Annotated in this window: 49 protein-coding genes and 1 pseudogene (2 of these 50 running past the window's edge); 24 read left to right on the top strand and 26 right to left on the bottom strand. The window is 61.8% G+C overall.

Features of this window, described 5'->3' with window-relative positions; translation table 11 throughout:
- On the top strand, positions 1-892 hold the 3' portion of the coding sequence (locus tag QMO82_RS22745) for a flagellin (protein ID WP_183608438.1). Its footprint begins 44 nt before the window's first position; the window shows 892 of its 936 coding nt (coding positions 45-936); its start codon lies off the left edge, out of view; the stop codon is at positions 890-892.
- 177 nt (positions 893-1,069) lie between these two features.
- On the opposite strand, the gene QMO82_RS22740 is transcribed toward QMO82_RS22745, so the two are convergent.
- Entirely contained in the window at positions 1,070-1,774 is a 705-nt protein-coding gene (locus QMO82_RS22740) for a DUF1013 domain-containing protein (RefSeq protein ID WP_183608439.1), read from the bottom strand.
- Between the two features lie 229 nt (positions 1,775-2,003).
- Here QMO82_RS22740 and acs point away from each other — a divergent pair, with 229 nt between their 5' ends.
- Positions 2,004-3,959 carry an acetate--CoA ligase gene (acs, locus tag QMO82_RS22735; RefSeq protein WP_183608440.1) on the top strand — a complete coding sequence of 652 codons (1,956 nt, stop codon included), beginning with the start codon at positions 2,004-2,006 and terminating at the stop codon, positions 3,957-3,959.
- A gap of 108 nt (positions 3,960-4,067) precedes the next feature.
- Here acs and QMO82_RS22730 read toward each other — a convergent pair whose 3' ends face one another.
- Complete coding sequence (locus QMO82_RS22730) at positions 4,068-4,292, bottom strand: DUF1674 domain-containing protein (protein ID WP_183608441.1); 225 nt, start codon at positions 4,290-4,292, stop codon at positions 4,068-4,070.
- A gap of 110 nt (positions 4,293-4,402) precedes the next feature.
- On the opposite strand from QMO82_RS22730, the gene htpX reads away from it, so the two are divergent.
- The 4 genes from htpX to purH all read left to right on the top strand — a co-directional run bounded on the left by htpX (position 4,403) and on the right by purH (position 10,359).
- Positions 4,403-5,365, top strand: a complete 963-nt coding sequence (gene htpX / locus QMO82_RS22725; protein WP_183608442.1) for a zinc metalloprotease HtpX — start codon at positions 4,403-4,405, stop codon at positions 5,363-5,365.
- Entirely contained in the window at positions 5,356-6,744 is a 1,389-nt protein-coding gene (locus QMO82_RS22720) for an RsmB/NOP family class I SAM-dependent RNA methyltransferase (RefSeq protein WP_183608443.1), read from the top strand. Before htpX ends, QMO82_RS22720 begins: the two co-directional genes overlap by 10 nt.
- 217 nt (positions 6,745-6,961) lie before the next feature.
- Positions 6,962-8,635 (top strand): heparinase II/III family protein, encoded by a 1,674-nt coding sequence (locus QMO82_RS22715; RefSeq protein ID WP_183608444.1) that lies wholly within the window; start codon positions 6,962-6,964, stop codon positions 8,633-8,635.
- Between the two features lie 107 nt (positions 8,636-8,742).
- Positions 8,743-10,359 (top strand): bifunctional phosphoribosylaminoimidazolecarboxamide formyltransferase/IMP cyclohydrolase, encoded by a 1,617-nt coding sequence (gene purH / locus QMO82_RS22710; RefSeq protein ID WP_183608445.1) that lies wholly within the window; start codon positions 8,743-8,745, stop codon positions 10,357-10,359.
- Positions 10,360-10,392: 33 nt separating this feature from the next.
- Here purH and QMO82_RS22705 read toward each other — a convergent pair whose 3' ends face one another.
- Both QMO82_RS22705 and QMO82_RS22700 read right to left on the bottom strand, forming a co-directional pair.
- Positions 10,393-11,781: an MFS transporter gene (locus QMO82_RS22705; RefSeq protein ID WP_183608446.1), complete on the bottom strand. Its 1,389-nt coding sequence runs from the start codon at positions 11,779-11,781 to the stop codon at positions 10,393-10,395.
- Positions 11,782-11,804: 23 nt separating this feature from the next.
- Positions 11,805-16,580 (bottom strand): NAD-glutamate dehydrogenase, encoded by a 4,776-nt coding sequence (locus QMO82_RS22700; protein WP_183608447.1) that lies wholly within the window; start codon positions 16,578-16,580, stop codon positions 11,805-11,807.
- Between the two features lie 276 nt (positions 16,581-16,856).
- On the opposite strand from QMO82_RS22700, the gene pdxY reads away from it, so the two are divergent.
- From pdxY to QMO82_RS22685, 3 genes are all read left to right on the top strand, one after another.
- Complete coding sequence (pdxY, locus tag QMO82_RS22695; RefSeq protein WP_183608448.1) at positions 16,857-17,732, top strand: pyridoxal kinase PdxY; 876 nt, start codon at positions 16,857-16,859, stop codon at positions 17,730-17,732.
- 72 nt (positions 17,733-17,804) lie between these two features.
- Positions 17,805-18,446, top strand: a complete 642-nt coding sequence (locus QMO82_RS22690; RefSeq protein ID WP_097618088.1) for a carbonic anhydrase — start codon at positions 17,805-17,807, stop codon at positions 18,444-18,446.
- A 95-nt stretch (positions 18,447-18,541) separates the two neighbouring features.
- On the top strand, positions 18,542-20,155 hold the full coding sequence (locus QMO82_RS22685) for a GGDEF domain-containing protein (protein WP_183608449.1): 1,614 nt from the start codon (positions 18,542-18,544) through the stop codon (positions 20,153-20,155).
- Between the two features lie 118 nt (positions 20,156-20,273).
- Here the strand turns inward: QMO82_RS22685 and QMO82_RS22680 are convergent, their stop codons facing one another.
- The 3 genes and pseudogenes from QMO82_RS22680 to QMO82_RS33845 form a co-directional block, all read right to left on the bottom strand.
- Complete coding sequence (locus QMO82_RS22680; protein ID WP_183608450.1) at positions 20,274-21,098, bottom strand: lytic transglycosylase domain-containing protein; 825 nt, start codon at positions 21,096-21,098, stop codon at positions 20,274-20,276.
- Between the two features lie 274 nt (positions 21,099-21,372).
- Positions 21,373-22,407 (bottom strand): aspartate-semialdehyde dehydrogenase, encoded by a 1,035-nt coding sequence (locus QMO82_RS22675; RefSeq protein WP_183608451.1) that lies wholly within the window; start codon positions 22,405-22,407, stop codon positions 21,373-21,375.
- Between the two features lie 110 nt (positions 22,408-22,517).
- Positions 22,518-22,721: pseudogene (locus tag QMO82_RS33845) on the bottom strand (hypothetical protein); the annotation flags it as partial.
- Between the two features lie 96 nt (positions 22,722-22,817).
- Between QMO82_RS33845 and QMO82_RS22670 the strand changes: the two are divergent.
- From QMO82_RS22670 to QMO82_RS22650, 5 genes are all read left to right on the top strand, one after another.
- Positions 22,818-24,572: an alkaline phosphatase gene (locus QMO82_RS22670; RefSeq protein WP_183608452.1), complete on the top strand. Its 1,755-nt coding sequence runs from the start codon at positions 22,818-22,820 to the stop codon at positions 24,570-24,572.
- Positions 24,573-24,783: 211 nt separating this feature from the next.
- On the top strand, positions 24,784-25,245 hold the full coding sequence (locus tag QMO82_RS22665; RefSeq protein WP_183608453.1) for a hypothetical protein: 462 nt from the start codon (positions 24,784-24,786) through the stop codon (positions 25,243-25,245).
- A 6-nt stretch (positions 25,246-25,251) separates the two neighbouring features.
- Entirely contained in the window at positions 25,252-25,944 is a 693-nt protein-coding gene (locus QMO82_RS22660) for an ABC transporter ATP-binding protein (protein ID WP_183608454.1), read from the top strand.
- A complete protein-coding gene (locus tag QMO82_RS22655; protein ID WP_183608455.1) occupies positions 25,941-27,245 on the top strand; it encodes an ABC transporter permease in 1,305 nt (434 codons plus the stop codon). Before QMO82_RS22660 ends, QMO82_RS22655 begins: the two co-directional genes overlap by 4 nt.
- 240 nt (positions 27,246-27,485) lie before the next feature.
- Positions 27,486-29,372: an MFS transporter gene (locus tag QMO82_RS22650; protein WP_183608456.1), complete on the top strand. Its 1,887-nt coding sequence runs from the start codon at positions 27,486-27,488 to the stop codon at positions 29,370-29,372.
- Between the two features lie 37 nt (positions 29,373-29,409).
- On the opposite strand, the gene lpxE is transcribed toward QMO82_RS22650, so the two are convergent.
- Positions 29,410-30,162, bottom strand: a complete 753-nt coding sequence (gene lpxE, locus QMO82_RS22645) for a lipid A 1-phosphatase LpxE (RefSeq protein WP_183608457.1) — start codon at positions 30,160-30,162, stop codon at positions 29,410-29,412.
- 174 nt (positions 30,163-30,336) lie between these two features.
- Complete coding sequence (leuB, locus tag QMO82_RS22640) at positions 30,337-31,449, bottom strand: 3-isopropylmalate dehydrogenase (RefSeq protein WP_183608458.1); 1,113 nt, start codon at positions 31,447-31,449, stop codon at positions 30,337-30,339.
- A gap of 170 nt (positions 31,450-31,619) precedes the next feature.
- Between leuB and QMO82_RS22635 the strand changes: the two genes are divergently transcribed.
- Positions 31,620-32,552, top strand: coding sequence for a pyridoxal-phosphate dependent enzyme (locus tag QMO82_RS22635; protein ID WP_183608459.1), 933 nt, complete (start codon positions 31,620-31,622; stop codon positions 32,550-32,552).
- Between the two features lie 113 nt (positions 32,553-32,665).
- Here the strand turns inward: QMO82_RS22635 and leuD are convergent, their stop codons facing one another.
- From leuD to QMO82_RS22620, 3 genes are all read right to left on the bottom strand, one after another.
- Entirely contained in the window at positions 32,666-33,274 is a 609-nt protein-coding gene (leuD, locus tag QMO82_RS22630) for a 3-isopropylmalate dehydratase small subunit (protein ID WP_126907201.1), read from the bottom strand.
- Between the two features lie 133 nt (positions 33,275-33,407).
- Positions 33,408-33,830, bottom strand: coding sequence for a glyoxalase/bleomycin resistance/extradiol dioxygenase family protein (locus QMO82_RS22625; RefSeq protein ID WP_183608460.1), 423 nt, complete (start codon positions 33,828-33,830; stop codon positions 33,408-33,410).
- 126 nt (positions 33,831-33,956) lie between these two features.
- Positions 33,957-34,190 (bottom strand): hypothetical protein, encoded by a 234-nt coding sequence (locus QMO82_RS22620; RefSeq protein WP_018244124.1) that lies wholly within the window; start codon positions 34,188-34,190, stop codon positions 33,957-33,959.
- Positions 34,191-34,329: 139 nt separating this feature from the next.
- Here QMO82_RS22620 and QMO82_RS22615 point away from each other — a divergent pair, with 139 nt between their 5' ends.
- Together QMO82_RS22615 and QMO82_RS22610 are read left to right on the top strand one after the other, a co-directional pair.
- Positions 34,330-35,229 carry a CoA ester lyase gene (locus QMO82_RS22615; RefSeq protein ID WP_183608461.1) on the top strand — a complete coding sequence of 300 codons (900 nt, stop codon included), beginning with the start codon at positions 34,330-34,332 and terminating at the stop codon, positions 35,227-35,229.
- The gene (locus QMO82_RS22610; RefSeq protein WP_183608462.1) at positions 35,229-35,435 is read left to right on the top strand and encodes a DUF1737 domain-containing protein; all 207 of its coding nucleotides are present in this window, start codon (positions 35,229-35,231) and stop codon (positions 35,433-35,435) included. Before QMO82_RS22615 ends, QMO82_RS22610 begins: the two co-directional genes overlap by 1 nt.
- Positions 35,436-35,560: 125 nt before the next feature.
- Here the strand turns inward: QMO82_RS22610 and QMO82_RS22605 are convergent, their stop codons facing one another.
- Positions 35,561-35,998, bottom strand: coding sequence for a metallopeptidase family protein (locus QMO82_RS22605; protein WP_003589582.1), 438 nt, complete (start codon positions 35,996-35,998; stop codon positions 35,561-35,563).
- A gap of 161 nt (positions 35,999-36,159) precedes the next feature.
- Between QMO82_RS22605 and QMO82_RS22600 the strand changes: the two genes are divergently transcribed.
- From QMO82_RS22600 to bfr, 5 genes are all read left to right on the top strand, one after another.
- Positions 36,160-37,104 carry an ImuA family protein gene (locus QMO82_RS22600; protein ID WP_246718331.1) on the top strand — a complete coding sequence of 315 codons (945 nt, stop codon included), beginning with the start codon at positions 36,160-36,162 and terminating at the stop codon, positions 37,102-37,104.
- Entirely contained in the window at positions 37,016-38,560 is a 1,545-nt protein-coding gene (locus tag QMO82_RS22595) for a DNA polymerase Y family protein (RefSeq protein ID WP_346780493.1), read from the top strand. The genes QMO82_RS22600 and QMO82_RS22595 overlap by 89 nt, the downstream gene beginning before the upstream one ends.
- Positions 38,557-42,021, top strand: a complete 3,465-nt coding sequence (locus tag QMO82_RS22590; protein WP_183608464.1) for an error-prone DNA polymerase — start codon at positions 38,557-38,559, stop codon at positions 42,019-42,021. Before QMO82_RS22595 ends, QMO82_RS22590 begins: the two co-directional genes overlap by 4 nt.
- A gap of 121 nt (positions 42,022-42,142) precedes the next feature.
- Complete coding sequence (locus QMO82_RS22585; protein WP_097610568.1) at positions 42,143-42,541, top strand: (2Fe-2S)-binding protein; 399 nt, start codon at positions 42,143-42,145, stop codon at positions 42,539-42,541.
- On the top strand, positions 42,507-42,992 hold the full coding sequence (bfr, locus tag QMO82_RS22580) for a bacterioferritin (protein ID WP_143540700.1): 486 nt from the start codon (positions 42,507-42,509) through the stop codon (positions 42,990-42,992). The genes QMO82_RS22585 and bfr overlap by 35 nt, the downstream gene beginning before the upstream one ends.
- 89 nt (positions 42,993-43,081) lie before the next feature.
- Here bfr and QMO82_RS22575 read toward each other — a convergent pair whose 3' ends face one another.
- The 6 genes from QMO82_RS22575 to rsfS all read right to left on the bottom strand — a co-directional run bounded on the left by QMO82_RS22575 (position 43,082) and on the right by rsfS (position 48,832).
- Positions 43,082-43,615, bottom strand: a complete 534-nt coding sequence (locus QMO82_RS22575; protein ID WP_183608466.1) for an RNA pyrophosphohydrolase — start codon at positions 43,613-43,615, stop codon at positions 43,082-43,084.
- Between the two features lie 37 nt (positions 43,616-43,652).
- Positions 43,653-44,849: a divergent polysaccharide deacetylase family protein gene (locus QMO82_RS22570; RefSeq protein ID WP_183608467.1), complete on the bottom strand. Its 1,197-nt coding sequence runs from the start codon at positions 44,847-44,849 to the stop codon at positions 43,653-43,655.
- A 77-nt stretch (positions 44,850-44,926) separates the two neighbouring features.
- Positions 44,927-46,249, bottom strand: coding sequence for a S41 family peptidase (locus QMO82_RS22565; protein ID WP_017995549.1), 1,323 nt, complete (start codon positions 46,247-46,249; stop codon positions 44,927-44,929).
- Positions 46,239-47,639 carry a murein hydrolase activator EnvC gene (locus QMO82_RS22560; protein WP_183608735.1) on the bottom strand — a complete coding sequence of 467 codons (1,401 nt, stop codon included), beginning with the start codon at positions 47,637-47,639 and terminating at the stop codon, positions 46,239-46,241. The genes QMO82_RS22565 and QMO82_RS22560 overlap by 11 nt, the downstream gene beginning before the upstream one ends.
- 149 nt (positions 47,640-47,788) lie before the next feature.
- Positions 47,789-48,271, bottom strand: coding sequence for a 23S rRNA (pseudouridine(1915)-N(3))-methyltransferase RlmH (rlmH, locus tag QMO82_RS22555; protein ID WP_183608468.1), 483 nt, complete (start codon positions 48,269-48,271; stop codon positions 47,789-47,791).
- 117 nt (positions 48,272-48,388) lie between these two features.
- Positions 48,389-48,832, bottom strand: coding sequence for a ribosome silencing factor (rsfS, locus tag QMO82_RS22550; protein WP_010069136.1), 444 nt, complete (start codon positions 48,830-48,832; stop codon positions 48,389-48,391).
- Positions 48,833-49,042: 210 nt separating this feature from the next.
- Here rsfS and QMO82_RS22545 point away from each other — a divergent pair, with 210 nt between their 5' ends.
- Positions 49,043-49,420, top strand: coding sequence for a winged helix-turn-helix domain-containing protein (locus tag QMO82_RS22545; protein WP_183608736.1), 378 nt, complete (start codon positions 49,043-49,045; stop codon positions 49,418-49,420).
- Here the strand turns inward: QMO82_RS22545 and modC are convergent, their stop codons facing one another.
- The 7 genes from modC to obgE all read right to left on the bottom strand — a co-directional run bounded on the left by modC (position 49,421) and on the right by obgE (position 57,017).
- Complete coding sequence (gene modC / locus QMO82_RS22540; RefSeq protein ID WP_183608469.1) at positions 49,421-50,488, bottom strand: molybdenum ABC transporter ATP-binding protein; 1,068 nt, start codon at positions 50,486-50,488, stop codon at positions 49,421-49,423.
- Positions 50,485-51,186 (bottom strand): molybdate ABC transporter permease subunit, encoded by a 702-nt coding sequence (modB, locus tag QMO82_RS22535; RefSeq protein ID WP_183608470.1) that lies wholly within the window; start codon positions 51,184-51,186, stop codon positions 50,485-50,487. The genes modC and modB overlap by 4 nt, the downstream gene beginning before the upstream one ends.
- A gap of 373 nt (positions 51,187-51,559) precedes the next feature.
- Positions 51,560-52,351 (bottom strand): molybdate ABC transporter substrate-binding protein, encoded by a 792-nt coding sequence (gene modA, locus QMO82_RS22530; protein WP_183608471.1) that lies wholly within the window; start codon positions 52,349-52,351, stop codon positions 51,560-51,562.
- Positions 52,352-52,847: 496 nt separating this feature from the next.
- Positions 52,848-53,447 carry a nicotinate-nucleotide adenylyltransferase gene (locus QMO82_RS22525; protein WP_210305817.1) on the bottom strand — a complete coding sequence of 200 codons (600 nt, stop codon included), beginning with the start codon at positions 53,445-53,447 and terminating at the stop codon, positions 52,848-52,850.
- 55 nt (positions 53,448-53,502) lie between these two features.
- Positions 53,503-54,786, bottom strand: a complete 1,284-nt coding sequence (locus tag QMO82_RS22520) for a glutamate-5-semialdehyde dehydrogenase (protein WP_183608473.1) — start codon at positions 54,784-54,786, stop codon at positions 53,503-53,505.
- Positions 54,779-55,948, bottom strand: coding sequence for a glutamate 5-kinase (gene proB, locus QMO82_RS22515; RefSeq protein WP_183608474.1), 1,170 nt, complete (start codon positions 55,946-55,948; stop codon positions 54,779-54,781). The genes QMO82_RS22520 and proB overlap by 8 nt, the downstream gene beginning before the upstream one ends.
- Positions 55,935-57,017: a GTPase ObgE gene (gene obgE / locus QMO82_RS22510; RefSeq protein WP_183608475.1), complete on the bottom strand. Its 1,083-nt coding sequence runs from the start codon at positions 57,015-57,017 to the stop codon at positions 55,935-55,937. The genes proB and obgE overlap by 14 nt, the downstream gene beginning before the upstream one ends.
- 84 nt (positions 57,018-57,101) lie before the next feature.
- Here obgE and QMO82_RS22505 point away from each other — a divergent pair, with 84 nt between their 5' ends.
- Positions 57,102-57,157, top strand: the 5' portion of a protein-coding gene (locus tag QMO82_RS22505; RefSeq protein WP_283196550.1) for an endonuclease/exonuclease/phosphatase family protein. Its footprint extends 811 nt past the window's final position; 56 of the gene's 867 nt are visible here — the first part of the coding sequence; its start codon is at positions 57,102-57,104; the stop codon falls past the right edge of the window.

Here is a 57,157-nt window from a genome sequence, read left to right as displayed (position 1 = left end):
GACTTTGGGCGGCGTAAATGATAGCCTCAAGGACACTCAGGGTCGCGTTTCCTCGGGCTATCGGGTGGAAAAGGCGTCCGACAACGCCGCCTACTGGTCGATCGCCACCACCATGCGTTCGGACAACAAGGCTCTTTCGGCCGTTTCCGACGCGCTCGGGCTTGGCGCGGCCAAGGTCGATACTGCCTATTCGGCCATGTCAAGCGCGCTCGATATCGTCAGCGACATCAAGGCCAAGATCGTCGCCGCCACCGAAAAAGGCGTCGACAAGACGAAGATCCAGCAGGAGCTCGACCAGCTGCAGGAGCAGCTGCTCAGCATCGCCCAGTCGGCGTCTTTCTCCGGTGAAAACTGGGTCGCCGGCGCTTCCGGTACGAAGAGCGTCGTTTCCTCCTTCGCCCGCGATGGCAGCAATGCCGTCTCGGTCAAGATGACGGACTACGTGCTCGATGCAGGAACGCTTGGAAACGTGCTCTTCGGCATGACGAGTACCGGTGCGATCGAGACGTCAAGCGGCATCATCGGCACGGCCTTCAACGGAACCTATGGCGGCACCGTGATCGTCATGGCGTCGATCTATGATCTTGACATTACCGGTTTCACCCAGGGCCAGCTCGATGGAGCCTTGACGGGTGTCGAACTGGTTCTCGGCGCCATGACCGCCGCCGGCTCGGCCCTCGGCTCGATCTCGACCCGCATCCAGCTGCAGGAAAATTTCGTCAGCGGTCTTCGCGATTCGATCGACTCCGGCGTCGGCCGCCTGATCGACGCCGATATGGAAGAGGAATCAAGCAAGCTCTCGGCGTTGCAGACGCAGCAGCAGCTTGCCGTCCAGTCGCTCTCGATCGCCAATAGTTCGGCGCAGAACATCCTGACCCTGTTCCGCAGCTAAAGCGCGTCGCGATCTTTCAGATTCGCTCCCCGCGCTTGAAGTCTTGGTTTGACGCATGTCGTTATCGCAAAACCGCTGCACACTTTTGCGCGACATGCTCTGAAACAGCCAATCCGCAACAAAAAACCCCGCCGGTCAGCTCATACCGGCGGGGTTTTTCGTGAGATACTCAATATCTCAGTACTGATCGTCGTCCTCGTCCTTCGGCGCGGAGCGCAGCGAGCTCAGCTTGCGGAAGACGGCGTCGGCGTCGATTTCCTTTTCCTTTTCCTCCTCGCGCTCGTAGCTCGGGGTCAGGCGCTCGGTTTCCTGAGCCGATTGCAGCGTCGCGCCAAGCTCGGCGGCGGTCGGCAGCGGACGGCCCTTGGCAGCCTTTTCCACTTCCATGTCGAGATCGATCTGGCTGCAAAGGCCAAGCGTTACCGGATCCATCGGCGCCAGGTTGGCGGAGTTCCAGTGGGTGCGCTCGCGGATCTGCTCGATGGTCGATTTCGTGGTGCCGACGAGGCGGGAAATCTGCGCGTCCTTCAGCTCAGGGTGGTTGCGGACGAGCCAGAGAATGGCGTTCGGGCGGTCCTGACGCTTGGAAACCGGCGTATAACGCGGGCCGCGGCGCTTGGATTCCGGTACGCGCACCTTCGGTTCGGAAAGCTTCAGCTTGTGGTTCGGATTGGCTTCGGCGCGGGCAATCTCGTCGCGGGAAAGCTGGCCTGTCGAGATCGGGTCGAGGCCCTTGATGCCCTGCGCCGCTTCGCCGTCGGCGATCGCCTTGACTTCGAGCGGATGCAGTTTGCAGAACTGCGCGATCTGATCGAAAGACAGTGCCGTGTTGTCGACGAGCCAGATGGCTGTCGCCTTCGGCATGAGCAGTGTTTGAGCCATGGATATAGTCCTTCTATCGTCCGCGCCGGTCGCGGTCCGTGGATTGTCACCACAATGTCCGGGAAATATGCCGCTATATAACCGCACTGTCGCAGAATTGCAATTCTTCCGAAATGAAATGACCTTCGTCTAATTGCCGTGGCGATGCGAACTGCTATGAATTGCCGTGATTTCAAGTCCGGGCCCGTTTTGCCGGTGGCCCGTCGCATGTCCCATGAGGAGGAGTTGCATGTCGGAGAAGATCTATCCGGTCACGAAACCGGTGAAGGCGCGCGCCCTGATCGATAAGGATAAGTACCTGAAATGGTACGAGGAAAGCGTCGAGAACCCGGACAAGTTCTGGGGTAAACACGGTAAGCGGATCGACTGGTTCAAGCCCTATACCAAGGTCAAGAACACCTCCTTTACCGGCAAGGTCTCGATCAAATGGTTCGAGGACGGTCAGACCAACGTCTCTTACAATTGCATCGACCGTCATCTGAAAACCAACGGCGACCAGGTGGCGATCATCTGGGAAGGCGACAATCCCTATATCGACAAGAAGATCACCTATAATGAGCTCTACGAGCACGTCTGCCGGATGGCGAATGTGTTGAAGAAACACGGCGTCAAGAAGGGCGATCGTGTTACCATCTACATGCCGATGATCCCGGAAGCGGCCTATGCGATGCTTGCCTGCGCCCGCATCGGCGCGGTGCATTCGATCGTCTTCGGTGGCTTCTCGCCGGAGGCCCTGGCGGGGCGCATCGTCGACTGTGAATCCACCTTCGTCATCACCTGTGACGAAGGCGTGCGCGGCGGCAAGCCGGTGCCGCTGAAGGACAACACCGATACCGCGATCCACATCGCGGCACGCCAGCACGTGATCGTGGAGAAGGTTTTGGTCGTTCGCCGCACCGGTGGCAAGACCGGCTGGGCGCCCGGCCGCGATCTCTGGCATCACCAGGAAATCGCCACCGTGAAGGCGGAATGCCCGCCGGTGAAGATGAAGGCGGAAGATCCGCTCTTCATTCTTTATACGTCGGGCTCGACCGGCAAGCCGAAGGGCGTGCTGCACACGACGGGCGGTTATCTCGTCTATGCGGCGATGACGCATGAATATGTGTTCGACTATCATGACGGCGATATCTATTGGTGCACGGCCGATGTCGGCTGGGTCACCGGCCACTCCTATATCGTCTATGGGCCGCTGGCGAACTGCGCGACGACGCTGATGTTCGAGGGCGTGCCGAATTTCCCCGACCAGGGCCGTTTCTGGGAAGTCATCGACAAACACAAGGTCAACATCTTTTATACGGCGCCGACGGCGATCCGCTCGCTGATGGGTGCCGGCGACGACTTCGTCACCCGCTCCTCGCGCTCCTCGCTGCGCCTGCTCGGCACCGTCGGCGAGCCGATCAACCCGGAAGCCTGGGAATGGTATTACAATGTCGTCGGCGACAAGCGCTGCCCCGTCATCGATACCTGGTGGCAGACGGAAACCGGCGGCCACATGATCACGCCGCTGCCGGGCGCCACCGATCTGAAACCCGGCTCGGCGACGGTGCCGTTCTTCGGCGTCAAACCGCAACTGGTCGACAATGAGGGCAAGGTGCTGGAAGGCCCTGCCGACGGCAATCTCTGCATTGCCGACAGCTGGCCGGGCCAGATGCGCACGGTCTACGGCGATCACGAGCGCTTCATCCAGACCTATTTCTCCACCTACAAGGGCAAGTATTTCACCGGCGACGGCTGCCGGCGCGATGCGGACGGCTATTACTGGATCACCGGCCGTGTCGACGACGTGCTCAACGTTTCCGGCCACCGGCTCGGTACGGCGGAGGTGGAATCGGCGCTGGTCTCGCACAATTTGGTTTCGGAAGCCGCGGTTGTCGGTTATCCGCATGCGATCAAGGGCCAGGGCATCTATTGCTACGTGACGCTGATGGCCGGTCATGACGGATCGGACACGCTTCGCCAGGAACTGGTGAAACATGTGCGTGCCGAAATCGGCCCGATCGCCGCCCCCGACAAGATCCAGTTTGCACCCGGCCTGCCGAAGACCCGATCCGGCAAGATCATGCGCCGCATCCTGCGCAAGATCGCCGAGGACGATTTCGGCGCGCTCGGCGACACCTCGACGCTTGCCGATCCGGCGGTGGTCGACGATCTGATCGCCAATCGGCAGAACAAGACGACGGCCTGATACAGAAGCCGCTCCGTTTTGTTCCCGGAGCGGCTCACTTTCACACATTGTATATGGCTGGCGGTCTTGTCATACCCGGACGAAGCCGGAGGCCTGTTTTCGATCCACTTAGAAATCGATTGCCCGGCCATTGATCTCGTAATCGCCGAAGCGCGCGGGCTCGGCTCCACCGCGGCCGCCGGTCTCCGGCGGCAGCTCCAGCGGCTTCTGGTTCTTGCGCCGCTCCTCGGCTTCGGCAAGGGCGCGCTGCGCAGCCGGAGACAGTCCCTTGCGCAGCGGCTCCGATCCCTCGGCCGTCGGGGTTTCGCTATTGTCGTTATCGGCTTCCTGCATGGGCTTCTCCTGCCGGAAATATTGAAAATGGCTGGTGAATAACCAAATCATAATGCGCCGATGCCGCGATTGAAAGCTTGTGACGGCGAAATTGGAGATGGAGATTCACAATGAACCTCGTTCGCACTGCCATGTTGCTTGCCTTCATGACGGCGCTTTTCATGTTTGTCGGCTTTCTGATCGGCGGTCGGGCCGGCATGATGATCGCCTTCGTCATTGCCGCCGGGATGAATTTCTTCTCCTACTGGAATTCCGACCGCATGGTGCTTTCGGCCTATCGCGCCCAGGAGGTCGATGAGCGTAACGCGCCGGAATTCTTTGCGATCGTCCGCGATCTCGCCCGCAACGCCGGCCTGCCGATGCCGAAGGTCTATCTCTACGACAGCCCGCAGCCGAATGCCTTTGCCACTGGCCGCAATCCCGACAATGCTGCCGTCGCCGCCTCGACCGGCCTGCTCAGTGCCCTGTCTCCCGAGGAAGTCGCAGGCGTGATGGCGCATGAGCTCGCCCACATCCAGAACCGCGACACGCTGACGATGACGATCACGGCAACCCTTGCCGGCGCGATCTCGATGCTCGGCAACTTCGCTTTCTTCTTCGGCGGCAACCGTGAAAACAATAACAACCCGCTCGGCTTCGTCGGAGTCCTCGTCGCGATGATCGTGGCGCCGCTGGCCGCCATGCTGGTGCAGATGGCGATCAGCCGGACGCGCGAATATTCGGCCGACCGCCGTGGCGCCGAAATCTGCGGCAATCCGCTGTGGCTCGCTTCGGCACTCGGCAAGATCGCCCGCGGTGCCGCCCACGTGCCGAACGAGGATGCCGAGCGCAACCCGGCGACGGCGCATATGTTCATCATCAACCCGCTCTCCGGCGAGCGCATGGACAATCTGTTTTCCACCCATCCGGACACGGAAAACCGCATCGCGGCGCTGCAGGACATGGCGCAGGGCGGCATGAACGTCTCGACGCCGCCGGTTCGGGCTGCTAATCCGTCGCGCAAATCGCGCTCTGTTCCGGATACGGGCCTTGGTCGCGGTGGTTCACAACCGCCAAAAGGTCCATGGTCTTGAATTCAGACGGCACGAAGAAACCATTCCGCAAACACAAGCCCTCGACCGAGCGATCCGCGCCGGCAAAACCCGGCATGCAGGCGCGCGCCGCGGCGGCAAAAATTCTTGCTGCCGTCGTCGATCGCAAACTGCCGCTCGATGGCGCTCTCGACCATGAACACGGCAACCCCGCCTACCGAGCGCTCGGCGAAAGCGACCGGGCGCTGGTCCGCGCGATCCTGAACACGACGCTGCGCCATCTGCCGCGTATCGATGCCGCGATTACAGCGCTGCTGGAATCGCCGCTGCCGGAAGGGGCACGGGCGCTGCACCATGTGCTCGCAATCGGTGCGGCGCAGATCCTCTATCTCGACGTGCCCGATCATTCGGCCGTCGATCTTGCCGTCGAGCAGGCCAATCAGGATCCGCGCAATCGGCGTTTCGCCAAGCTGGTCAATGCCATTCTTCGCCGGCTCGGCCGCGAGAAGCAGCAGGTGCTCGACGAGATCGGCAAGGTCGCGCCGATGCCGGCCTGGTTCATCGCCAGGCTGGAAAAGGCCTATGGCCGGGACGCGGCGCTGGCGATTTCCGAATCCCAGCTTGAGCCGGCGGCGATCGATCTTACCGTCAAGTCCGACCCCGAAGGCTGGGCGAAGCGGCTGAACGGCGTTGCCCTGCCGACGGGCGGCGTTCGGCTTGCTGCCTTCGACGGCGGCATCCCTTCGCTCGAAGGCTTCGACGAGGGCGCATGGTGGGTGCAGGATGCGGCAGCCAGCATCCCGGCGAAGCTTTTCGGCGACCTCTCGGGCAAACGCACCGCCGATCTGTGCGCCGCCCCCGGCGGCAAGACGGCGCAGCTCATCCTTGCCGGCGGTGTAGTCACCGCGCTCGACCAGTCGGAAAGCCGGCTAAGACGGCTGCGTTCCAATCTCGATCGGCTCGGCCTGAAAGCCGAGACAATTGCAGCAGATCTGACGACATTCGCGCCGGCAGAGCGTTTCGATGCGATCCTGCTCGATGCCCCCTGCTCTTCCACCGGCACGACACGCCGGCATCCCGACGTGCTGTGGACCAAGGGCGCTGAGGATATCGCCCGGCTGGCGGCACTGCAGGAACGGTTGCTGCGCCATGCGCTGACATTGCTGAAGCCTGATGGAACGCTGGTTTTTTCGAATTGCTCGCTCGATCCCGCCGAAGGCGAAGAGGTGGTCGCCCGTGTCCTCGCCGATACTCATACCGTCGAGCGCGTTCCGATCGGCGCCGGCGACTGGCCCGGCCTCGAAGTGGCGATCACGCCGCTCGGCGAATTCCGCACGCTTCCCACCATGTTGAAGACGGCCGATGGCATTGCCTCCGGCCTCGACGGCTTCTATGCCGCCGTGCTGCGGCGCGTGGCCTGACTGCAGACTTCAGCACTCGCGGCGAATCTGTGAGCCCACGAGGCGCTTCACAGGCCTCGTGTCATGCATGTTGTTCTTCTAAAATCGCGGCGTGATCTCCGGGGAAGCGCATTAATTTGCGTATATTCGAACCTTGTCACGAATTAATTCATTGCGGGCGATGAAATCGGCCACTTTTCACCTATTCTTAACCACGAGGGTCAATAGACAATAGAATATGCAGTCCGGTCGGCGTTTTGCGAGCATGTATGTTCGGGAGGCTTGGCGGCGCGCCTTGCGCCGCGTCGCGTTGCTGCGCCTGAAGCTCTCTCGCCATTCGATTAAGGTCCCCGAGCGTCTGATCGTCGCGCCGACCGATCTGCGCAGCATCGATACGCATGTGGCCGACGAAATTCTCAACGGGCGGTTTCTGTTGGCCGGACGCATGCTGGAAACGGGTGGAAAGTCGCCCTTCACCTTCACCCTGCCTTCGCGCCCCTTCGCCACCCGCCTTCACAGCTTCGGCTGGCTGCGGCACATGCGGGCGAACAAGACGGAGCGCAGTTCGGCCGCCGCCCGTGCGATCGTCGACAGCTGGCTTTCCATGCATGCCGGCCGCATGGAGGGGATTGCCTGGGAGATCGACGTCACCGCCCAGCGTGTCATTGCCTGGTTGTCGCATTCGCCCGTCGTCCTGCAGAATGCCGACCGCAGCTTCTATCGCCGCTTCATGAAGTCGCTGGCGTTCCAGGTGAGGTTCCTGCACCGCATGGCGCCCTATACCCTTGGCGGCCTGGAGCTGTTTCGGCTGCGCATCGCGCTCGCCATGGCCTCGGTCGCCATGCCGACGCGCGCCTCCACCCTCAGACGGGCTGCGCAGGCGCTCGACCGCGAATTCGATAGCCAGATTCTGCCGGATGGCGGCCACATCTCGCGCAATCCGCGAGTCGGCCTGGAATTGCTGCTCGATCTGCTGCCGCTCAGGCAAACCTATGTCAATCTCGGCCATGACCTGCCGCAGAAACTGATCTCCGGCATCGACCGCATATATCCGGCATTGCGATTCTTTCGCCACCAGGACGGGGATCTGGCGCTGTTCAACGGGGCGACCTCGACGCTGGCAAACGAGCTGATCTCCGTGCTGCGTTATGACGAAACCGCCGGTCAGCCGTTCAAGGCTTTGCCGCATTCGCGCTATCAGCGGCTTTCCGGTGGAAAAACGGTGATCATTGCCGATGCCGGCACGCCGCCTTCGGGCGGCGCACTGCGGACCGTGCATGCCGGCAGCCTCTCCTTCGAGATGTCGTCCGGCCGCCACCGCTTCATCGTCAATTCCGGCTCGCCGAAATTTGCCGGGAACCGTTATGTCCAGATGGCGCGCACGACGGCGGCGCATTCGACCGTCATCCTCAACGACACCTCGTCCAGCCGTTTTTCGCCTTCGCCGTTCCTCAATCACGCGATCACCGAACCGGTCAAGACAGTCACCGTCGAACGGGCCGAAACGGAGGATGGGCGCGACGGCATCAAGCTCAGTCATGACGGTTATATCAGGGCGTTCGGGGTGCTGCACGAGCGTGAACTGACACTCAATGCCGCAGGCTCGATCGTGACAGGCCGCGACCGGCTCGTCGTCCGGGAAGGCTATGAGCATGATGAACCTCTGAAGGCTGTCGCCCGCTTTCATATCCATCCCGCGATCGTCCTGCATCAGAGCGACAGTGAATCCGTGCTGCTGACGGCGCCGGATGGCGAAAGCTGGCTGTTCTCGGCACCCGGTAATGAAGTGCTGATCGCCGAGGATATCTTCTTTGCCGACAGCTCCGGCATTTGCGGCTCGGATCAGATCGAGATCGACTTCGATCTTGCCGAGAAGACGGAAATCCGCTGGTTCCTATCCCGCAAAGGTTAGATCCTTTGCTGACGCCTGTTTGCGCGGCGGCAAAGCTGTGCTAACGCGACGCCAGCATGCGAACGTCCCTCGCGGATGTCTCCCGAAGCCCGAACGGAGAAGGTTTCATGGCCGTCATTTCCAAGAAGATCCCCGCCCCCGACAAGGTCGAAATCAAGACCGCGCTCCTCTCCGTCTTCGACAAGACCGGGATCGTTGAGCTCGCCCAGGCTTTGTCGGCCAGAGGTGTGCGGCTGCTGTCGACCGGCGGCACCTACAAGGCGATTGCCGCGGCCGGCCTTGCCGTCACCGATGTCTCCGAAATCACCGGCTTTCCCGAGATCATGGACGGGCGCGTCAAGACGTTGCACCCAATGGTGCATGGCGGCCTGCTGGCGATCCGTGACGACGACGAACACCAGGATGCGATGAAAACACACGGCATCGAGGGCATCGACCTCGCTGTCATCAATCTTTACCCCTTCGAAGAAGTGCGCGCCGCCGGCGGCGATTATCCCACTACCGTCGAAAATATCGACATCGGCGGTCCGGCGATGATCCGCGCATCGGCCAAGAACCATGCCTATGTGACGACCCTGACCGATCCGGCCGATTATGCCGAGCTGCTGGAGCAGCTTTCCGCAGATGGCGGCAAGACTGCCTATGCCTTCCGTCAGCGTATGGCCGCCAAGGCCTATGCTCGCACCGCCGCCTATGATGCAATGATCTCCAACTGGTTCGCCGAGGCGCTGTCGATCGACACGCCGCGCCACCGAGTCATCGGCGGCGCGCTGAAGGAAGAGATGCGTTACGGCGAAAACCCGCATCAGAAGGCCGCCTTCTACGTGACCGGCGAGAAGCGTCCGGGTGTTTCGACAGCCGCTCTTCTCCAGGGCAAGCAGCTCTCCTACAACAACATCAACGACACGGACGCCGCCTACGAACTCGTCGCCGAGTTCCTGCCTGAGAAGGCGCCGGCCTGCGCGATCATCAAGCATGCCAACCCCTGCGGCGTCGCCACCGGAGCGAGCCTGGTCGAGGCCTATCGCCGCGCGCTCGCCTGCGATTCCGTTTCCGCCTTTGGCGGCATCATCGCGCTCAACCGGACGCTCGATGCCGAAACGGCCGAGGAAATCGTCAAGCTTTTCACCGAAGTGATCATCGCGCCCGATGTGACCGACGAAGCGAAGGCGATCGTCGCCCGCAAGCCGAACCTGCGGCTGCTGTCAGCCGGCGGCCTGCCCGATCCGCGTGTTGCAGGTTTGACAGCGAAAACCGTTTCCGGCGGCCTGCTGGTCCAGAGCCGCGACAATGGGATGGTCGAGGATCTGGAACTGAAGGTCGTCACCAAGCGCGCGCCGACGGCGCAGGAGCTTGATGATATGAAGTTCGCCTTCAAGGTCGGCAAACATGTGAAATCGAATGCCGTGGTCTATGCCAAGGACGGCCAGACGGCCGGTATCGGCGCCGGCCAGATGAGCCGGGTCGATTCCGCCCGCATCGCCGCGCTGAAGGCTGAAGAGGCGGCCAAGGCGCTCGGCCTTGCCGTGCCGATGACGCATGGCTCGGCAGTCGCCTCCGAAGCCTTCCTGCCTTTTGCCGACGGTCTTCTGTCGATGATCGCGGCAGGGGCGACGGCGGTCATCCAGCCGGGCGGCTCGATGCGCGACCAGGAAGTCATCGATGCCGCCAACGAACACGGCATCGCGATGGTGTTCACCGGCATGCGTCATTTCCGCCACTGAGGGTATGGCCGACCGGCCTCGAGGGGCCGGTTGTTATGCCCGATTGGCCGGATAGGGCGTGCGGATCAACAGCACCAGCCCGCCGGCAAGGAACAGGATCAGCGTCGCCATTCCGAGCCGCGGCGATCCGCTGATATAGGTCATCAGCGAGAAGAGCAGCGTCGCCATGAAACTCGTGGCGCGCCCCGAAAGCGCATAGATGCCGAAATAGCGGCCGGCTTCCTCCGGGCTGACGCTGCGGGCGAGATAGGAGCGCGACGAGGCCTGCACCGGCCCGAAAGCGAACCCGATCAGCAGACCATAGAGAATATAGGCCTTCTCCGCTGCGGTGCCGAAGAGGCCGCCGGAATCCGCCGTCGGCAGCGGTATCAGTCCGAACAGGGTGTAACCCGGCCCCGTCGAGATGATGCCGATCGTGGCGAGAAGCAGCATGGTGAGGCTGATGACGACGGTCACCTTCGAACCGACGCCCTTGTCGATGCGGCCGGCGATCAGGCAGCCGAAGATTGCGACGACGTTCAAGATGATGCCGTAGATGCCGATCTCGATCGTCGCCCAGCCGAACATGCCGGCCGCGAAGACGCCGCCAAGGATCAGCAGGCCGTTGACGCCATCCTGATAGATCATCCGGGCGATGAGAAATCTCAGGATGCCGCGGCGTTCCTTCAGTTCGGCAAGCGTGTTTTTGAGTTCCCGCAGGCCGGAGCGGACGGCGGTGATGAAGGGCAGACCTCTGCCGACATCCGGCGTGAAGAAAAACATCGGCAGGATGAAAATCAGATACCAGACGGCCGAGATCGGCCCGGTGATGCGGGCATCCTGGCCGGTCTTCGGATCGAGACCGAAAAGCGGATCGAGGCCGAGGATGGTCTTGCCGGTCTCAGGGCTCGCCGCCAAAAGCGTCACGACGGCAATGAGCACGATTATGCCGCCGAGATAACCGAGCCCCCAGGCGGTGTTGGAGAGCTTGCCGACCTCGTGTTTGGCGACCAGGCGCGGCATCATCGAATCGTTGAAGACGATCGAAAACTCGGCCGAGATCGAGGCGAGGATCATGAAAATAACGGGATAGAGTACAGGCGAACCGGGCGCGGCGAACCACAAGCCGAAAAGGCTGGCGATCTTGATGATCGCGAAGAAACCGATCCAGGGTTTGCGGGCGCCGGACTGGTCGGCAATCGAGCCGAGAACGGGTGACAGCAGGGCGATGATCACCGAGGAGATCGTCGCCATGTTGCTCCACGTCGCCTGCGCGGACACCGGGTCATCGGTCAGGCGGGAAACGAAATAGGGCCCGAAGATGAAGGTGGTGACCACGGTAAAGAAGGGCTGCGCTGCCCAATCGAAGAACATCCACCCCCAGATGCCCTTCTCCGTGGCCTTCGGCGGCTGCGTTCCTGTCCAGTCAATGCGATTCAACATCCGCTCCTTTTCCGCGGACTGTCTCACCTCGCCCGGTCGCGCGCAAGATCGGTCAGGATACCTGCAGCAACGGTAATACGCGCAAGGTTGGGATCGCCGCCGTCGCTGAGGCTTGAAAGCTCCTCGAGGATACGGTTGATGCGGATGCGATCCTGCGCATGCCAGGCCTGAACGGGAAGCTTTTCCTTGCCGTGCTCGGACAGCGCCGAGATGACGATGTCGCGCCTTGCGCTGGCGATTTGGTCAATGCTGCGGGCAAGCGCCAGATTCTCGTAGTGGTCTGAGGTGAGGATCCGGCCGCCCGCCGCCAGCAGCCGCGCAATACGAAAAGTCTGCGACACGGCGATGTAGTTCTCGGCGGCGCGCACCAGGGGTTCGCCGGTGCGCTCGGCGATCTGCATGATCTCCGGCACCAGTGCGAAGATCGGGAGGCCGGCGATCTCGGCCGCGAGTTTTTCGGGCAGGCCCGCCTGGCTGTACTCCGCCTGGCGCACGGCGACCTCGCTGGCCACCTGTCCGGCGAAGGCGGTTTTCAGCTTCTTCAGAGCCGCCTGCAGCCGGCTAATCACTTCTGCCATATCAGCCTTGGTCATGCCCGTTTTCAGCAACAGGCGCGTCAGCACGATAAAACTGTGGCTGATTTCCTCGTAGATGCGATTCTGCATCTCACCCGATATCTTGCCGTCGAGAGCATCCGTTTCAGCCCAGAGCCGGGTCAGGTCGAAACCGTCGCGGGCAACGATCGCCGCACGCACGACTTCCGGTGCGGAAGCCGCCGTTGCGTCCATCATGGCGACGGTGAAGCTCGGTCCGCCGCGGTTGATCGCCTCGTTGGCGAGCACCGTCGCGATGATTTCGCGCTTCAGCCGATGGCCGGCGATATCGCCGGCGTTCGACTTCTGCATCTTGACGGGGAAATAATTCGAAAGCGTCGAAGTGAAATAGGGATCGTCCGGCAGATCGCTGGCGGCCAGCGCATCGAAGAGCACGATCTTGGCATAGGACACCAACACGCCGATTTCCGGCCGGGTCAGCGGCTTACCGGCGGCATAACGTTCGGCGAGAGTCTGGTCGTCCGGCAGCGTCTCGACCTTGCGATTCAGCTGCTTGGCGCCTTCGAGAACCGTCATGAAACGCGCAAGTTCCAGGCCGTTTGCAGTGCCTTTGCGCTCCGTCAGCGAGATCGCCAGCGACTGCAGGTAGTTGTTGCGCAGCACCAGGGTCGCGACTTCGTCGGTCATCGAGGAAAGAAGCTGGTCGCGTTTTGCACGCGTCAGGCGTCCGTCATGCATGGCGGCGGCCAGCGCGATCTTAATGTTGACCTCGACGTCCGAGGTGTTGACGCCGGCCGAGTTGTCGATGGCGTCGGAGTTGCAGCGCCCGCCCTTGAGGCCGTATGCAATGCGGCCCTTCTGGGTGACGCCGAGGTTTGCGCCCTCGCCGATCACCTTGGCGCGCACATCAGTCGCGGTGATGCGGATCGGATCGTTGGCGCGGTCGCCGACTTCGGTGTCGGTTTCGGAGGGCGCCTTCACATAGGTGCCGATGCCGCCGAACCAGAGCAGGTCGATCGGGCTCTTCAGGATCGCCGTCATGATCTCGAAGGGTGTCGCCACTGCCTTGTCGATACCGATCGCGGCAACCGCTTCCGGCGTCAGCGTGACCGACTTCGCCGCGCGGGAAATGATCATCGCCCCTTTCGAAAGCACGCTCTTGTCGAAGTCCTGCCAGCTCGAACGCGGCAGGTCGAAGAGCCGCTGGCGTTCGGCAAGCGTCTTTTCCATGTCCGGATCGGGATCGATGATGATGTCGCGGTGATCGAAGGCGGCGATGAGCCTGATCTTCGGAGAGAGCAGCATGCCGTTGCCGAAGACGTCGCCCGACATGTCGCCGACGCCGGCGACGGTGAAGGGCGTCGTCTGGATATCGATGTCCATTTCGCGGAAATGCCGTTTCACGGTTTCCCAGGCGCCACGAGCGGTGATGCCCATCTTCTTGTGGTCGTAACCGGCCGAGCCGCCGGAGGCGAAGGCGTCGTCCAGCCAGAAGCCGGCTTCCTGCGCCAGCGCATTGGCGGTGTCGGAAAAGGTTGCTGTGCCCTTGTCGGCAGCGACGACGAAATAGGGGTCGTCGCCGTCGAGCCTGACCGTATCCTTCGGCGGCACGATATCGGCGCCCGATATATTGTCGGTGATCGACAGCAGCGTGCGGATATAGGTCTTGTAGGCCTCGCGGCCGGCATTGAAGATCTCGTCGCGGCTGCCGCCGACGGGAAGCTTCTTCGGATAGAATCCGCCCTTGGCGCCGACCGGCACGATGACCGCGTTCTTCACCTGCTGGGCCTTGACCAGGCCGAGCACCTCGGTGCGGTAATCCTCGGCGCGATCCGACCAGCGCAGGCCGCCGCGCGCCACCTTGCCGAAGCGCAGGTGCACGCCTTCGACTTCGACGCCGTAAACGAACATTTCGCGGAAGGGTTTCGGCTCCGGCAACCCGTCTACCAGGTGCGGATCGAGCTTGAAGGCCAGCATCGGCTTCGGCGAGCCGTCCGGGTTCTTCTGGAAATAATTGGTGCGCAGCGTCGCATCGACGATATTGACGTAGCGGCGCAGGATACGGTCGTCGTCAAGGCTCGGCACGTCGGCAAGCTCGGCTTCGATCGCCTGGTGCAGTTCGGCAAGCTTCTTGACGCGGGCCTTCTCCGAAAGCCTGGTGTCAAGCGTGTTATGGAACAGCTGGAAAATGGCGGCGGCGACATCGGGATATTTGTCGAGCGTCGTTGCGATATAATCCTGCGAATAAGCGATGCCGGCCTGGCGGAGATAGCGGGCATAAGCGCGCAGCACATTCGTCTCGCGCGCCGAGAGCCCGGCCGAAAGGATCAGCCGGTTGAAGCTGTCATTGTCGATCGTGCCGGCGAAGGCGGCGACAAAGGCTTCTTCCAGGGCGGCGCCGTAGCGCTGCAGATCGATTTCGCCGCCGTTGCGGGTCTCGAGCTCCATATCGTGCAGCACGACGAGTTTCATTTCTCCGTCAGCGGCCGGAACCCCGATGTCGAAGGTGCGTTCGCTGACGACATTGAAGCCGAGATTCTCAAGAAGCGGTACGCGGCGCGACAGCGCCAGCTGGCCGCCGGCGTGGAAGATCTTCAGCGAGAGGGTACGGCCTTGTTCTTCCTGGCGATGATAGAACTGGATGCGGAGCGGCTCGCCGGCGGCGCAGGCGCCGATATCGGCGAGGTCGGCCACGGTTTCCTCCGGAGTGAAGGAATCCTGGAAGGCCTGGTCGACCGATATCTTCGGCGCCTTGGCGCCGGCGAGAGCCTCGAAACGATCGTCCCAGCGGGCGGTGATTTCGCGGATCACCTGCTCGAGCTTTGCCTGCGGAATGCGTGGCGTCTTGCCGCCGGAGCGGCCGATGATGAAATGCACGCGCGCCACGCCGCCTTCCGGGAAAGCCGGGTAATAGGCGGAGACGCGGCCGTCATAGACGGTCTTCAGATAGGCACCGATGCGCTCGCGCACGATCGAATCATATTCCTCACGCGGCACGTAGACGATCACCGAGACGAAGCGGTCGAAATGGTCGATTCGCGGCAGGGCGCGTACGCGCGGCCGGTCGGCCAGATCGTTGATCTGTTCGGCAAAGCTCGCAAGCAGCGCCGTATCGATCTGGAATAGGTCGTCGCGCGGATAGGATTCCAGCGTGTTGTCGAGCATGCGGCCGGAATGGCTCATCGGATCGAAGCCGAAATGCTCCTTCACCTTCTCGATCTTGGAGCGAAGCAGCGGGATTTCTGCGGCGAGCGAAGTATAGGCCGTCGAGGTGAAAAGGCCGACGATGCGCAGCTCGCCGGTGACATTGCCCTCAGCGTCGAAACGCTTGACGCCGACATAATCCATATAGGCGCGACGATGGACGATCGATTTCACGTTCGCCTTGGTGACGATCAGGAAATCAGGCCCGTCGAGGAAGGCGAGGATCTCCGGTGTCGTGGTCACGGCGTCCTTGCCGGTGCGCAGCACGAGAACATCGGGGTTGGAGAGGATGCCGAGGCCGGCGCCTTTGTCGCGCTCGACCTTGGCGTCGGAACCCTTGCCTGAATAGACATATTCGCGCATGCCGAGGAAGGTGAAATTCTCGTCGCGCAGCCAGGTCAGGAAGGCGATCGCCTCGGCGTGTTCGGCCTTCCTGCGGCCGGCGCCGTTGGCCGAAAGCTCGGCGATCACTCCATCGAGCTTGGAGAGCATCGGCTTCCAGTCGGAGACCGACAGGCGGACCTGTTCCAGCACGGCTTCGATACGCTTGACGAGATCGGCGGCCTGGGCGGAATTGAGCGGGGCGATATGGAGCTGGATGTGGCTGACGCGCGCGGCCGGATCGCTCGGGTGATCGGCGGAATAAAGCGCGGGCGGCTTGCCTTTTTCGATCACCAGGATGGGATGCACGGCCATGAACAGGTCGCGGTGGGTGCTCGTCACCTCCCCCATGACCGATTCATAGAGGAAGGGCATGTTCCGATCGGTGACCGAAAGCACCGAGACGGCGATGCCGTCAGGCGTGACGTCGGCAATGGTGTTGATGCTGACGCGCGGCGCCTTGCCGTTCCAGGCGGCGAGTTCCTTGGCGGAATGCACGGCGGAGAGCGCGAGCATCTCAGCCGTATAGAGTTCGAGATCGTCGTTGCTGGCCCGACCGAAAAGGATTTCCGGATCGAGATGGGCCTCGCCGGTCGCCTTGGCGATCTTGCGCGCACCTTCGATCTGCTTTTCCCGTTTCGGATTGTTTCTGGCAGCCATGGATCGCCTCCCGCAATAGACTGATTTTCTGCAAGCTAGCAGAAGATTCCTCGAAAAAATCTCTAAAATAGCGGCCTGAAGGATAGTTTTGGTGCTTTTTGACGCCGAAAATGGGAAATCGTTAGAGATTTTTCCGCTTTCGTGGCCAAAACGAACGGGACGGCCCTTCTTCCGACTTTTCGCTTCGCCGCACATTTCCATGCTCACGTGAAGAATGGTTGACAGCGTGGCGTCAAAAAGATCATCAAACGCCATCATCATTCGGACCTTGATATCATGTCGGAAAATGCAGCGGGCGCAGTCATCGTCATCTCCAGCCATGTGGTGCGTGGTTCGGTCGGAAACCGCGCGGCTGTCTTTGCGCTGGAGACGCTCGGTCATCCGGTCTGGGCCCTGCCGACCGTGGTGCTGCCCTGGCATCCCGGCCACGGCCGCTCGACGCGGCTGACATTTGCGGAAGCCGATTTCGACGCGGCGATCGACGATCTGATCCGCGCGCCATGGATCGGCGAAGTCAAGGCGGTGCTTTCGGGTTATTTCGGCAATGCCGCCCAGGCACGCTCCGTCGCCCGGCTGATCGCTGCGCTCAGGCAGAATAATCCCGAGCTCACCTATGTCTGCGATCCCGTCATGGGCGATCTCGGCGGCCTCTACGTGCCGGAAGCGACCGCCGAGGCCATTCGCGATCATCTCATTCCGCTCGCCTCGCTGGCGACGCCGAACCGCTACGAGCTCGCATGGCTTTCGGGCGCAGCCCTCGAAGACAACAGTGCGATCATGGAGGCGGCGCTGGCGCTCGGGCCGTCGCGTATGCTCGTGACTTCGGCCGTGCCGATGATGGCTGGCGGTACCGGCAATCTCTATCTTTCCGGCCGGCACGCGCTTCTGGCCGAACACCGCGTCGTCGAAAATCCGCCGAACGGTCTCGGCGACCTGCTCGCCGCGGTCTTCCTGTCGCGTCTGCTTTCCGGTCTGGAGGACGAAAAGGCGCTGCAACTTGCCACGGCCAGCGTCTTCGAGGTGCTGGCGCGCGCCGTCAAGCGCGGCAGCAACGAGTTGATGCTGGCAAGCGATGCATCCAGCCTTTCGACGCCGATGGCCATGGTGCAGATGCGCCGGCTTGTGCACCCGGCGCAGCGGCGGAAAAAATGACGCATTTGCCGATGCAGGCATTTTGCGGTGCAGCAGTTGATCTTGTCTTCCGCCCGCGCTAATCCAGAAGGCATGCAGCGTTTTCCAACACCACTTCTGGACGGCTACCGCAACTTCATGAACGGGCGTTATGCAGACGCCCGCGACAGGTATCGGCAGCTTGCCGAAAACGGTCAGAGTCCCCATACGCTGGTCGTTGCCTGTTCGGACTCGCGCGCAGCACCGGAGTTAATCTTCGATGCCGGCCCGGGCGAACTCTTCGTCATCCGCAACGTCGCCAACATGGTGCCGCCTTATGAGCCGGACGGTCATTTTCATTCGACCTCGGCCGCGCTCGAATTTGCGGTGCAGGCGTTGAAGGTCTCGGATATCGTCGTGATGGGTCATGGCCGTTGCGGCGGCATTCGCGCTGCACTCGACCCGAATGCCGAGCCGTTGTCGCCCGGCGATTTCATCGGCCGCTGGATGTCGCTGGTCAAGCCCGCCGCCGAGCAGATCCAGAGCAACGACGTGATGACGGCCGCTGAGCGGCAGACGGCGCTGGAGCGTGTCTCCATCCGCAATTCGATCAACAATCTCAGAACCTTCCCCGATATCAAGGCGCTTGAGGACGCAGGAAAAATGCATCTTCACGGCGCCTGGTTCGACATCTCTACAGGTGAACTGTGGGTCATGGACGCCGAGACACGCGACTTCATTCGTCCCGAGATCTAGGGATAGGCTGGTTTATCAGTTTTTTAAGAATTGTTGCTAAGCTGCCGGCAATTGGTCGCACACGACCGACATTTTGATCACCGTGGCGATTGGCGATGAAGTTCGAAACCATCAAAAAGGTTATCCTGGCCGCCATTATGCTGCCCTTCGTCTTCATGCTCATTGAAGGCGTCATCGTCATACGGACTTCAGTCAGGCAGTACAGGGATCTCGAGAAGGACCGGCAATTCGCCGATGTGCTTGCCCGCGGCGGGTCGATCGCCGCCACAGAAATCCTGAGTGAAATCGGCGCCACCCGCCTCTACCTCGCACGTCCGACCAGCGTGACTGCCGCCGACATGCAACGAAGCCGGGTGACGCTCGATCGCGAGCGCCTCGCTTTTTATGCCAGCCTGCCCTCCCGCGATACGCTCGACGAGGGCCTCGTCAGCGAATTATCAATTCTCAGCCTTGCCTATAGCCGTATCATCGCCGCGCGCAGTGCCGTCGACCAGGGCCGTTATGCCGGCAGCGATCCCGGTTCCATCTACTGGTATGCGGCTCTCACGCAGCTTGCCGTCGTCGATGCGCTTTCACCACTGATCAGCGATCCGGTACTGCTTGAGAAATCCAACCAGCTGATGGGCATCCTGCTGACCTATTACGGCGAAAGGCTGATTACCGGTGTCGGCACCCGCTACCTCGATCACGGCGTTTCCACCAGATTTCCGGTGGAGCTTTTCGTGCAGGGCAAGGTCATGCTCGGTGAGGGCATGGACCACATGGTCTTTCATTCGGCAGCGGCGATCGTGGGCGACATCGTTGCCTATCTTGGTCGCAGCGACCAGGTGAAGGCGAATGCGATCACCGATGCCATCCTTGCCGGATCGCGGCCAACGCGTGAAGTGCGCGATATCTGGGCCGCCGCGCAGAGCGAACGCATGACCTTCCTGCAGAAGAAGATGGTCGAGGCCGCAAACGATATTCACGAGACCGGCGAAAGCCTTTCGACGCGCTCGCACCTCCACTTGACGCGGATCCTGGCGCTGTGCGCCGGCCTGCTGATTCTCGCGACATTGGTCATGGTGCTGGCGTCAAGAGGCCTGCGCCTGATCGACCGGCTGACGCGCGATCGCGAGACGCTGGTGGGCGAGTTGCGCAATGCCGCTCAGACAGACCTTCTGACCGGCCTTTACAACAGGCGCGGCTTCGAGGTCGCCGCATCGGCGCTTCTCACACAGGCCGAGCACGGGTCGCGCTGGATCTCCGTCGTGCTCTTCGACCTCGATCATTTCAAGAAGATCAACGATCTCAACGGCCATGATGCCGGCGATGCCGTGCTCCGGCAGGTCGCAGGCGTTGCGCGCGAGAATTTCCGTTCCTTCGATCTGCTGGTGCGCCACGGCGGGGAGGAGTTCCTGGCGCTTCTGCCGGATTCGACGCCCGACGATGCCGCCATCGTTGCCGAGCGTGTGCGGCTGGCGATCGAGGCGGCGGAAATCCCCTTGCCGAGCGGCGATGTGCTCAAGGTGACGGCGAGTTTCGGATGCGCCGGCCGGGCAAATGAAGCCGCCAACCGGAACTTCGAGGATCTGGTCAAACGCGCCGATCTGGCGCTCTACGCCGCCAAGGCCTCCGGCCGCAACTGCGTCGTTTCGGGGCCGACCGTGCCGGCGCAGGAGGAGCGCCGCAAGACGGCCTCCGGCAGCGGCTTTGATTCCCGCATATGAAAAACGCCGCATATCGCAGCGGCGTTTTCGCGTATTGGTGCTGACGAAGGCTTAAAGGCCTTTTGTTTTATGCATGTCGTTATCCCGGAACCGCTGCGCACGCCCCAGGCGACATGCACTATCTGCCGGCGTCGATCTGCTGGCCGATATAGGCGATTGCCTGCTGATAGACGCTGGCGGCGTTCCAGCCCTGGATGGCGACGAAATTCGGCTCACCCGGCTGATAACCGGCGCCGGCGCGCCAGCCGTGGCCTTTGAGGAAATTCGCCGTCGAGGCCAGGGCATCGGCGCGGGAACCGACCATGTCGACGCGGCCGTCGCCGTCGCCGTCGGCGCCGAAACGTACGACATTTCGCGGCAGGAACTGCGTCTGGCCGATTTCACCATGGGCAGCGCCCTTCGCCTGCGGGCTGAGATAACCCTCGGAGACGAGCTGGAGCGCGGCATAGAGCTGGTCGGTGAAATAATCCGAACGACGGCAGTCATAGGCAAGGGTCGAAACAGCCGACAGCGTATGCTGGTTGCCCATATAGCTGCCGAAACCGGTCTCCATGCCCCAGATCGCGATCAGCGGGCCGGCAGGAACGCCGAAACGGCGCTCGATCGAGGCAAAAAGTGCCTGGTTGGCGGCCTTCATCGAACGGCCGCGGGAGATGACGGTGGCACCGCCGCGCTTCTGCATGAAAGCGTCGAAGGAGAGTTTGAAGCTCTTCTGGCCGCGGTCGGCGGCGATCGTCGGTTTGTTGTAATTGACGTTGGCGAAGGCGCGGTCGAGGACCGAACGGCTGACCCCATTTGCCGCCGCTTCCTCCTTGAAGTCGGCGACCCATGCGGTGAAACCGCTGCTATTGTTGCCGCATTGGGCGCCCTGGGCCGCTGCCGGCAGCGCGTGGAGGACGCCGGCTGTCGTTAACGCGGCCAGAAGGAATGTTGTCATGCGCATGAGAAACCCCGCTTCCGGTCTGCTGAAGCGCGCCGCGGCCGATCGGAGCCATGCGACGCGCCCTAAATCTTCGTTCTGTTCCTGCCGTTGTCCCAAAACCGCTGCACGGTTTCAGGCGGCATAGCTTGGCTTGACGCCGGGCAGAATGCCAGCCGAAAGCGACCTTGTCACGATCACCTTTGAGTCAGCGCTTATGGATAAGGGCGCCTACGGCTCGGCAAAAAGCCCTGCCTTCATCAGCAGGGCTTTAACACATTATGGTTTACAAATGGTGTCAGGCGGCATGCTTGCGCGGCTTGACAAGGCCGCGATTGACGAGCAGCTCGGCGATCTGGATGGCGTTCAATGCCGCACCCTTGCGCAGATTGTCGGAAACCACCCAGATGTTGAGGCCGTTTTCAACCGTCGCATCTTCTCGGATGCGCGAGATGTAGGTCGCATCCTCGCCGGCGGATTCATAAGGCGTGATGTAGCCGCCGTTCTCGCGCTTGTCGATGACGAGGCAACCTGGCGCATCGCGCAGGATGTCGCGGGCCTGGTCGGCGGTGATCTCGTTTTCGAACTCGATGTTGACCGATTCCGAATGGCCGATGAAGACCGGCACGCGCACCGCCGTGCAGGTCACCTTGATCTTCGGGTCGAGCATCTTCTTCGTCTCGGCCAGCACCTTCCACTCTTCCTTGGTGTAGCCGTCCTCCATGAAGACGTCGATGTGCGGGATGACGTTGAAGGCGATACGCTTGGTGAACTTCTTGTTCTCGATCGGATCGGCGACGAAGACGGCGCGCGTCTGGTTGAACAGCTCGTCCATGCCGTCCTTGCCGGCGCCGGAGACCGACTGGTAGGTCGAGATGACGACGCGCTTGATCTTGGCGAAGTCGTGCAACGGCTTCAGCGCCACCACCAGCTGGGCGGTCGAGCAATTCGGATTGGCGATGATGTTGCGCTTGGTGAACTGGCTGATGGCATCCGGGTTCACTTCCGGCACGATCAGCGGCACGTCGGCATCGTAACGCCAGGCCGACGAATTGTCGATGACGATGCAGCCCTGCTGGCCGATCTTCGGCGAGAACTTCTTGGAGATCTCACCGCCGGCCGACATCAGGCAGATGTCGGTATCGGAGAAATCGTAATTCTCCAGATTGGAGACCTTCAGCGTCCGGTCGCCAAAGGAAACCTCGGTGCCCTGCGAACGCGCGGAGGCGAGCGCCACGACCTCATCGGCGGGGAAGCCGCGTTCGGAGAGGATGTTGAGCATCTCCCGGCCGACATTTCCGGTCGCTCCCGCAATTGCTACTTTGAAACCCATTTCTCAAGCTCTCTTTCTCTTCTCTCCTCTGTCCGGTGAGGGGAAAGGCGCGACGGATCGCGTCTTCCTGTCCCCAGCCGAGCCGGGGAGAGAGCGGCAGGCCAGAGACGTCAGACGGTTTTCGTCGTCGTTTTGGCCTTGGTTTTGGCAGAAACCGGAACGGCAATGTCCACCCCGGCAACCCGTGCCCGGTCATTGCATGCAGCAATGGCGTGTTCGTCGCGAACCATGGATATTCCTTTTCCGTTGTTGCTCTTAGAAGGTTTTCCACAGGAGTCAAGGTTTTTGCGCTCAGAGCCGGAAGGCGAAAGCGGCCGCCGCCATGCTGCGACGTTTTGTCATGCCGCTGTCATCCTCGGGAGATATCCCGGCCCGGTTATCAATGTCTGCAACGAAAACGGGGGTTTTCCATGCGTACGCTTCTTGCCGCCTTTGCGGCCACCACCATCCTTGCGGGCGCCGCTCAGGCGACGACGGTCTATCCGCTCGATCGCGCCACGATTCTCGTCGGCTCGCCGTTCGATTTCAAGGTCGAGCTGAACAAGCAGGTCAAGCCCGAAGACGTGAAGATTACCGTCAACGGCCAGGACTACAAGACCGTTCTCGGGGGCGAGGCGCAGTTCGTCGAACTGGAAAAGGGCAAGGAAGATAAGGCGCTCGGTTCCGCTCTGCTGCTGCGCGGCCTGAAGATTTCCACGCCCGGCGCCTATAAGGTCGAGGTCGCCGCCGGCGACGAAACGAAGTCCGTCACCTGGAACGTCTACGAAACCGCGGCCCAGCCGAAGGCCAAGAACATCATCTTCTTGCTCGGCGACGGGCTTTCCGTTGCGCATCGTACCGCTGCCCGGATCATGTCCAAGGGCATGACCGAGGGCAAGGCGAACGGCCGCCTGAACATGGACGACCTCGACCGCATGGCTTTCATCGGCACGTCGTCGACGAACGCAGTTTCCACGGACTCGGCCAACACCATGTCGGCCTACATGACGGGCCACAAGACAGCCGTCAACGCGCTCGGCGTCTACGCGGACCGTACGCCGGCCTCCCTCGATGACCCGCGTGTCGAGACCTTCGCGGAAGCTCTCCGCCGCACGAGCAAGAAGTCGATCGGCATCGTTGCGACGGCCGAGGTCGAAGACGCCACGCCGGCTGCGGTCGTTTCCCATACCCGCAACCGCAACGACAAGGCCGATGTCGTCGGCATGCTGCTCGACGTCAAGCCCGAAGTCCTTCTCGGCGGCGGCTCGGCCTATTTCCTCGGCAAGGAAGTCGCCGGTTCCAAGCGCAAGGACAATCAGGATTACATCAAGCTGTTCCAGGACGCCGGCTACAAGCTTGCCACCGACAAGAACGAGCTCGCCGCCAATGCATCGGCTGAAGGCAACCTCCTCGGTCTCTTCCACACCGGCAACATGGACGTCACGCTCGATCGCGAGTTCCTGAAGAAGGGCACCGTCGACAAGTTCCCGAACCAGCCGGGTCTCGTCGAGATGACCAAGGTTGCGCTCGACCGCCTGTCCAAAAATCCTGACGGTTTCTTCCTGATGGTCGAAGGCTCCTCGATCGACAAGATGTCCCATCCGCTCGATTGGGATCGTGCGGTCATCGAAACCATCGAATTCGACCAGGCGATCGGCGTTGCCCGCGAGTTCCAGAAAGCCCATCCGGACACGCTGATCGTCGTTACCGGCGACCACACGCACGGCGTATCGATCATCGGCACCGTCGACGACGAGAAGCCCGGCACGGAAATGCGCGAAAAGGTCGGGACCTACGCAGAAGCCGGCTTCCCGAACTACAAGGATGAAAACGGCGACGGCTATCCCGATAGGGTCGACGTCAGCCGCCGGCTGTTTCTGAGCGCCAACAACGGCCCCGATCACTACGAGACCTTCCGTCCGAAGCTCGACGGTCCGTTCGTTCCGGCTGTCCAGAACGAAAAGAAGGAATATGTCGCCAACGAGCAGTATAAGGATGTTCCCGGCGCCGTCTTCGTTCAGGGCAATCTTCCGAAGAGCAGCGAAAGCGGCGTTCACGCCGTCGACGACGTCGTCCTGCAGTCGGCCGGTCCGGGTTCGGAAGAGTTCCATGGTTACATGGAACAGAGCGACGTCTATCGCGTGCTTGCCGACACTTTCGCCCTCGGTGCCAAGCAGACGAACTGATCTCTAGATGCGGATGATTTTAGACCGGATCGGCCTAAAATCTGAATCCGCATCTAAATCAAAGAAATAGAGCATGATGTCGTCCGAAAGCGCGCACACTTTTCGGCATCATGCTCTGGCCGATCCGGCAGGGCCGCTTGCCGGCTCTGCCTCTTTCACCGATCATGGTCCCGGCCGTTCAGCGGCCGGGATTTGCTTCCTGGAGGTCGCCATGGACATATTCTCTTCGCTGCATCTCAGCCGGCGCCGGCTGATCGGTGCCGCCGTCGCGCTTCCCTTTACCGTTTCTCCCGTTCGGGCGGCCGATTCTTCGCTCTCCTTCGACGAGCTCTATGGCAAATTCGGCGTGCTCGGCCTCGAATTCTCCGACAAGGTGAAGCGCCTTGCCGGCAAAGACGTCAGCATGAAGGGCTTCATGGCGCCGCCGTTGAAAGCCGAGGCGCAGTTCTTCGTGCTCACCGAAGTGCCGATGTCGCTCTGCCCCTTCTGCTCCTCGGATGCGGATTGGCCGGATAATATCGTCGTCGTCTATCTCGGGGAGAGGCAGACCTTCGTGCAGCCGCGCCAGACGATCGAAGTGCGCGGCACGCTGGAATACGGTTCCTGGATGGACCCGGACACCGGCTTCGTCAGCCTGCTGCGCCTTCGCCAAGCCGAATATTCCGCTGTCTGAACCGATATGCTCGCTCTTGATATCGAAAACCTTGATGTCACCTTTCCGGGCCTGTCCTCGCCGGCACTGGCGATCGACCGCCTGTCGATCGATGCCGGCAGCAGGGTCGCCATCACGGGGGCGTCCGGTTCCGGCAAGAGCACCTTCGTCAATATCGTTGCCGGGCTGGAGCGGACACGCCAAGGCCGCGTCCGTTGGAACGGCGAGGATATTGCGGGCTTTTCGGAAAACCGGCGCGACCGGTTCCGTGCCGCCAATATCGGCCTGGTCATGCAGGAGTTCCATCTTTTCCCCGGCCTGTCGGCGCTGGAAAACGTGCTTTTGCCGGCGCGGCTTGCCGGCGCCGCCACGGCTGGCGTCATCGAGCGGGCGCATTCGCTTTTGAGCACTGTCGGTCTTTCCCGTCCGGGCCAGAAGATCGAAACCATGTCGCGCGGCGAGATGCAGCGCGTGGCGATCGGCCGGGCGCTGCTGCGCAAGCCCGGCGTCATCATCGCCGACGAGCCGACGGCAAGCCTCGATGCCGAAAGCGGCGAAGCCGTCGGCGATCTCATTCTCGATCTTGCCATTGCCGAAGGCAGCACGCTGATCGTCGTTTCGCATGATCAGCGCCTGGCCGGCCGCCTCGACCGGTGCATCACCTTCGGCTCCGGCCGGATCAGCGACGATTCCGCGGCAAAGGCGGGGGAGGCTGCATGATCCGCTTCATCCTTTCCGATCTTCGTCGCCTCTGGGCAGGGTCGCTGGTGGTCGTGCTCCTGGTGGCGCTGGCGAGCGCGCTCGGCGTTTCCGTCGTGCTGCAGGAGCGGGCGCTTCGTCTCGGCAGCGCGCGCGCCGCCGACAAGTTCGATCTCGTCATCGGCGCCGGCGGCAGCGAGACGCAGCTCGTTTTGTCCTCGGTCTTCCTGCAACCCTCGCCGCTGCCGCTGATGGCGGGCGAGGTGCTGGGCAGGCTTGCCGCCGATCGCCGTGTCGACTGGGCCGCTCCGATCGGCTTCGGCGATTCCTTCTCCGGCTATCCGATCGTCGGCACGACGACTGTGTTGGTGCAAAACCTGTCCGGCGGCTTAACCGAGGGCAAGGTTTTCGCGCGCGAGGGGGAAGCGGTCATCGGCTCCGCCGTCAAGCTGGCGCTCGGCGGCGAGATCAAGCCGATGCACGGTTTGCCTGAAGAGGGCGGCGAGACCCATACCGAACTCGTCTACCATATCGCCGGCCGCCTGCGGCCGACGGGTACTGCCTGGGACCGGGCCATTCTTGTTCCGATCCAGGCCGTCTGGCATATCCATGGCCTGGAGGCGGAGGAAGGTGCTGGGACCGAGCACGAGCATGAAACGGCGTCCGGCACGGGTACGGCTGAACATGGCCATGCGCATGAGGACGCCGGCGACCATCACGAGGGGCATGAGCATCACGGCAAGCTTGACCCGGATGCCGCGCTCAACGAGCGCTGGACTGCAGACGCGCCCGGCCTTCCCGCCATTCTCGTCAAGCCGAAGACGATCGCCGACGCCTACAGGCTGCGGCAGGAATATCGCAGCGGCAATACCGTCGCCGTCTTTCCCGGCGAGGTGCTGACCAATCTCTACGCCACGCTCGGCGACGCCAAGCAGATCCTCGTCGCGGTCGCCGCCGGCGCGCAAGCTCTCGTCGCAGCCTCGCTGGTGCTGGTCACGGTCATCCATATCGGCCAGCGCCGCCGCCAGATCGGCGCGCTTAGGGCTTTCGGCGCCCCGCGCGGCGCGATCTTCGGCATCGTCTGGCTGGAATTCTTCTTCCTGGTGGCGGTCGGCATCGGGCTCGGATTCGCGTTCGGTTATGCCGCGGCGCTGACCTTGTCAGGGATGTTCTCGCAGACGAGCGGGATCGCCATGCCGGTGGGCTTTGCCCGCGAGGATGCCGGACTTGCAGGGGTGCTGCTTGCCTTTGCGACAATCCTTGCAGCACTGCCGGCGGTGCTCGCCTACCGGCAATCGCCGGCACAGGCGCTGAGGGCATAGTGCATTGGCGTAAACAAGATCTCCTTCCAAGCCTCTCCGGCGGCTGAATGCTCACGGGCGGTGGACGTGCCGATGTGCCTGACAAAACCTGTCTCTCTTAGACTAAAGTCATAATCCCAAAGCCTCTCTCTTTGTGGCCCGTCTTTTCTGGCACACTCTCGTCAGGCGTGTCGCGGCCAGGGGTCTGCTTTGAGGAGAGTAGGTCGCGCGCGTTGCTCATCACTCTGTGGAGGACAGACAATGGCTAATGTCGTAAGCATCGACGGCGCGAAGGCCGGTCCGATGACGGGCGAAGAGAAGAAGGTGATCTTCGCCTCTTCGCTCGGCACCGTTTTCGAATGGTATGATTTCTATCTCTACGGTTCGCTCGCCACCTATATCGGCGCGACCTATTTCACCCAATATCCCGAGGCGACGCGCAACATCTTCACGCTGCTCGCCTTTGCCGCCGGCTTCCTGGTGCGCCCCTTCGGCGCGCTGGTGTTCGGCCGTCTCGGCGATCTCGTCGGACGCAAATACACCTTCCTAGTGACGATCCTGATCATGGGTCTGTCGACCTTTCTCGTCGGTATCCTGCCGGGCGCCGCCACGATCGGCATCGCAGCGCCGATCATCCTGATCGCGTTACGCCTGTTGCAGGGATTGGCGCTGGGCGGTGAATATGGCGGCGCGGCGACCTATGTCGCCGAACATGCGCCGAATGGCCGCCGCGGCTATTTCACGTCGTGGATCCAGACGACGGCAACGCTCGGCCTGTTCCTGTCGCTGATCGTCATCGTGCTGGTTCAATATCTGATGGGCCCGGTTCAATTCGCCGCCTGGGGCTGGCGCATTCCGTTCCTGGTCTCGGTCGTCCTGCTCGGCGTCTCCGTCTGGATCCGCCTAAAGATGAACGAATCGCCGGCGTTCCAGCGGATGAAGGCGGAAGGCAAGGGCTCCAAGGCGCCTCTGACCGAAGCTTTCGGCCAATGGAAGAACGCCAAGATCGCGATCATCGCGCTTCTCGGCGCCACCATGGGCCAGGCAGTCGTCTGGTACGGCGGCCAGTTCTATGCACTGTTCTTCCTGCAGAACGTGCTGAAGGTGGATCTGCAGTCGGCCAACATCATGGTCGCCATCGCGCTCTTCCTCGCCACGCCGTTCTTCGTCATCTTCGGCGGCCTTTCCGACAAGATCGGCCGCAAGCCGATCATCATGGCGGGTCTTCTCATCACGGCGGTGACCTATAATCCGCTGTTCAAGGCGATGACCTGGACTGCGAACCCGGCGCTTGCCGAAGCGCAGGCAACGATCCGGGCAACGGTGACGGCCGATCCGGCGGATTGCAGGTTCCAGTTCAACCCGACCGGCACGGCGAAGTTCACCAGCTCCTGCGACGTGGCGACGGCGTTCCTGACGAGGAACTCGGTGCCTTACGACGTCGTGCCGGGTCCCGCCGGTCAGCCGGCAACGGTGAAGATCGGCAACGCGACGATCCCGAGCTTCGACGTCGTCGCTGCCGGCGACAAGGCCAAGGGCATGACCGCCGCCTTCGAAAAGGGCGTCAACATCGCGCTTCACGATGCCGGTTACCCGCTGAAGCGCGGCGTGGCCAAGGTGCCGGATGCCAAGCTCGATGCCTTTATCGCGGCCAATCCGGAACTGTCGCTCAATGCCGATGCCGTGCGCGCCGGCGAAAAGGAAACCGTGCCGGCGGCCAAGCTGGTCGAAACCAAGCTGCTGACGGCCGATGAGGCCAACGGCGTCACCGATATGGCGGTCTACAACGTCGCCAATGGCGGCACGTTTGCCATGGCGGCCGATCCGGCCCGCGTCAACTGGATCGGCACGATCGCCATCCTGTTCGTCCTCGTCCTCTATGTGACCATGGTCTACGGCCCGATTGCGGCACTGCTGGTCGAGCTCTTCCCGACCCGCATCCGCTATACCGGCATGTCGCTGCCCTATCACATCGGCAACGGCTGGTTCGGCGGCCTGCTGCCGGCGACGGCCTTCGCGATGAGCGCTGCCGCGGGCGATATCTATTATGGTCTCTGGTATCCGATCGTCTTTGCGACGATCACGCTGGTGATCGGCCTGATCTTCCTGCCGGAGACGAAGAACAGAGATATCCACGCCATGGATTGAGGAAGCGCATTCGCGTTTAAGAAAAAAGGCCCGGCGCTTACAAGGCGCCGGGCTTTTCTGTATCGGAAAACAAGCGTTTGGCGAGGGGCCAGCCATCCGGCGCCAGTTTGAAGAGCAGGCCGCAGCGGGCAAAGACGATCGCCGTCAGCAGCGAGAACCAGGCCCCGAACGCAAGGCCGGCGATGACGTCGCTCGGATAATGGGCGCCGACCATGACACGGGTCATGCCGAGCCAGATGGCGCAGGCGATGAAGGCAACGCGGTAGCGTGGAAACAGCAGGGCGAAAGCGGCGAAGAAGGCGCCGACCGTGGTGGAATGCCCGGACGGAAAACTTTCGAAAGCGGCATGGCCTGAAAAGGGCGTGAAGGAAAACATGCCGTAATCGTGAAAATGATCGGGACGCGCCCTGCCGATCGCCCGCTTCAGCAGATTGGCGAGAAGCCCCGACAAGACGACCGTGGTGAAGAGATAGGCGCCGATCCAGCTGACATAGAGCGCCTGCGCCTTGGAGCGCGCCGTCTTCACAAGCTTGTAGCCCGCCCGGCCCTGAAAGAACAGCAGGATGCTGGTGTAGATCAGCCAGGCGGAATCGCCGAAACCGGTCAGCATTTCGCCGAGGTGCTTCACTGGTGCTGGAGCTTCACTGGCGCCGATCGGTGCGTCGAAGAGCAGCATCGAGAGGATCACGGCATTGAGCGTGATGAAGAGACAGGCCTGCCAGCGCAAAGGCGGCATGCCGACGCTGCTCCGGCGCCAGCGCCTGTCCAGGGAAGCCCAAAATGCCCGCATGCCGTCGTCCGTTCGAATTTGCCCGCTCGTTAAATCCGGCGCAAAAATACACGAGATTGTGGCTAGGAATAGTCCGTTTGGGATAATTCGACCAAGCCGGTCCGGGTCGCGTTCTTAAGAAAAAAGCCCTCCGCATGCATCATGCGAAGGGCCGGAACTGTTTCACGTGAAATATCAGGCGGAAAGCGTCTTGAACTCGGCGAGGATCGCATCGCCCATCTCGACGGTGCCGACCTGCCTTGCGCCATCGGCCATGATGTCGCCGGTGCGGATGCCCTTGTCGAGCACGTTGGCGATCGCCTTTTCCAGGTCGTCGGCTTCCTTCACCAGGTTGAAGGAATAACGCAGGCACATGGCGAAGGAGGCGATCATGGCGATCGGATTGGCGATGCCCTTGCCGGCAATGTCGGGGGCCGAGCCATGCACCGGCTCGTAGAGCGCCTTGCGCTTGCCGGTCTTGCCGTCAGGCGCGCCGAGCGAGGCCGACGGTAGCATGCCGAGCGAACCGGTCAGCATGGCGGCGACGTCGGAAAGCATATCGCCGAAGAGATTGTCGGTGACGATGACATCGAACTGCTTGGGCTGGCGCACCAGCTGCATGCCGCCGGCATCGGCCAGCATGTGTTCGAGCTGGACGTCGGAATATTTCGCCTTGTGCGTCTCGGTGACCACCTGGTTCCAGAGCACGCCCGACTTCATGACGTTGCGCTTTTCCATGGAGCAGACGCGGTTCTGCCGCGTGCGGGCCATTTCGAAGGCGACGCCGGCGATGCGCTCGATCTCGTAGGTATCGTAGACCTGCGTGTCGATGCCGCGCTTCTGGCCGTTGCCGAGGTCGATGATTTCCTTCGGCTCGCCGAAATAGACGCCGCCCGTCAGCTCGCGGATGATCAGAATGTCGAGGCCTTCGACCAGTTCCGGCTTCAGCGACGAGGCCGCGGCCAGGGCGGGATAGCAGATGGCGGGGCGCAGGTTCGCGAAGAGCTGCAGATCCTTGCGCAGGCGCAGCAAGCCGGCTTCCGGGCGCACGTCGTAAGGCACGCTATCCCATTTCGGGCCGCCGACGGCACCGAAGAGCACGGCATCGGCGGCAAGCGCCTTCTGCATGTCGGCTTCGGAGATCGCCGCGCCATGCGCATCGTAGGCGCTGCCACCGACAAGGCCTTCGTCGGTGACGAAACCGGCATTCATCGCCTCGTTCATATAGGCGATGATCTTGCGGACCTCGCCCATGGCCTCGGGACCGATGCCGTCACCCGGCAGCAGGAAAAGATTGCGCGCTGTCATGAAACCCTCCTGGGAAAAACAAGTTGCGGTTTCTTAGACCCCGGAAATGGGCATTTCAAGCGAGAGAAGGGGCGAATCGGTACGCTTGGCTCTTCGCCGCGATATTGCTCCTGCGCCTGCAAAAGGATTAGAACCGGCAGACCCCGCTTTAATTTCCCTGGATGGTTCTTATGTCTTTCGCATCTCTCCATCTCGACACCCCCTTGGTTCAGACAGCACCTGGCTACAGCGCCAGCGGCAAGCCGCTCTGGCTGAAGCTCGATGCGCTGCAGCCTTCCGGCAGCTTCAAGCTGCGCGGCGTCGGCCGGCTTTGCCGGCATGAGGTGGAAAATGGTGCGCGCGAGATCTTCTGCGCGTCCGGCGGCAATGCCGGCATTGCCGCGGCCTATGCCGGACGGGCGCTCGGTGTGCCGGTCACCATCGTCGTGCCGGAAACGACGGCGGCCGATGTGCGGCAGACGATCGCCGCAACGGGCGCGAATGTCCTCGTTCATGGTTCGGTTTTCGACGAAGCCAATGCCCATGCGGTCGAACTCGCCCGGAGCCGCAACGCGACCTATGTGCACCCCTTCGACCATCCGCTTCTGTGGGACGGCCATGCGACGCTGATCGATGAGGTGGTGGCGAAGGGTGCCAAATTCGATTGCGTCGTCACCAGCGTCGGTGGCGGCGGGCTGCTGGCCGGCATTGTCGAGGGGCTGAAGCGAAACGGGCTTTCCGATGTGCCTGTTATCGCCGTCGAAACGGAAGGGGCGGCCTCGCTGAATGCCAGCCTCGAGGCGAATGAGCGCATTGTCCTTCCCGCCATCACCTCGATTGCCAATTCGCTCGGGGCGCGGCAGGTGGCGCAGCATGTTTTCGACCTGCCGGAGCAGCATCCGATCGAAAGTGTCGTCGTCAGCGACGCCGATGCGGTCGCCGCCTGCCTGAAATTTGCCGATGCCTATCGCATCTTGGTCGAGCCGGCCTGTGGGGCGGCCCTTGCCGTTGCCGATGTGCATGCCGGGCTGCTTCAGCGCTTCGACAATCCGCTGATCGAAGTCTGCGGCGGCATCGGCGTGTCGCTCGAAAAGCTTAAGGCCTGGAAAGAAAAGCTTCTCTGATCGACCGCAATTCAAAGTGTTACAGCGTCTTTTGCGCGTCTGGAAAGAGGCGCGACGCTTTAAAGAAAAAGCCGGGCGAAAGTCCGGCTTGATCGATCATTATTGGAGAGCGCTCAGGCCGCCCAGGGGTGCGACGCGGCGTTCTTCTTTTCGAAGCTGTCGATCGCCTTGCCCTTTTCCAGGGTCAGGCCAATGTCGTCGAGGCCGTTCAGCAGGCAGTGACGCTTGAACTCGTCGAGATCGAACTTGATCGAGCCGCCGTCGGGGCCGGTGATCTCGAGGTTTTCGAGATCGACGGTCAGGATGGCGTTGGAGCCGCGCGAGGCGTCGTCCATCAGCTTGTCGAGATCGTCCTGGCTGACCTTGATCGGCAGGATGCCGTTCTTGAAGCAGTTGTTGTAGAAAATATCGGCGAAGCTGGTCGAGATGACGCAGCGGATACCGAAATCGAGAAGCGCCCAGGGCGCGTGCTCACGCGAGGAGCCGCAGCCGAAATTGTCGCCGGCAACCAGGATCTTGGCATCGCGGTAGGCCGGCTTGTTCAGCACGAAATCCGGGTTTTCGGAGCCGTCTTCGTTATAACGGGCCTCCGCGAAGAGGCCGGTGCCGAGGCCGGTGCGCTTGATCGTCTTCAGATAATCCTTCGGGATGATCATGTCGGTGTCGATGTTGACGACCGGCAAGGGCGCAGCAACGCCCGTGAGCTTCACGAATTTATCCATGACCCATGCTCCATTTCTGCAAATCTACTTCCTGAATTTGCATCTAGTCCAGTTTTCCGCCGAAATGAAGGAGAATCTTTCTAAAATGGCGGCCACGCGATGTTTCGCGCGGCCTGCCATCGTGCGTGTTTCGTCATTTGGTCGGTGCGTTCAGGCCCCAGAGGACGCCGAACGGGTCGCGAAGCTGGCCGTATCGGTCGCCCCAGAACATCAGTTCGACCGGCATGACGACTTCGGCGCCGGCAGCGACGGCGCGATCCCACCAGAAATCGATATCATCGATCACCAACTGGATGGCGAAGCCTTCATGCCCTTTGAAGGGGTGGCCGTATTCGGGATAGGCATCCGACAGCATGAGGGAGCTGCCGTTGATGTAGAGATGCACATGCATCGTCCGGCCGCTCTCGTCGACCGGCACGGTATAGGCCTCTTCGGCGCCGAAAGCCTTCTTGTAGAATTCGGCGGCTTTCACCGCGCCACCGACCGTCAGATAGGGCAACAGGCCATTCTTGACCGGCGGCATCTTGGTCGGGTTGCTTTCTGTCGTTGCATCCATGCTTGTCCTCCATTCATCTTAGCGCCGGCTGAATGCCTGGCTGCTTCAAGGACGTAGCATGGAAGCATGATCCGACAGTGTCGGCCGAAATTTTTCGGCGAACCAAAATTTTCAGCGAAAAGGTGATCAGAGATCGATGATCGTGCCGCGGCCGTCGTTCCAGACCCGCATCTCCGGCTTACCGTTATTTGCCTTGGCACGGACCGGAGCGGGTTTCATCTTCATCGATAGCGCGCGCCCGACCATGAGTACGGTCAGGATGCCGCCGACGGCAAGTGTCACCGAAAAGGTGAGAAGCAGCATGGCCACGAAAACGGTGGCGCCGGCAAGCATGAGGAAGATGGAGCGAATGTTCTGCATGGGTTTGAGACCTTTCTTCGGAAAGGAATGTGGTCCTTCTCTTTCCTCTCTGCAAGGCAAGCATGGCTTTTTGTTGTTCTGCTGGACGTCTGGCATGGGCTGCTTGCTTCGGCGTGCAAAGCTTGGCACTAATTCGGCCATGAGCCGAAACCCCGTGACCCCCCGCCTGCGCCGTTCGGTGCTGAGCGTGCCTGCCATCAATCCCCGGGCGCTGGAAAAGACCCATGCGGTCGATTGCGATGCGGTGATCTTCGATCTCGAGGATTCCGTGGCGCCGGAAAAGAAGTTGGAAGCGCGGGAAAACCTGAGGCGCTTCTTTTCGGATCGTCCGCTCGAAAATAAGGAGCGGATCATTCGCATCAACAGCCTGTCATCGAATTTCGGCCTGGACGATATGGAGCTGGTGACGGCCCTTGCTCCCGCTGCCGTGCTGCTGCCGAAGGTCGACGAGCCGCAGGATGTCACTGATATCAGCGACCTTCTCTCCGAGGCGGATGCATCGGAAGATCTGCGCATCTGGGCGATGATCGAGACGCCGCGCGGTATCCTGAATGCGGGAGCGATCGCCGAAGCCGGGCGCACGCCGGGCTCGCGGCTCGACTGTCTCGTCGTCGGGCTCAACGACCTGCGCAAGGAAACCGGCGTGCTGGCGCAGCCGGGGCGGGGCTATCTGGTGCCGTGGCTGATGCAGGTCGTGCTTGCGGTCAGCGCTTACGGGCTCGATGCAATCGACAGCGTCTTCAACGATTTCAGGGACGAGCAGGGTTTCGATGCCGAATGCCGGCAGGGCCGGGCCATGGGCTTTGCCGGCAAGATGCTGATCCACCCGGCGCAGATCGAGCCCGCCAACCGGCATTTCGGCCCGGATCCGGCCGCGATTGCGGAAGCCGAGGCGATCATCGCTGCTTTTGCCGATCCCGCCTCCGATGGGTTGAACGTCATCAATGCAGGTGGGCGGATGATCGAGCGTCTGCATCTTGTTCAAGCCGAAGCTCTGGTTCATAAAGCTCGCCTGATTTCTGCAAGAAAGCCCGCCTGATGAAACTCTACCGCTTCCTGACCGGTCCCGACGACGCTTCCTTCTGCCACAAGGTCACCGCTGCCCTCAACAAGGGCTGGTCGCTGGAAGGCTCGCCGACCTATGCCTTCAATGCCGCAACCGGCGCGATGCAATGCGGCCAGGCCGTCGTCAAGTCTGTCGAAGGCAAGGATTACGATCCCGAGATGAAGCTCTCCGAGCAATAGCGCGTTCTGCCGAACGCGCGGCTTAAAGCATGTCGCGCAAAAGTGTGCAGCGGTTTTGCGGCAACGACATGCGTAAAACAAAGAGCTAAAGCGCAAGGAGCGAATCTGAAAGATTGCGACGCGCTTTAGCGTTCGGCGGCTTCCTCGGCGCTGGCCTCGATCCGCTCCATGTCATCGTCGCTCAGCCCGAAATGGTGGCCGATCTCGTGGATCAGGACATGGGTGATGATATCGCCGAGCGTCTCGTCGTTCTCAGCCCAGTAATCGAGGATGGGGCGCCGGTAGAGGCGGATGCGGTTCGGCATCTCGCCGGTTTCCAGCGTGAAACGTTCGGAAATGCCCCTGCCCTCGAAAAGGCCGAGCAGATCGAAAGGGGTTTCCAGCGCCATGTCCTCGAAAACGTCGTCATCGGGGAAATCTTCGATCTCGATCGTGAGGTTGGTCGTCAGCTGGCGGAATTCATCCGGCAGATGGCTGTAGGCCTCCATGGCCAGCGACTCGAAGGTGCTGATCGTCGGCGCATGGCGGTCCCGCCAATCATCGCTCTGGTCTATGCGGGCCATGAATATTCCTTCCTTTGCGGGCCCATATAGAACCTTTATCGCCGATTTTCGAGTGCGGAATCAAAGGCAGGAATAAATTCATAGAAAATGGCCGTTGACTCTTCATTAGCTCTCTGGAATCTATAAGAACATAACAGGAACAAGACGGATCGGAGAACGCCATGGCGCAGCACGCCCTGGCGCGCGAGCGGCTTTTTGCGCTCCGCGAAACCATTGCCCGACTGGAGGGAAGGCCCGCGCCAGCGCTTGCCGCAGCGGAGCAGGAAGCCCTGGCAGAAGGACGTAAGAACCACCAGGAGCGCATTCTGCCGCCCCTACCGTTTGGGGTGGAGTTTCTCGATGGGGCATTGGAAGGCGGCCTGCCGCTCGATGCGATCACCGAATTCCGCTCGGCTCTGTCTCGTGATGCAGGTGCTGCAAGCGGGCTGGCGATGGCTGTTGCCGCGCGGCTGCAGAAACAGGAGGCGGATGCCGGCAGGCTTTTGCCGTTGCTGTGGATCGGCGATGCTGTCGGCACGCTGGAGGCCGGTCGTCCCTATGCTCCCGGGCTTCGGGATTTCGGACTGAGCCCGGAGCGGTTTCTCCATGCCGCGCCGCGCAAGCTGGACGAGGCGCTCTGGCTGGTGGAGGCCGCGGTGGAAAGCGCTGCCTTCTCGGCGGTCATCTTCGAGGTGCGAGGCAATCCCGCCCATTTCGGCCTGACCGAAAGCCGCAGGCTCAGTCTTCGGGCGCGGGCTGCCCGCCATCCGCTCTTTCTCGTCCGCCAGGCCGGGGCGGAGGAGGCAAGCAGTGCGGCCTTCCGCCTGCATGTCGAACCGGGCCCCTCCGCTCTGCGGCCGTTGCCGGACGGATCGAAGCTTTCCGGCAGCATCGGCAATCCGATTTTCCGTCTGACGCTGGAGAAGAGCCGCAATCCGGCCCCGCTCTCCTTTCTTCTGGAGTGGAATCCCCATGAACGCGAATTTCTCCCTGTCGCCGAACCAAACCTCGTTCGTCCTCCAGGCGAACAGTCAGCGCATTCTGGCGATCAGCTTCCCGCATCTGCCAACGGACCGCATCGCCCGCAGGCGATGGGGGCTCTCCTGGCGTTCGAAAGGGCGTCCTGAGACCCCGCCTATCGTCTGTTCCGGCAAACTCAACAATGTCATGCGGCTGACGGCACTGGACGAGTTGGCCGAGAGTCTGGGGCTGAAGAAGGAGTTGGGCGTTGCCGAAGCGCGTGCCATGTACCCAACGCTCGAGGTCGTCGAAGAGGATCCGGTGGCCGACCGCCGGTTGCTGGAGGCAATTGCCGATTGGTGCGACCGTTATACGCCGCTGGTGGCGTTCGACGACAAGGACGGTCTGTTTCTCGACATTAGCGGCTGCGCCCATCTCTTCGGCGGTGAAAAGGCACTTCTCAGGGATGTGCTGTCACGGCTTTTTCATATGGGCTTCGATGCGTGCGGGGCGGTCTCATCGTCGCCGGGCCTTTCCTGGGCCGTGTCCCGCTTCGGGCAAGGCGGCGTGATCGAGGACGAGGAGACGGACCATGTGCTGATGTCCTTGCCGGTTGCAGCCTTGCGGCTGCAAGAACAAACCGTCGATGCCCTGAAGAAGCTCGGTCTGAAATATGTCGGCGACGTCATCGATGCGCCGCGAGCGCCGCTGACCCGCCGGTTCGGCCCGCAGCTGCTTTTGCGTCTCGACCAGGCGCTGGGGCGTGAAGAGGAGCCGGTCTCGCCCCGGCGTCCGGTCGCCAGCCTTTCGGCCGAAAGCCGGCTGATCGAGCCCATCGGCACGGAAGAACAGATCCTGGCCGTCACCAGGCAGGTCGCCCTATCGTTGCAGCCGTCGCTGGAGGCGCGGGGCGCCGGCGGGCGGGTGTTCGAACTGGTGCTGTTTCGCGTCGACGGCAGGGTCTTTCGTATCTCCGTCGGCGCTTCGCAGCCGCTGCGCGAACCAAAGGTCATCGCCGGGCTTTTTGCCGAGCGATTGCAGGCGGTCTATGACGATCTCGATGCCGGTTATGGTTTCGAAATCCTGCGGTTGAATGTGTTGCGACATGATCCCTTCAATGAGGCGCAGGCTGATTTCGAGGGCGACCGCCAGGGAGAGATCTCGCTTTCGGTTTTCGTCGACCGGGTCTCGGCCCGACTGGGTGCGGATTGCCTGCAAAGCTTCCAGCTCCGCGAGAGCCATGTGCCGGAACGCGCCGTCATCACGGTGCCTGTAATGGAGGGTCTTCCCAGGCGGAAGGCGGCGCCGGACATCCAACTTCCTTTCCGCCAAGAGCGCCCGCTGCGGCTCTTTGCAACGCCGGAGCCGGTCGAGATCATGCTCGCCGAAGTGCCCGATGGTCCGCCGCAGGTGTTCCGCTGGCGGCGCATGCAGCATCAGGTGGCTAGAAGCGAAGGGCCGGAACGGATTGCCATGGAATGGTGGATCGATGGGGATGACGCCGAGGCGCGCGACTATTTCCGCATCGAGGACGAGACCGGGCATCGCTTCTGGATCTATCGCCGCGGTTTCTATGGCGGGGAATTGGATCCTCGCTGGTTCATGCATGGGGTCTTTGCATGAAAAGCGAACCCGCATTTTTCGAGATCGGCGTGAGAACGAATTTTTCGTTTCTCGAAGGCGCTTCCAGCCCGGAAGAGATGGTCGTGCAGGCCGCTCATCTCGGGCTCGGCGGTCTCGGGATTGCGGACCGGAATTCGGTTGCCGGCGTGGTCAGGGCGCATGCGCAGGCGCTGCAACTCGAGGAGAGATACAAGAACAGAGATGCGATAATGGCTCAAGCGGAGAAGGAGGGGAAAAAGGAAGAGATTGTCGATCCCATCCGGATTCAGCCCGGCGCCCGTCTCGTTTTTTCCGACGATACGCCTGATATCCTCGCCTACCCACGCAACCGGCGGGGCTGGGCAAATCTTTGCCGCCTTCTCAGCGCCGGCAATCTGAAGGATGAAGCGGTCAAGGGAAGCTGCATTCTGACAGAAGCGGAATTGATGGAATGGGGGGACGAGATGATGCTTGTCCTCGTTCCCGATCGCACTCTTGTCGAGAGCCAGGCCGGGCAGTCGGCACTGGAGGATTATCTGGAGCGGTTTCGCAGACGGTTCGGCAAGGCTTTTTTTATGGCGCTGGCGCCAGCCTATGACGGCCGCGACAGGCAGGTCTTTGCGGTGCTTGCCATGCTTGCGGCACGAAATCGCCTGCCGCTGATTGCGACCAACCAGCCGCTTTACCATCATCCCGAACGCCGGCCGCTTTCGGATGTCGTGATCGCGATCCGGGAGCATGTACAGATAGCGCAGGCCGGATTCCTGCTGGCGCCGAATGCCGAACGCTACCTCAAGGATTCACGTGAAATGGTCCGGATCTTCCGGGACTATCCCGGTGCGATCGAAAATACGCAGGTCTTCTTCGGCAAGCTGAGCTTTTCGCTGACGGAGCTGGAGCATAATTATCCACCTGAAAACGATCCCGGCGAAACGCCGCAGGAGACCTTGGAAAGGCTGACGAGAACGGGAGCTGCAAAGCGCTATCCCGAGGGTATCCCGCCCAAGGTGGCGATGCAGATCGATTATGAGCTGAAACTTATCGGCGATAAGAAATATGCCTCTTACTTCCTGACGGTTCACAGGATCATCCAGCACGCCCGTTATGAACTCAAGGTCTTGTGCCAGGGGCGCGGATCGGCAGCAAATTCGGTTATCTGCTATTGCCTCGAAATAACGGAAGTCGATCCGCAAAAGAGCACGCTGCTCTTCGACCGCTTCATTTCGATGGATCGCGACGAACCGCCGGATATCGATGTCGATTTCGAACATGACCGGCGTGAAGAGGTCATCCAGTACATCTATAAAACCTACAAAAGAGAACATGCCGGGCTGACGGCGGGTGTGACCACCTACCGGACCCGTTCGGCCGGCCGTGAAGTCGCCAAGGCCTTCGGGCTGTCGGAGGATGTCCAGTCGGCGATCAGCAGTCTCGTCTGGGGCTGGTCGGAGGACAATCTCTCGGAACGTGATGCCAAGGCAGCCGGCCTCGATATCAAGGATCCGGTGACACGGAACGTGCTGAAATATGCCTCCGAGCTTCTCGGCTTTCCCCGCCATCTCACCCAGCATGTCGGCGGCTTCGTCATTACGCGGGACCGGCTCGACGAGGTGGTGCCGATCATGAAGACGGCAATGCCGGATCGCTACATGATCGAGTGGGACAAGGACGATCTCGACAACGTCAAGATCCTCAAGGTGGATGTGCTGGCGCTTGGCATGCTGACCTGCCTGCGCAAGGCCTTTTCGCTGCTTGAACTGCATTACGAGGTCAAGAAGACGCTTGCAGATCTCGGCAACCGGGAACATGGGGACGAAGGCAAACCGGTCTATGAGATGATGGGCCGGGCCGATACGCTTGGCGTCTTCCAGATCGAGAGCCGGGCACAGATGAGCATGCTGCCGCGTCTCAAACCGACGGTGTTCTACGACCTCGTCATCGAGGTGGCGATCGTCCGGCCGGGGCCGATCCAGGGCGATATGGTGCATCCCTATCTGAAGCGCCGGGAGCAGCGGGCCAAAAACATTCCGATCGAATATCCGAGCAAGGAGCTGGAAGCGGTTCTGGAAAGAACCCTCGGCGTGCCGCTGTTCCAGGAACAGGCGATGCAGATCGCCATCACAGCTGCAGGCTTCAGACCGGCGGAAGCCGACAAGCTTCGCAGAGCGATGGCGACATTCAAGAGAACCGGTACGATCGGCAATTTCGAGAAGCGGTTCATCGAGGGAATGGCCTCAAAGGGTTATACCCAGGAATTCGCGCAGCAATGTTTCAACCAGATCAAAGGTTTCGGTGAATATGGTTTCCCTGAAAGCCATGCCGCCTCCTTTGCGCTGCTCGTCTATGCCTCCTCATGGCTCAAGGCCTATTACCCCGATGTCTTCTGCGCGGCGATGCTGAATTCCCAGCCGATGGGGTTTTATGCGCCGGCGCAGCTGGTGCGCGATGCACGCGAACACGGGGTAAAAATCCTGCCGGTCGACATCAACGAATCCGACTGGAATTGCGGTCTGGAAGAGGCGGCCTTCGATCCGAATGCCGTCGATTTCCGCCACCGTGAGATGCGCGAGATTATCAAGGCCCGGCACGCGGTGCGGCTCGGCTTTCGGCAGATCAAGGGTGTCTCGGATAAAGAGATGGCGCTGCTCGTCAAAAATCGAGGTAAAGGGTACAGTTCCGTTCGGGATCTCTGGCTGCGGTCCGGCCTGCAGAAATCCGTCATCGAACGACTGGCGGATGCGGATGCGTTCCAATCCCTCAGACTATCGCGACGCGATGCGCTCTGGGCGGTGCGGGCGCTGGATGTGAAGAGCGCGGCCGAGGAGCTGCCGCTTTTCGAGCAGGCCCGTCACGTCGATCTCCAGGTCGAGCCTGCAACGAAGCTGCCGGACATGCTGCCGGGAGAGCAGGTCATCGAGGACTATCGTTATCTCTCGCTGTCGCTGAAGGCGCATCCCGTTTCATTTCTGCGGGAGGAGCTTCAAAGGATGGGCATCACGCGCAATGTCGATCTGTTGAAGGTCGCGAACGGAAAGAGGGTGACGATTGCCGGCCTCGTGCTGGTGCGCCAGCGGCCGGGTTCGGCCAAAGGTGTGATCTTCATGACGCTGGAAGACGAGACCGGGATTGCCAATGCGATCGTCTGGAACAAGATATTCGACACATACCGCTCGGTTGTGATGGGCGCGCGGCTGGTGAAAATCCGCGGTCGGCTGCAAAGCCAGAGCGGAGTGATCCATACCGTCGTCGAACATATCGAGGACATGACGCCGGCGCTCGGGATCCTGCAACGCGAGGCCCGGCGTTTCGGGGGCTGCGAGCGGGCAGACGAGGTGCTGAGACCGGGTGGCGATCAACGGCAGAAAAAGCTTGCGAATGCGCCGGAGAGGGCGGAGCTGGAAAAACGGATGGTTGTGGCAGGCCGCCATACGGGCGCGGCGGAAACCGCCGAAGTGATGCCGCGCGGACGCAACTTTCATTAAAGGGCGCCGCACTGATCGGGATCATACGGCATGCCTTCACCGCCTTATGGCGTCATCACCCTGGAACCACTGGATAATCTCGGACGATATGCATCGGAGTCGCATCCGGACACCGGGCTCGATGATCCGGGGCTCGAATTTTTTCTTGACAGCCACCATCTTCTTTAGCAGAAAACACGATAGTCAGTGTCATGTTTGGAATGAAGACGTGCTTGTCTGCAGCTGCAATTATATAACCGACAAGGAAATCCGGGAGGTTATCACCAACCTTCTCGATGAAGACTGTTGGCAGCTTATCGTGCCGGCGAAGGTCTACCACGCCATGGAAAAACGCGGCCGCTGCTGCGGCTGTTTCCCCAACGTCGTCGATATCATTATCCAGACGACCGAGGAGTATCACGCCCGTCGCCACTCGACGGAGACTGAAATATTTGATTTCATGTCCCGCTTGAAACAATTCCATGAGGAAAACAGGAGAGCGGACATTGAAAGGCGACAAAAAGGTCATCGAGCGGCTTAACGAGGCGTTGTTCCTCGAGCTCGGGGCGGTCAATCAATATTGGGTTCATTATCGGCTTCTTGAGGACTGGGGCTACACCAAGCTCGCCAAGAAGGAGCGCGCCGAATCTATTGAAGAGATGCATCATGCCGATCGGCTTGTTGCGCGCATCATTTTCCTTGAAGGCCATCCCAATCTGCAGACCCTTGCACCTCTGCGCATCGGCCAGAACGTCAAAGAAGTGCTGGAAGCCGATCTTGCCGGCGAATACGACGCCCGCGCGGCCTATAAGAAGTCGCGCGATATCTGTTATGAGGCCGGCGATTACGTCTCCATGAAGCTTTTCGAAGAGCTGCTGGCGGATGAGGAAGGTCATATCGACTTCCTCGAAACGCAGCTCGAGCTGCTCGGGAAAATCGGCGAAAGCAAATACGGCCAGCTTAACGCCGACTCCGCCGACGAAGCCGAATAACCATTCGCACGAGAAACCGGCCGCCGCCGCGGCCGGGATTCCGCACCTGATATTATCAGGTGCAAACCGGTCCGATCATCCCGTATCGATCAGTCTTCCGATTGCAGTGCCGCCAGATGCTCGAATTCGGCGATGACCTGGTCGTAGACGGCGCGCTTGAAGGGGACGATCAGGCCCGGCAGTTCCCGCATCGGCTTCCATTCCCAGGCATCGAATTCCGGCTCGTGGCCGCCCGGCGGCGGGTTGATGGCGATCTCACTGTCGTTGCCCTCGAAGCGGAAGGCGAACCAGCGCTGCGTCTGGCCGCGGAATTTTCCCTTCAATCCGATGCCGATCAGTGCCGGCGGAAGATCATAATTGATCCAGTTTCTTGCTTCGGCCAGCAGGGTCACCGTCTTGATGCCGGTCTCCTCGTAGAGTTCGCGGTAGGCGGCATCCAACGGATCCTCGCCCTTGTCGATGCCCCCCTGCGGCATCTGCCAGAGCTGCGGTGAGCCGTCATATTCCGAATTGCCGTCGGGAATGCGCCGCCCGGCCCAGACGAGGCCATCGCGATTCAGGATCATCACCCCGACGCAGGGGCGGTAGGGCAGATCCTCGGCTTCTACGGTCGTTTGGCTCATCGTCTTCTCCGTTCAGGAATCGTCTCTGGGATCGCTCTCAAGGATTCCGAGGGTCGTTGGAAAGGGCGGCGACGCCGACGATCTCGATGCCGCGCATCGCAGCCTCCTCGCTCCATTTGGCAATGGCGTCAACGCTCTCATCGAAAGCCGAGGCGACGCCGATCGCCTGGCCGTTCTTGCGGGCGATGCGTTCGAGCTCGTCAAGCTTCTTCAGGACGGCGTTGATATCGAGCTGGCCGTCGAGTTGCAGGTCGGCGAAGGCGTAGGGCAGTTCGGTTCCCTTGGCGACCACAGCCGTTTTCGACTGCGCCGACGTGCCGTCGTCGAGGAACAGCAGGCCGCGCTTGCCGATATCGCGCATGACGGGTTCCATGGCGGTGGTATCCGACAGGAAACGGCCGCCGAGATAATTCATGACGCCGGTATAATTGGTGATCTCGCCCATCGCCTTGTGCAGGTTCTCGATATTGCGGGCGGCCGGCTTCGTGGTTAGAAGCGTTTCCGGGCCGGGATCATTCGCCGGGTAATCAAATGGCTCGAACGGGACTTGCAACAGAATCTCGTGGCCGCCGCGGCGCGCCTCCTGCATCCAGCGCTGCAGGCTGTTGCCGCTTGCGGCAAAGGCGAAGGTGATTTCCTCCGGCAATTGCGCGATGGCGCGTTGTGTCCCGGTCTGGCTGAGCCCGAGGCCGCTGACGACGATGGCGATACGCACACCACGCGCGCCGGACGAGGGACGGGCATATTGATCCATCGGGCGGCGGCCATCGGGGCCGACGATCGGAAGCTTGCCAAAAGGGGTTTCCTCAAGCAGCGTTTCATTCGGCTGGGCCGCCATGCGCGGATCCTGGCCGATCTGCATGGCGTCAACCAGCACAGGCCCGCTGCCATCGCGCGGGCGGGGAGTGTATTTGGTGACGACGGAGCCGTCGCCGGTGACCATCTGTTCGACATTGGCGCCCGAGCGCGGTTCGGCGCGGGGCATACCGTCCGCCGCCTGATTGGCGGCTGTCGTCGGCGGCTGAGGGCTATCGGAGGGCGGCGTGGCAGCTTGTTCGGCCGCCGGCGGTTTGGTGCGTTCGAGCCCGTCGCCGCGAAACGCCGTATAGAGGGAAAAGCCGCCTATCGCGAAAAGACAAAGACTGGCGGCGATCCGGCCCAGGCGCAGAATACCCGGGCGCCGGTTGCCGGTTTTTCGGTTGCGGCCCAAAGGCGCATGCAGGTCCGTTCCCAATTTTTCGCCCGCTCCAAAATCGGGAAACAGCAGAAAGGGTCAAGGCCGGGCGATGTGCCCGGCCTTGAGGGGATGAATTATTTGGCCACGACGGCCTTGTCGGGGTTCGGCGGGAAGGCCGGATCGGTCTTCTTGCCGCGCAGAAGATCGAGCGCGTAGTTCAGCTGAACGTCGTCCTTCGGGTCCGGCGGGACATAGGCAACGGAGCCCGACCCTTCGTCGGTCTCGCTCTGGCCCTTGATATGGCCGCGCAGGCTGGATTCGCCTTCGGTCACCATCTTGCCCTGCAGTTCCTGCGGCAGCGGCTCCTCGACCTTGATGTCGGGGGTGATGCCGGTGCCCTGGATCGAGCGGCCGGATGGCGTGTAGTAGAGCGCCGTGGTCAGGCGCAACGCGCCATTTTCGCCGAGCGGGATAATCGTCTGGACGGAACCCTTGCCGAAGGAGCGCGTGCCGAGAACGGTGGCACGGCGCAGATCCTGAAGAGCGCCGGCGACGATTTCCGATGCGGAAGCCGAACCGCCGTTGATCAGCACGATAACCGGCTTGCCATCCGTCAGATCGCCCGGGCCGGCATTGAAGCGGCGGGTTTCATCGGGATTGCGGCCGCGGGTCGAAACCACTTCGCCGCGCTGCAGCAGGGCATCGGAGACGTTGATCGCCTGGTCGAGCAGACCGCCCGGATTGAGTCGCAGGTCGAGGACATAACCCTTCAGCTTGTCGGCCGGAACGGTGTCCTTGATCTTCTTGATCGCCTTTTCCATGTCGGGATAGGTCTTCTCGGTGAAGGAGATGATGCGGAGGTAGCCGACATCGTCCTCGACACGCGATTTGACGGCCTGGACGGCAACAACGTCACGGACGATCGTCAGCTCAATCGGCTTGTCGGCACCCTTGCGGATCAGCGTCAGCTTGATCGGCGTGTTGACGGCGCCGCGCATCTTCTCGACGGCGTCTTCCAGCTTCAAGCCGCGTACGGACTGGCCGTCGATCTCCGAGATATAGTCGCCAGCGAGAACGCCGGCCTTGGCGGCGGGCGTATCGTCGATCGGGGTGATGACCTTGACGAGTTCGTCTTCCATCGTAACCTCGATGCCGAGGCCGCCGAACTCACCCTTGGTCTGGGTGCGCATGTCCTCGGCGTCCTTCGCATTCATGTAGCTCGAATGCGGATCGAGCGAGGAGAGCATGCCGTTGATGGCGTTCTCGATCAGTTTGTCTTCGGCCGGCGGCGTCACGTATTGCGCGCGCACACGCTCGAAGACATCGCCGAAAACCGAAAGCTCCTTATAGGTCGAGGATCCGGCCGCTTCTGCCGGCACACCTGCCGAGTAAATAACGCTCATGGCGGTCGCACCCATCAATGCGCCGACCAGAACAAGAGAAGCCCTACGAATCATTGCGTGCCTTTCCAGTGTCTTTGGCGGTCCACCACGGCCGGGAATCGACCGGTTTACCGTCCTTTCGAAATTCAATGTAAAGCGTTGGCCGGTCCGTTTCCAGCGCCAATGCAGTTGCGCTTGCCACTCTTTTCGCGCCCATCACGGCGAGCGGCTCGCCGGAGAAAACGAATTTTCCCTGGCGGGTATTGATCGTATCCATTCCCGAGAGAACCAGGTGGTATCCGTCGCCGGTGTCGAGGATGATCATCTGGCCATAACTGCGGAATGCGCCGGCGAAAACCACCAGGCCATCGGCAGGCGCCGTTACCACCGTCTCCGGATTGGTGGCGACCGTCATGCCCATGGCCTCGTGCCCGGTGCCGTCGGCATCGCCGAACTGGCGCAGGATATCGCCCGCAACGGGCACCTCCAATTTCGCCTTCAATTCTCCGAAGGGATATGCGGGCGCAATGCGGTTTTTATCGGGCACGCCGCTGTCGGCCAACGCCTTGGCCTGGGCGCGCTGCTCGTCCGTCATCAGCTTGCGGTTTTCCTCTGCCTGGCGGGCGGCCGCGGCGGCGTCCCGCACCGAAGCGATCTCGGATTCCATCGAGGCGACGAGGCCCTCAAGGCTGGTTGCCTTGCCGGCCAGCTCCTCGGAACGCTTTTTCTCGGCCGCGAGTTCAGCGGCATTGCTGCGACTGAGCTTGTCGTTTTCGGCCAGCAGCAGATCCATGCGCCGCTCTTCCTCGATACCGTCCGTCATCGTCGCGGTCAGGCCGGCCTTCTCGGCAGCACTCGCGGTCTGCAATGCGGCGAGGCTTGCAAGGTCGGCGGCAAGCTTGTCGGTCTCCTTGCGGATGCCGGGCACGACGGCACCGAGCAGGATGGCGCTGCGCACCGAGGCAAGCGCGTCATCCGGGGTGACGAGCAAAGCGGGCGGCGGGTTGCGTCCCATGCGCTGGAGTGCTGCCAGCACCTCGGCCAGAAGGCCGCGGCGTTCGTGCAGCGAGCGGCGGATGCCATCCTGCTTGACGCCGAGATCGGCTAGCTTCTTCTCGCTTTCGAGGATCTGCCTGTCGAGCGTCTTGCGGCGGGCAGCCGACTCGATCAGCGCCTGGCGAATGCTTTGCGTGCTCTTTTCCAGATCGGCGATGCTCTGTTGAAGCGCGCTCACCTTGTCGCCGGAGAGGTTGATGGTTTTCGACAGGGTTTCGAGTTCGGCGCGGGTCTGGTCGCGTTTGGCGGCCAGTTCGGCGGCCGGATCGGCTGGCGCCGGCTCGGCGGTCGGCGGCGGTGCAGATTGTGCTGCCTCGGGTGCGGCATCCTGTGCTCGAACGATGAAGGGATTTGCCGACACGGCAATCACCGCCACACCGACACTGGCGGCGATCGCCGGCAGGATCATGCGGTGTCGCCTGGTTGCTGTTGTCGTCATGCGTGTTCGGGCACTTTCTCAAATCGCGCGGAGCCTAAGCTGATTTGGCACGCTTTGCCAGAACGTTCGGCGCAGAACGGGCGGCGAGGCAAACACGGCTGCGTGACATTGCGACGCATTCAGACGCGGTGATAGGGGTGGCCGGACAGGATGGTGACGGCGCGATATAGCTGTTCGGCGATCAGCGTGCGCACGAGCTGATGCGGCCAGGTCATCTTGCCCAGGCACAGCGTGGCGTCGGCACGGTCATAGAGGGAAGGATCGAGGCCGTCGGCGCCGCCGATGGCGATGGTCAGTTCGCGTTTGCCCTGGTCCCGATAGGAGCCAAGCAGGCCCGCGAAGGCTTCGCTGTCGAGCGCCTTGCCGCGTTCGTCGAGAAGAATGAGGATGCTGCCATCGGCAAGCGATTTCAACAGCAGTGCGGCTTCCTCGCGTTTGCGGGTGTCCGCATTGGAGGCACGGCTTTCGGCAACTTCGGCAATACGGGTAAATTCAAGGCCGACGGCAGGGCCGGCCTTGGCGAAACGGTCGAAATAACGGGCCGCAAGGTCCTTTTCGGGGCCGGACTTCAGCCGTCCCACCGCAAAAAGACCAACTCGCATTCTTCCGCTCCCCGCTGATGCGGCACATCGGGCGCATAAGGCGCCACCAGCCGGCTTCTAAACTTGTCCGGCCAGCCAATGCCACATCTCAGGCGCCGGACAAATGCCGGCTGCCTGTCAGTGCCGTGTTTCTTCATCCATATCCGGAGCCGCCCACATCTTTTCGATGTTGTAGAACTCGCGGATTTCGGGACGGAACACGTGCACGATAATGTCACCGGTGTCGATCAGGACCCAATCGCCGCCTTCCTGGCCTTCGACGCGGGCCGTGCCGAGGCCGTCATCCTTAAGGTCGGTGAGCAGATGATCCGAGATCGCCATGACATGCCTGTTCGAGCGGCCGGAGACGACGATCATGTAGTCTCCCAGCGCCGATTTTCCGGCAATGTCGATGGTGACGATATCTTCAGCTTTGGAGTCCTCGAGGCTGGCGAGGACGGTTTCTAGGGCGCGGGCAGCGGCATCGGCGCCACGTTCCGCACTCTTCGGGATAACGGCGAGCGTTTTTCCCTTGGCGTGTACTGTTGTCAGTTTTTTCCCTTTCCTGGAATGACAAACCATGCACAACACGAGATCCGATCGAGACCGGATCATGGTTAAGATAGGCATCAAACCATTAATGTTTCAAGACGTGCTAAGATACAGAACGGCTGAAAATCCGATCCGACGCCCGAATTGAAGAATATTGCCACTCGGGCCGCTTATTGCGGGCGGTGTACAGTTTCCGTGCCGCAGCGTAAAGTGCAGCAAATTCCACGATCTCCGGATTCAATGACCGACTCAGCCGCAAAAACCCTCGTGCCCGTCCTGCGAATCAGCTTCCCGGACGAGGATCGGCTTGGCCACGGCAAGATGGAACTGCTGGAACATATCCGCGCGACCGGATCGATCTCGGCGGCGGGGCGGGCGATGGACATGTCCTATCGGCGGGCATGGCTGCTGGTCAGCGAGATGAACCGGATGTTCTGCGAACACGTGGTGGAATCGCAGCGCGGCGGGCAAAAGGGCGGTGGCGCGGCGTTGACGCCGTTCGGCGAGGAATTGCTCGAGCGTTTCCGCCGGATGGAAAAGACGATGCGTACGAGCCTTGCCGAAGACCTCGCCTGGCTCGAGGGCAAGCGCAACCTGGAGCAGGGCGAGCGCGGCTGATCAGGCCTCCAGGGCAACCGTCTTGATGACGGCGAACACTGCCCTTCCCGGTCGAAGATCAAGACGCTCGCAGGAGAGCATGGTGATGCGGGAAAGAATGATATCGCCACCGCAATCGAGCCGGATTTCCACCGTTCCGTCCTCCGTCGGCGATATCTGCTCTATCCTTGCTTCCAGGATATTCAGTGCGCTCAGCCCTTCGGGTCTTGTCGTCGCCAGCATGACATCGCGGGAGGGAATGTGGATGCGGACCGATTTGCCGGGTGCAAGGGCCGCACCCGGAATATGCAGCTGGCAGGATTTCAGCGCGACGGTCGACAGGCGATGAAGCGCGTCGAAGCTTTCGACCGTGCCTTCCAACAGCGCGCCGGTCTCCTTCCGGTCGGATGCCGCAGAGGGGCGGCTCAATATGTCGACGGCAGGACCGGTCGCTTCCACTTTGCCGTCGCGCATGACGACCACCTGGTTTGCCAGCCGCGCCACCTCGGCGATCGAATGGCTGACATAGACGATCGGAATGTCAGTCTCGTCGCGCAATCGCTCGAGATAAGGCAGGATCTCGGCCTTGCGCGCCTCGTCGAGGGCGGCGAGCGGCTCGTCCATCAACAGCAGGCGGGGCGTGGAGAGAAGGGCGCGGCCGATGGCGACGCGCTGCTTCTCGCCGCCGGAAAGTTTTGCGGGGCTGCGCTCCAGCAGCGGCTCGATGCCGAGCAGGTCGACGATGCGATCGAAGCTTTCACCGCCTGCCGCTCTCGCCGCGAACCAGCGGCCATAGGAGAGATTGGCGCGAACGCTGAGGTGCGGGAAAAGCCGGGCCTCCTGGAAGACATAACCGAAGCGGCGGCGATGTTTCGGGACGAAAATACCGGCTGCGGTTTCAGTCAGGGGCTCGCCGTCAAGGACAACGCGGCCATCGTCCGGACGGGCGAGGCCGGCGATGATGCGGATCAGCGAGGTCTTGCCGGAGCCGGAGCGGCCGAACAGCGCGGTGACGCCACGCTCGGAGGTGAAGGCGGCATCGAGCGAAAAGGCGCCGAGCCGCTGTTTTGCCTCGACGATCAGCGTCATTCCGGATCGATCCTTTGACCGGCGAGGCGGGCGAGGAATTCGGAGGCGAGCAGGGCTGCCATCGAGATGGCGACGGCGACGAGCGTCAGGCGCAGCGCGCCGGCATCCCCGCCCGGCACCTGGGTGAAGGTGTAGATCGCTGCCGACAGCGTCTGGGTTTCTCCCGGGATGTTGGAGACGAAGGTGATCGTCGCACCGAATTCACCCATCGCCTTGGCGAAGGAAAGGATCATGCCGGTGATGATGCCGGGCAAGATCAGCGGCAGCGTGATGGTCAAAAAGACCGAGGTGGGACCGGCGCCGAGCGTTCCAGCCGCCTCCTCCAGCTTGCGGTCGACCGCCTCGATCGACAGGCGGATGCTGCGTACCATCAGCGGAAAGGCCATGACGGCGCAGGCCAGAGCCGCACCCGTCCAGCGGAAGGAGAGAACGATGCCGAAATACTGGTCGAGCAGGCTGCCGACCGGACCGCGACGGCCGAACAGGATGAGGAGAAGGAAACCGGTGACGACGGGGGGTAGGATCAGCGGCAGATGAACGATGCCGTTCAGCACCGATTTGCCCCAGAAGCGGCCGCGGGCAAGCAGTAGGGCGACGAGGATGCCGAAGGGCAGGCTCGCCAGCATGGCGACGATCGAGACGCGCAGGCTGAGCAAGATCGCCGTCCATTCCTCGTTGCTCAGGCCGAAGATATCCAAATGCAGCCGTCTCCCTGGAAAATCCGGTGTCACCCGATGCCTGCCCCTCATCCGCCTGCCGGTACCGACCGGGGTCGAGCCATGTGTCTCGGCCCGTCCTTCGGACCCCGCGCGCGGGGCGAAGGGGAATAGCCGCAACCTCTCCGTCCCTCGCCAACGTCTCGCAGGGCACGTCTCCTCGCCCCGTTTACGGGGAGAGGGTTAGGGTGAGGGGCAACCATCGGCACGAAGCGGACACCCATCAGCCCTATGCCTGATATCTGCTATCTATCGATGCGGATGCTTAGGACACAAGCCCGAGTGTGACGAAAGAATAATTGGCCGACTTTGTCAGCGCTGCGGTCGTTGATTCCGCCATCATTTCGCCCCTCGATCACTTGAGGATGGTGAAGCCCTGCGCGGTGAAGAAAGCGGCGGCCTTATCGGATTTCAGGAAGTCGAGATAGGCTGCGGCATCCGGGTTCCTGCTCGAAGCCAGGATGGCGATCGGATAGATGATCGGCGGGTGGGAATCGGCCGGGAAGGTGCCGACGACGGCGACACCCTTATCGGCCGCGGCATCCGTCTGGTAGACGATGCCATAAGGCGCTTCGCCGCGGGAGACGAGGGCAAGGGCAGCACGGACGCTTTCGGCGCCGGCAACCTTGGATTCGACCGATTTCCAGACGCCGAGCTTTTCCAGCGCAGCCATGCCGTATTTGCCGGCCGGAACCGATTTCGGTTCACCCATGGCAAGCCTTCCGTCACCGAGCAAAGCAGCGAGATCGAAATCCTGCTTGATCTCGACGGGCTTGGCCTTGTCCTTTTCGGCAACGAGCACGATCCGGTTTCCAAGCAGGTCCGAACGGGTGTCGGCCTTAATCAGGTTCTTCTTGGCGACGTAATCCATCCAGTCGCGGTCGGCCGAGATGAAGATATCGGCGGGCGCCGCATTTTCGATCTGCTTGGCCAGTGCCCCGCTCGCCGCATAGGAGGCGACGGCTTCCTTACCGCTTTCCCCAGTCCAGGCGGCATTGGCGGCATCGAGCGCATCCTTGAGGCTCGCCGCCGCAAAGACGGTGAGCTTTTCGGCCGCAGTGGCCGGCGCCGGAAGCGCTGCTGTGCCAAGCCAGAGGGCCGCCATCGCGGCAATTGCCAGTTTCATCCATTGGCGACGGTTTTGCATGTTCACTCCCCAGGGATTCGAAATATTGCGACGAATATAACGAGCGGTGCGGCTTGGCTAGGGATATATCCAGGAAAATATAACCAGATCCCGGATCCGTGTTCGCAGCGGCGCAATGTTCACGCATTCGGCAGGTGCATGGCTCCCGCCGAAATCGAGATCGGTAGGGCGAAAATACTCGGAGACAGTCTGCGAACCGCAGGGACTCCCGGCGGCAGAGGATGCTTCCTTTAATTGTTGCTAATAAAAGCGGCAACGGCGAAGCCAAATCTCTCCGGAGATTTGCACTCAGTGCATTGCTGCAATGCACCAATCGATATTCACCTTCTTGCGGAATATGATACAACAGACTCATCGAAACGGCATCTCCTCCTCCCATAGCCGTTCGGTAGGATCGACAACACTCCTCCTCCCAGTTGTCGATCGAGTTCATAAGCCCGACGGATCTCCTCCCCCGTCGGGCTTTCTCGTTTCTGGGATTTCCCTAAAAACCGACCTATTCGGAGCTGCCCGGCGCAGAGCCGTTGCGGATTGCCGTCGAGCTCAGGCCGGAGCGCGGTCCGTGGATGAAGGTCCAGGCCGGCGCGGGTTTCTTCCAGAGCACACGCGCGTCATCCTCGTCGACACGGGCGAAATCGAAGGTCCTCGTCATCTTCGAGGAGAGAAAGGAGAGCGTCGCACCCGGCCGGTCGATCACGGCGATCGGGAAGGTGCGGGCAATTTCCTGCCATTTCTGCCATTTGTGAAAGGTCTGCAGGCTGTCCGCGCCCATGATCCAGATGAAATGCACATGCGGATTGCGCGCCTTGACGCGGGCAAGCGTGTTGGCGGTATAGCTGACGCCGAGCGTCTGTTCGAAGGCGGTGACCTTGACGCGGGGATCGGGGGCAATGCGCTCGCTTTCGGCAATGCGCTCGGCAAGCGGAGCGAGCTGGTTGCGGCTCTTCAGCGGATTGCCGGGGGTGACCATCCACCAGAGCTGATCGAGGCCGAGCCGTTTGAGGGCGATCTCGGCGACGAGCGCGTGGCCCTGATGCGGCGGGTTGAACGAACCGCCGAACAGACCGACGACCATGCCGCGCTCGCTGTGCGGCATGCGGAGATAGTGCCGGTCCACATTCTCAATCACCACGTCAGGCCCAATCGCCACGTCAGGGTCGCGTCTGTCCGGCGCCGTGCACCCGATATTTGAAAGAGGTGAGCTGTTCGACGCCGACCGGGCCGCGGGCATGCATCTTGCCGGTGGCAATGCCGATTTCCGCACCCATGCCGAACTCGCCGCCATCGGCAAACTGCGTCGAGGCATTGTGCAGCAGGATCGCCGAATCGACCTCGGTGAAGAACCGCGCAACGACGTCAGGGTCCTCGGCGATGACAGCCTCGGTGTGGTTCGAGGAATAGGTCTGGATATGGGCGATCGCGCCCGATATGCCGTCGACGACGGCAACGGAAATGATCGCGTCGAGATATTCGATCGACCAGTCCTCCTCGGTCGCCGGCTTCATGCCGGGCGCGACCTTCAGAACGGTTGCGGAGCCGCGGATCTCGCAGCCGGCCTCCGTGAGAATCTCGAGCAGCGGCGTCAGATGCGTGCCGATCGCGGCACCGTCGACGAGCAGGGTTTCAACCGCGCCGCAGATGCCGGTACGGCGCATCTTGGCATTGACGACGATCTGCTTTGCCATCTCGATATCGGCGGAGGCATCGACATAGATGTGGCAAAGGCCTTCGAGATGGGCAAAAACCGGCACGCGGGCCTCGCTCTGCACGCGGGCGACCAGGCTCTTGCCGCCGCGCGGCACGATGACGTCGATCGCCCCGTCCAGGCCGCGCAGCATGGCGCCGACGGCGGCGCGGTCGGTGACCGGGACGAGCTGGATAGCATGCTCTGGAAGCCCTGCCGCTTTCAGGCCCTCGACCAGGCAGGCATGGATAGCCTGCGATGAATGGCGCGAATCCGACCCGCAGCGCAAAATGACGGCATTGCCCGCCTTGAGGCAGAGGGCGCCGGCATCGGCGGTGACGTTCGGCCGGCTTTCGAAGATGACGCCGATGACGCCGAGCGGCGTGCGGACGCGCTCGATTTTCAGGCCGTTCGGCCGGTCCCAGGCGGCAATGACTTCGCCGACCGGATCGGCAAGGGCGGCGATGGCGCGGATTCCCTCGGCCATTTCGGCGATGCGCTTGTCGTTCAGCGTCAGCCGGTCGACAAAGGAGGCGAGCATCTCGGTGCCTTCGATGTCCCTCAGGTCCTTGGCGTTTTCGGCAAGAATCTCAGCCTTGTTCGCCAGGATCGCATCGGCCATCGCATTCAGCGCGCTGTTCTTGACCTCGGTGGACGCAAAGCTCAGCGGTCGTGCGGCAGCCCTCGCCTTGCGGCCGATGTCGTTCATCAGCACGTCAATGTCAGGGCCTGGCGCAACGGTATCAAGCATAGCTCGCGTCCTTCTTCTGCCTTTCCGATTTGGAACCGATCGGCGCGGTCATCACCATGTCGTCGCGATGGACCATAGCGGCGCGCCCGGCATAACCGAGGATGGCCTCGATCTCGGCCGACTTGCGGCCGGCAATCCGGCGGGCGTCGTCGGCGTCGTAGCTGACAAGGCCACGGGCGATCTCGCGACCTTCAGGGCCGATGATCGCGACGGTGTCGCCGCGGCTGAAGAGGCCGGAAACGCTGCGCACGCCGGCCGGAAGCAGGCTCTTGCCGGCGCCGAGAGCGGTGACGGCGCCGTCATCGACATGCAGTTCACCGGCTGGCTGCAGCTGTCCGGCGATCCAGGTCTTGCGAGCCGTGACAGGGGTCCCCGAAGGGGCGAACCACGAGGAACGGGCGCCGTTTTCGATCGCCGACAGCGGGCTGTCGGTCTTGCCGGAGGCGATGATCATGGCGCAGCCCGATGTCGTGGCGATCTTTCCGGCATCGATCTTGGTGCGCATGCCGCCGCGCGAGAGCTCGGAAGCCGCACCCCCGGCCATTGCCTCGATCTCCGGCGTGATTGCGGAAATCGTCTCCAGGAAGGCTGCGTTCGGATCGAGATGCGGCGGGGCGGTATAGAGGCCGTCGATGTCGGAAAGAAGGATGAGCAGGTCGGCGCCGGTCATCGTCGCGACGCGGGCGGCCAGGCGGTCGTTGTCGCCATAGCGGATTTCGCTGGTGGCGACCGTATCGTTTTCGTTGATGATCGGCACGGCGCCGATCTTCAACAGCTGATTGATGGTGGCCCGCGCATTGAGATAGCGGCGACGCTCTTCGGTATCGCCCAGCGTCAGCAGGATCTGGCCGGCAACGATCTCGTCGCGCGACAGGCTTTCCGACCAGGCGCGCGCCAGCGCGATCTGGCCAACGGCCGCCGCCGCCTGGCTTTCCTCCAGCTTCAGTGCGCCCGAGGGCAGGTCGAGCACCGAGCGGCCGAGCGCGATGGCGCCGGAGGAAACGACGAGCACATCAATGCCCTTGGCCTTCAGGCCGGAGATATCGGCGCACATGGCGTCGAGCCAGGCCTTCTTCAGCCCGGCCTTGCGGTCGACCAGAAGCGCAGAGCCGATCTTGATGACGATGCGGCGGTAGCGGCCAAGCGGCTTACGGCTGGTCATCGGCCTCGTCCTCGCCCTCATCGGTGACGACCATGTCGCGATGCCTGAGCTTCGGCACCCTGGCCGGCTTTTCCTCGGTATTTTCCTCGACGATGATGTCGCGCAGCGCGCGCAGGACCTCGGTCATGCCCTTGCCGGTGACGGCCGAAATCTGGAACGGCGTCTTGCCGCAGGCCTTGGCCAATTCCTTGGTCTTCTTCTTCAGTTCGGCCTCGTCGAGCACGTCGATCTGCGACAGCGCCACGATCTCGGGCTTATCCGTCAGATCGTTGCCATAGGCTTCGAGCTCGTGTTTGACCGTCTTATAGGCCTTGCCGACCTTTTCCTCCTGGGCGGAGACGAGGTGGAGCAGCACGCGGGTGCGCTCGACATGGCCGAGGAAACGGTCGCCGATGCCGACACCCTCATGGGCGCCTTCGATCAGGCCCGGAATGTCGGCTAGGATGAATTCCCGCTCGTCGATGGTGGCGACGCCGAGATTGGGATGCAGCGTGGTGAAGGGGTAGTTGGCGATCTTCGGCCGGGCGCGGGTGACTGACGCGAGGAAGGTCGACTTGCCGGCATTGGGCAGGCCGACGAGGCCGGCATCGGCAATCAGCTTCAGCCGCAGCCAGAGGGTTTTTTCCTCGCCGGGCAGGCCGGGATTGGCCCAATCCGGCGCCTGATTGGTCGAGGTCTTGAAATGGGCGTTGCCGAAACCGCCATTGCCGCCATGGGCGAGGCAGTAACGCTGGCCTTCGACGGTGAGATCACAGATCAGCGTTTCCCGGTCTTCCTCGAAGATCTGGGTGCCGACGGGGACCTTGAGCGTCACGTCGCTGCCGTTGGCGCCGGTACGGTTCCGGCCCATGCCGTGAGTGCCGGTCGTCGCCTTGAAATGCTGCTGGTAGCGGAAATCGATCAGCGTATTGAGACCGTTGACGGTCTCGACCCAGACATCGCCGCCGCGTCCGCCATCACCGCCGTCGGGGCCGCCGAACTCGATGAATTTCTCGCGCCGGAAGGAGACGCTGCCCCCGCCGCCGTCTCCGGATCGGATATAGACCTTTGCTTCGTCGAGAAATTTCATTTTACTTCCAGTATCCGGTGGCAGTTGGACGGCCCGTCTTGGCCCATTCGATATAGGCGGTTCCGACGGAGGTCAAAGATTATCGTGAATTTTGCGAGCTATAACATACAGTACGGCTTCGGTCTCGACGGCAGATACGA

It is taken from the genome of Rhizobium sp. BT04 (genome assembly GCF_030053135.1).
Taxonomy (GTDB): domain Bacteria; phylum Pseudomonadota; class Alphaproteobacteria; order Rhizobiales; family Rhizobiaceae; genus Rhizobium; species Rhizobium binxianense.
The sequence above is the reverse complement of the archived record's forward strand: the minus strand, read 5'-3'. Positions and strand labels throughout refer to the sequence as shown.

What these genes read in the sequence shown, in the direction of transcription:
- QMO82_RS22670 (WP_183608452.1), top strand. Translation starts at nt 22,818, where the DNA reads ATGCGTACGCTTCTTGCCGCCTTTGCGGCCACCACCATCCTTGCGGGC.
- purH (WP_183608445.1), top strand. Translation starts at nt 8,743, where the DNA reads ATGGCCGTCATTTCCAAGAAGATCCCCGCCCCCGACAAGGTCGAAATC.
- obgE (WP_183608475.1), bottom strand. Translation starts at nt 57,017, where the DNA reads ATGAAATTTCTCGACGAAGCAAAGGTCTATATCCGATCCGGAGACGGC.
- QMO82_RS22635 (WP_183608459.1), top strand. Translation starts at nt 31,620, where the DNA reads ATGTCTTTCGCATCTCTCCATCTCGACACCCCCTTGGTTCAGACAGCA.
- QMO82_RS22590 (WP_183608464.1), top strand. Translation starts at nt 38,557, where the DNA reads ATGAAAAGCGAACCCGCATTTTTCGAGATCGGCGTGAGAACGAATTTT.
- QMO82_RS22685 (WP_183608449.1), top strand. Translation starts at nt 18,542, where the DNA reads ATGAAGTTCGAAACCATCAAAAAGGTTATCCTGGCCGCCATTATGCTG.
- QMO82_RS22575 (WP_183608466.1), bottom strand. Translation starts at nt 43,615, where the DNA reads ATGAGCCAAACGACCGTAGAAGCCGAGGATCTGCCCTACCGCCCCTGC.
- QMO82_RS22625 (WP_183608460.1), bottom strand. Translation starts at nt 33,830, where the DNA reads ATGGATGCAACGACAGAAAGCAACCCGACCAAGATGCCGCCGGTCAAG.
- QMO82_RS22680 (WP_183608450.1), bottom strand. Translation starts at nt 21,098, where the DNA reads ATGCGCATGACAACATTCCTTCTGGCCGCGTTAACGACAGCCGGCGTC.
- QMO82_RS22665 (WP_183608453.1), top strand. Translation starts at nt 24,784, where the DNA reads ATGGACATATTCTCTTCGCTGCATCTCAGCCGGCGCCGGCTGATCGGT.
- htpX (WP_183608442.1), top strand. Translation starts at nt 4,403, where the DNA reads ATGAACCTCGTTCGCACTGCCATGTTGCTTGCCTTCATGACGGCGCTT.
- rsfS (WP_010069136.1), bottom strand. Translation starts at nt 48,832, where the DNA reads ATGGTTTGTCATTCCAGGAAAGGGAAAAAACTGACAACAGTACACGCC.
- QMO82_RS22715 (WP_183608444.1), top strand. Translation starts at nt 6,962, where the DNA reads ATGCAGTCCGGTCGGCGTTTTGCGAGCATGTATGTTCGGGAGGCTTGG.
- QMO82_RS22545 (WP_183608736.1), top strand. Translation starts at nt 49,043, where the DNA reads ATGACCGACTCAGCCGCAAAAACCCTCGTGCCCGTCCTGCGAATCAGC.
- QMO82_RS22600 (WP_246718331.1), top strand. Translation starts at nt 36,160, where the DNA reads ATGGCGCAGCACGCCCTGGCGCGCGAGCGGCTTTTTGCGCTCCGCGAA.
- QMO82_RS22520 (WP_183608473.1), bottom strand. Translation starts at nt 54,786, where the DNA reads ATGCTTGATACCGTTGCGCCAGGCCCTGACATTGACGTGCTGATGAAC.
- QMO82_RS22565 (WP_017995549.1), bottom strand. Translation starts at nt 46,249, where the DNA reads ATGATTCGTAGGGCTTCTCTTGTTCTGGTCGGCGCATTGATGGGTGCG.
- QMO82_RS22650 (WP_183608456.1), top strand. Translation starts at nt 27,486, where the DNA reads ATGGCTAATGTCGTAAGCATCGACGGCGCGAAGGCCGGTCCGATGACG.
- QMO82_RS22730 (WP_183608441.1), bottom strand. Translation starts at nt 4,292, where the DNA reads ATGCAGGAAGCCGATAACGACAATAGCGAAACCCCGACGGCCGAGGGA.
- QMO82_RS22660 (WP_183608454.1), top strand. Translation starts at nt 25,252, where the DNA reads ATGCTCGCTCTTGATATCGAAAACCTTGATGTCACCTTTCCGGGCCTG.
- proB (WP_183608474.1), bottom strand. Translation starts at nt 55,948, where the DNA reads ATGACCAGCCGTAAGCCGCTTGGCCGCTACCGCCGCATCGTCATCAAG.
- QMO82_RS22720 (WP_183608443.1), top strand. Translation starts at nt 5,356, where the DNA reads ATGGTCTTGAATTCAGACGGCACGAAGAAACCATTCCGCAAACACAAG.
- rlmH (WP_183608468.1), bottom strand. Translation starts at nt 48,271, where the DNA reads ATGCGAGTTGGTCTTTTTGCGGTGGGACGGCTGAAGTCCGGCCCCGAA.
- modC (WP_183608469.1), bottom strand. Translation starts at nt 50,488, where the DNA reads ATGACGCTGATCGTCGAGGCAAAACAGCGGCTCGGCGCCTTTTCGCTC.
- lpxE (WP_183608457.1), bottom strand. Translation starts at nt 30,162, where the DNA reads ATGCGGGCATTTTGGGCTTCCCTGGACAGGCGCTGGCGCCGGAGCAGC.
- QMO82_RS22620 (WP_018244124.1), bottom strand. Translation starts at nt 34,190, where the DNA reads ATGCAGAACATTCGCTCCATCTTCCTCATGCTTGCCGGCGCCACCGTT.
- QMO82_RS22690 (WP_097618088.1), top strand. Translation starts at nt 17,805, where the DNA reads ATGCAGCGTTTTCCAACACCACTTCTGGACGGCTACCGCAACTTCATG.
- leuD (WP_126907201.1), bottom strand. Translation starts at nt 33,274, where the DNA reads ATGGATAAATTCGTGAAGCTCACGGGCGTTGCTGCGCCCTTGCCGGTC.
- QMO82_RS22585 (WP_097610568.1), top strand. Translation starts at nt 42,143, where the DNA reads ATGATCCGGGGCTCGAATTTTTTCTTGACAGCCACCATCTTCTTTAGC.
- QMO82_RS22525 (WP_210305817.1), bottom strand. Translation starts at nt 53,447, where the DNA reads ATGCCGCACAGCGAGCGCGGCATGGTCGTCGGTCTGTTCGGCGGTTCG.
- QMO82_RS22675 (WP_183608451.1), bottom strand. Translation starts at nt 22,407, where the DNA reads ATGGGTTTCAAAGTAGCAATTGCGGGAGCGACCGGAAATGTCGGCCGG.
- leuB (WP_183608458.1), bottom strand. Translation starts at nt 31,449, where the DNA reads ATGACAGCGCGCAATCTTTTCCTGCTGCCGGGTGACGGCATCGGTCCC.
- QMO82_RS22705 (WP_183608446.1), bottom strand. Translation starts at nt 11,781, where the DNA reads ATGTTGAATCGCATTGACTGGACAGGAACGCAGCCGCCGAAGGCCACG.
- acs (WP_183608440.1), top strand. Translation starts at nt 2,004, where the DNA reads ATGTCGGAGAAGATCTATCCGGTCACGAAACCGGTGAAGGCGCGCGCC.
- QMO82_RS22560 (WP_183608735.1), bottom strand. Translation starts at nt 47,639, where the DNA reads ATGATCCTGCCGGCGATCGCCGCCAGTGTCGGTGTGGCGGTGATTGCC.
- QMO82_RS22610 (WP_183608462.1), top strand. Translation starts at nt 35,229, where the DNA reads ATGAAACTCTACCGCTTCCTGACCGGTCCCGACGACGCTTCCTTCTGC.
- pdxY (WP_183608448.1), top strand. Translation starts at nt 16,857, where the DNA reads ATGTCGGAAAATGCAGCGGGCGCAGTCATCGTCATCTCCAGCCATGTG.
- QMO82_RS22740 (WP_183608439.1), bottom strand. Translation starts at nt 1,774, where the DNA reads ATGGCTCAAACACTGCTCATGCCGAAGGCGACAGCCATCTGGCTCGTC.
- QMO82_RS22655 (WP_183608455.1), top strand. Translation starts at nt 25,941, where the DNA reads ATGATCCGCTTCATCCTTTCCGATCTTCGTCGCCTCTGGGCAGGGTCG.
- QMO82_RS22605 (WP_003589582.1), bottom strand. Translation starts at nt 35,998, where the DNA reads ATGGCCCGCATAGACCAGAGCGATGATTGGCGGGACCGCCATGCGCCG.
- QMO82_RS22615 (WP_183608461.1), top strand. Translation starts at nt 34,330, where the DNA reads ATGAGCCGAAACCCCGTGACCCCCCGCCTGCGCCGTTCGGTGCTGAGC.
- modA (WP_183608471.1), bottom strand. Translation starts at nt 52,351, where the DNA reads ATGCAAAACCGTCGCCAATGGATGAAACTGGCAATTGCCGCGATGGCG.
- QMO82_RS22700 (WP_183608447.1), bottom strand. Translation starts at nt 16,580, where the DNA reads ATGGCTGCCAGAAACAATCCGAAACGGGAAAAGCAGATCGAAGGTGCG.